This is a genomic window from Stenotrophomonas panacihumi (genome assembly GCF_001431645.1).
In the GTDB taxonomy this organism is placed as follows: Bacteria; Pseudomonadota; Gammaproteobacteria; order Xanthomonadales; family Xanthomonadaceae; genus Stenotrophomonas_A; species Stenotrophomonas_A panacihumi.
Genome location: NZ_LLXU01000128.1, coordinates 1 through 55,417, shown reverse-complemented (window position 1 = coordinate 55,417; position 55,417 = coordinate 1). Strand labels below are relative to the sequence as shown.

43 protein-coding genes and 2 pseudogenes are annotated in these 55,417 nt (G+C 69.3%); 24 read left to right on the top strand and 21 right to left on the bottom strand.

The genetic code is table 11. The annotated features are described in order from the left end of the window. Nucleotides 1-278: 278 nt before the first annotated feature. The 3 genes from ARC20_RS16405 to ARC20_RS16395 all read right to left on the bottom strand — a co-directional run bounded on the left by ARC20_RS16405 (nt 279) and on the right by ARC20_RS16395 (nt 4,455). Nucleotides 279-1,523: a TCR/Tet family MFS transporter gene (locus ARC20_RS16405; protein WP_057649068.1), complete on the bottom strand. Its 1,245-nt coding sequence runs from the start codon at nt 1,521-1,523 to the stop codon at nt 279-281. A gap of 69 nt (nt 1,524-1,592) precedes the next feature. Next, nucleotides 1,593-3,806, bottom strand: coding sequence for a lytic murein transglycosylase (locus ARC20_RS16400; RefSeq protein WP_081418243.1), 2,214 nt, complete (start codon nt 3,804-3,806; stop codon nt 1,593-1,595). Between the two features lie 247 nt (nt 3,807-4,053). After that, nucleotides 4,054-4,455, bottom strand: coding sequence for a YchJ family metal-binding protein (locus ARC20_RS16395; RefSeq protein WP_081418242.1), 402 nt, complete (start codon nt 4,453-4,455; stop codon nt 4,054-4,056). A gap of 107 nt (nt 4,456-4,562) precedes the next feature. On the opposite strand from ARC20_RS16395, the gene ARC20_RS16390 reads away from it, so the two are divergent. Next, nucleotides 4,563-5,339 carry a sulfite exporter TauE/SafE family protein gene (locus ARC20_RS16390; protein ID WP_057649074.1) on the top strand — a complete coding sequence of 259 codons (777 nt, stop codon included), beginning with the start codon at nt 4,563-4,565 and terminating at the stop codon, nt 5,337-5,339. A 45-nt stretch (nt 5,340-5,384) separates the two neighbouring features. Here ARC20_RS16390 and ARC20_RS16385 read toward each other — a convergent pair. From ARC20_RS16385 to ARC20_RS16365, 5 genes and pseudogenes are all read right to left on the bottom strand, one after another. Next, nucleotides 5,385-8,978, bottom strand: a pseudogene (locus tag ARC20_RS16385) (ATP-binding protein); the annotation flags it as partial. 4 nt (nt 8,979-8,982) lie between these two features. Beyond that, nucleotides 8,983-9,681, bottom strand: a complete 699-nt coding sequence (locus ARC20_RS16380; RefSeq protein ID WP_057649062.1) for a DUF4194 domain-containing protein — start codon at nt 9,679-9,681, stop codon at nt 8,983-8,985. After that, nucleotides 9,668-11,140 carry a DUF3375 domain-containing protein gene (locus ARC20_RS16375; RefSeq protein WP_057649060.1) on the bottom strand — a complete coding sequence of 491 codons (1,473 nt, stop codon included), beginning with the start codon at nt 11,138-11,140 and terminating at the stop codon, nt 9,668-9,670. Before ARC20_RS16375 ends, ARC20_RS16380 begins: the two co-directional genes overlap by 14 nt. A gap of 28 nt (nt 11,141-11,168) precedes the next feature. Next, the gene (gene folE / locus ARC20_RS16370) at nt 11,169-11,774 is read right to left on the bottom strand and encodes a GTP cyclohydrolase I FolE (RefSeq protein WP_057649058.1); all 606 of its coding nucleotides are present in this window, start codon (nt 11,772-11,774) and stop codon (nt 11,169-11,171) included. Between the two features lie 125 nt (nt 11,775-11,899). Next, nucleotides 11,900-13,270, bottom strand: coding sequence for an MFS transporter (locus ARC20_RS16365; RefSeq protein WP_057649057.1), 1,371 nt, complete (start codon nt 13,268-13,270; stop codon nt 11,900-11,902). Nucleotides 13,271-13,495: 225 nt separating this feature from the next. Between ARC20_RS16365 and ARC20_RS16360 the strand changes: the two genes are divergently transcribed. Then, the gene (locus ARC20_RS16360; RefSeq protein ID WP_057649056.1) at nt 13,496-14,353 is read left to right on the top strand and encodes a hypothetical protein; all 858 of its coding nucleotides are present in this window, start codon (nt 13,496-13,498) and stop codon (nt 14,351-14,353) included. A gap of 7 nt (nt 14,354-14,360) precedes the next feature. Here ARC20_RS16360 and recD read toward each other — a convergent pair whose 3' ends face one another. The 3 genes from recD to recC are packed head-to-tail and all read right to left on the bottom strand — an operon-like array spanning nt 14,361 to nt 23,118. Further along, the gene (gene recD / locus ARC20_RS16355; protein WP_057649055.1) at nt 14,361-16,247 is read right to left on the bottom strand and encodes an exodeoxyribonuclease V subunit alpha; all 1,887 of its coding nucleotides are present in this window, start codon (nt 16,245-16,247) and stop codon (nt 14,361-14,363) included. Beyond that, complete coding sequence (locus ARC20_RS16350; protein WP_057649053.1) at nt 16,244-19,840, bottom strand: UvrD-helicase domain-containing protein; 3,597 nt, start codon at nt 19,838-19,840, stop codon at nt 16,244-16,246. Before ARC20_RS16350 ends, recD begins: the two co-directional genes overlap by 4 nt. Beyond that, nucleotides 19,837-23,118, bottom strand: coding sequence for an exodeoxyribonuclease V subunit gamma (gene recC, locus ARC20_RS16345; protein WP_057649051.1), 3,282 nt, complete (start codon nt 23,116-23,118; stop codon nt 19,837-19,839). Before recC ends, ARC20_RS16350 begins: the two co-directional genes overlap by 4 nt. A 223-nt stretch (nt 23,119-23,341) precedes the next feature. Between recC and ARC20_RS16340 the strand changes: the two genes are divergently transcribed. Genes ARC20_RS16340 through ARC20_RS16315 form a run of 6 tightly spaced genes read left to right on the top strand, consistent with a single transcriptional unit; the run spans nt 23,342 to nt 27,455 of the window. Then, nucleotides 23,342-24,139: an ABC transporter ATP-binding protein gene (locus ARC20_RS16340; RefSeq protein ID WP_057649049.1), complete on the top strand. Its 798-nt coding sequence runs from the start codon at nt 23,342-23,344 to the stop codon at nt 24,137-24,139. Continuing rightward, entirely contained in the window at nt 24,139-24,888 is a 750-nt protein-coding gene (locus ARC20_RS16335; RefSeq protein WP_057649047.1) for an MlaE family lipid ABC transporter permease subunit, read from the top strand. The genes ARC20_RS16340 and ARC20_RS16335 overlap by 1 nt, the downstream gene beginning before the upstream one ends. Nucleotides 24,889-24,922: 34 nt before the next feature. After that, nucleotides 24,923-25,453, top strand: a complete 531-nt coding sequence (gene mlaD / locus ARC20_RS16330; RefSeq protein ID WP_057649044.1) for an outer membrane lipid asymmetry maintenance protein MlaD — start codon at nt 24,923-24,925, stop codon at nt 25,451-25,453. Further along, nucleotides 25,450-26,127 carry an MlaC/ttg2D family ABC transporter substrate-binding protein gene (locus ARC20_RS16325; protein ID WP_057649042.1) on the top strand — a complete coding sequence of 226 codons (678 nt, stop codon included), beginning with the start codon at nt 25,450-25,452 and terminating at the stop codon, nt 26,125-26,127. Before mlaD ends, ARC20_RS16325 begins: the two co-directional genes overlap by 4 nt. Next, nucleotides 26,117-26,434 carry an STAS domain-containing protein gene (locus ARC20_RS16320; RefSeq protein WP_057649040.1) on the top strand — a complete coding sequence of 106 codons (318 nt, stop codon included), beginning with the start codon at nt 26,117-26,119 and terminating at the stop codon, nt 26,432-26,434. Before ARC20_RS16325 ends, ARC20_RS16320 begins: the two co-directional genes overlap by 11 nt. Before the next feature lies 1 nt (nt 26,435). Next, nucleotides 26,436-27,455 (top strand): MlaA family lipoprotein, encoded by a 1,020-nt coding sequence (locus tag ARC20_RS16315; RefSeq protein ID WP_057649038.1) that lies wholly within the window; start codon nt 26,436-26,438, stop codon nt 27,453-27,455. A 90-nt stretch (nt 27,456-27,545) separates the two neighbouring features. Here the strand turns inward: ARC20_RS16315 and ARC20_RS16310 are convergent, their stop codons facing one another. Both ARC20_RS16310 and ARC20_RS16305 read right to left on the bottom strand, forming a co-directional pair. Next, nucleotides 27,546-28,091 (bottom strand): glutathione peroxidase, encoded by a 546-nt coding sequence (locus tag ARC20_RS16310; protein WP_057649036.1) that lies wholly within the window; start codon nt 28,089-28,091, stop codon nt 27,546-27,548. A 112-nt stretch (nt 28,092-28,203) separates the two neighbouring features. Next, nucleotides 28,204-29,733 carry a DNA recombination protein RmuC gene (locus ARC20_RS16305; RefSeq protein ID WP_057649034.1) on the bottom strand — a complete coding sequence of 510 codons (1,530 nt, stop codon included), beginning with the start codon at nt 29,731-29,733 and terminating at the stop codon, nt 28,204-28,206. A gap of 79 nt (nt 29,734-29,812) precedes the next feature. On the opposite strand from ARC20_RS16305, the gene ARC20_RS16300 reads away from it, so the two are divergent. Continuing rightward, nucleotides 29,813-30,436: a glutathione S-transferase family protein gene (locus ARC20_RS16300; RefSeq protein WP_057649032.1), complete on the top strand. Its 624-nt coding sequence runs from the start codon at nt 29,813-29,815 to the stop codon at nt 30,434-30,436. A gap of 3 nt (nt 30,437-30,439) precedes the next feature. On the opposite strand, the gene nfsB is transcribed toward ARC20_RS16300, so the two are convergent. Continuing rightward, nucleotides 30,440-31,111, bottom strand: coding sequence for an oxygen-insensitive NAD(P)H nitroreductase (nfsB, locus tag ARC20_RS16295; protein WP_237642616.1), 672 nt, complete (start codon nt 31,109-31,111; stop codon nt 30,440-30,442). A gap of 2 nt (nt 31,112-31,113) precedes the next feature. After that, nucleotides 31,114-32,121, bottom strand: a complete 1,008-nt coding sequence (locus ARC20_RS16290; protein ID WP_057649031.1) for a zinc-binding alcohol dehydrogenase family protein — start codon at nt 32,119-32,121, stop codon at nt 31,114-31,116. A 97-nt stretch (nt 32,122-32,218) separates the two neighbouring features. Here ARC20_RS16290 and ARC20_RS16285 point away from each other — a divergent pair, with 97 nt between their 5' ends. The 4 genes from ARC20_RS16285 (at nt 32,219) to ARC20_RS16270 (ending at nt 36,005) form a co-directional block, all read left to right on the top strand. Continuing rightward, nucleotides 32,219-33,142, top strand: a complete 924-nt coding sequence (locus ARC20_RS16285; protein ID WP_057649029.1) for a LysR family transcriptional regulator — start codon at nt 32,219-32,221, stop codon at nt 33,140-33,142. Nucleotides 33,143-33,179: 37 nt separating this feature from the next. Continuing rightward, the gene (gene leuE, locus ARC20_RS16280) at nt 33,180-33,815 is read left to right on the top strand and encodes a leucine efflux protein LeuE (protein WP_237642615.1); all 636 of its coding nucleotides are present in this window, start codon (nt 33,180-33,182) and stop codon (nt 33,813-33,815) included. Between the two features lie 218 nt (nt 33,816-34,033). Continuing rightward, on the top strand, nt 34,034-34,489 hold the full coding sequence (locus ARC20_RS16275; protein WP_057649026.1) for a GNAT family N-acetyltransferase: 456 nt from the start codon (nt 34,034-34,036) through the stop codon (nt 34,487-34,489). Nucleotides 34,490-34,571: 82 nt separating this feature from the next. Then, complete coding sequence (locus ARC20_RS16270; RefSeq protein ID WP_057649023.1) at nt 34,572-36,005, top strand: amino acid permease; 1,434 nt, start codon at nt 34,572-34,574, stop codon at nt 36,003-36,005. A 49-nt stretch (nt 36,006-36,054) separates the two neighbouring features. On the opposite strand, the gene ARC20_RS16265 is transcribed toward ARC20_RS16270, so the two are convergent. Together ARC20_RS16265 and ARC20_RS16260 are read right to left on the bottom strand one after the other, a co-directional pair. Further along, nucleotides 36,055-37,302, bottom strand: coding sequence for a dipeptidase (locus ARC20_RS16265; protein WP_057649021.1), 1,248 nt, complete (start codon nt 37,300-37,302; stop codon nt 36,055-36,057). Nucleotides 37,303-37,364: 62 nt separating this feature from the next. After that, nucleotides 37,365-38,534 (bottom strand): class I SAM-dependent rRNA methyltransferase, encoded by a 1,170-nt coding sequence (locus ARC20_RS16260; protein WP_057649019.1) that lies wholly within the window; start codon nt 38,532-38,534, stop codon nt 37,365-37,367. Between the two features lie 267 nt (nt 38,535-38,801). Between ARC20_RS16260 and ARC20_RS16255 the strand changes: the two genes are divergently transcribed. The 3 genes from ARC20_RS16255 to ARC20_RS16245 all read left to right on the top strand — a co-directional run bounded on the left by ARC20_RS16255 (nt 38,802) and on the right by ARC20_RS16245 (nt 41,163). Next, nucleotides 38,802-39,758: a TerC family protein gene (locus ARC20_RS16255; RefSeq protein ID WP_057649017.1), complete on the top strand. Its 957-nt coding sequence runs from the start codon at nt 38,802-38,804 to the stop codon at nt 39,756-39,758. A 93-nt stretch (nt 39,759-39,851) separates the two neighbouring features. Continuing rightward, nucleotides 39,852-40,628 carry a rhomboid family intramembrane serine protease gene (locus ARC20_RS16250; RefSeq protein WP_057649015.1) on the top strand — a complete coding sequence of 259 codons (777 nt, stop codon included), beginning with the start codon at nt 39,852-39,854 and terminating at the stop codon, nt 40,626-40,628. A gap of 73 nt (nt 40,629-40,701) precedes the next feature. Next, a complete protein-coding gene (locus ARC20_RS16245; RefSeq protein WP_057649013.1) occupies nt 40,702-41,163 on the top strand; it encodes an SRPBCC family protein in 462 nt (153 codons plus the stop codon). Nucleotides 41,164-41,186: 23 nt separating this feature from the next. Here the strand turns inward: ARC20_RS16245 and mnmE are convergent, their stop codons facing one another. The 4 genes from mnmE to rpmH are packed head-to-tail and all read right to left on the bottom strand — an operon-like array spanning nt 41,187 to nt 44,917. After that, nucleotides 41,187-42,524: a tRNA uridine-5-carboxymethylaminomethyl(34) synthesis GTPase MnmE gene (gene mnmE, locus ARC20_RS16240; RefSeq protein ID WP_057649012.1), complete on the bottom strand. Its 1,338-nt coding sequence runs from the start codon at nt 42,522-42,524 to the stop codon at nt 41,187-41,189. A gap of 59 nt (nt 42,525-42,583) precedes the next feature. After that, the gene (gene yidC / locus ARC20_RS16235; RefSeq protein ID WP_057649009.1) at nt 42,584-44,275 is read right to left on the bottom strand and encodes a membrane protein insertase YidC; all 1,692 of its coding nucleotides are present in this window, start codon (nt 44,273-44,275) and stop codon (nt 42,584-42,586) included. A 16-nt stretch (nt 44,276-44,291) separates the two neighbouring features. Further along, the gene (rnpA, locus tag ARC20_RS16230; RefSeq protein WP_081418241.1) at nt 44,292-44,780 is read right to left on the bottom strand and encodes a ribonuclease P protein component; all 489 of its coding nucleotides are present in this window, start codon (nt 44,778-44,780) and stop codon (nt 44,292-44,294) included. Continuing rightward, nucleotides 44,777-44,917, bottom strand: a complete 141-nt coding sequence (rpmH, locus tag ARC20_RS16225; protein ID WP_057649007.1) for a 50S ribosomal protein L34 — start codon at nt 44,915-44,917, stop codon at nt 44,777-44,779. Before rpmH ends, rnpA begins: the two co-directional genes overlap by 4 nt. Nucleotides 44,918-45,148: 231 nt before the next feature. On the opposite strand from rpmH, the gene dnaA reads away from it, so the two are divergent. The 8 genes and pseudogenes from dnaA to ARC20_RS18075 all read left to right on the top strand — a co-directional run. After that, the gene (gene dnaA, locus ARC20_RS16220; RefSeq protein WP_057649006.1) at nt 45,149-46,492 is read left to right on the top strand and encodes a chromosomal replication initiator protein DnaA; all 1,344 of its coding nucleotides are present in this window, start codon (nt 45,149-45,151) and stop codon (nt 46,490-46,492) included. A gap of 285 nt (nt 46,493-46,777) precedes the next feature. Then, nucleotides 46,778-47,878, top strand: a complete 1,101-nt coding sequence (gene dnaN, locus ARC20_RS16215; RefSeq protein WP_057649004.1) for a DNA polymerase III subunit beta — start codon at nt 46,778-46,780, stop codon at nt 47,876-47,878. 374 nt (nt 47,879-48,252) lie between these two features. Continuing rightward, nucleotides 48,253-49,344, top strand: a complete 1,092-nt coding sequence (gene recF / locus ARC20_RS16210; RefSeq protein ID WP_057649002.1) for a DNA replication/repair protein RecF — start codon at nt 48,253-48,255, stop codon at nt 49,342-49,344. A 133-nt stretch (nt 49,345-49,477) separates the two neighbouring features. Then, nucleotides 49,478-51,937, top strand: coding sequence for a DNA topoisomerase (ATP-hydrolyzing) subunit B (gene gyrB / locus ARC20_RS16205; RefSeq protein ID WP_057649000.1), 2,460 nt, complete (start codon nt 49,478-49,480; stop codon nt 51,935-51,937). Nucleotides 51,938-52,004: 67 nt separating this feature from the next. Next, the gene (locus ARC20_RS16200) at nt 52,005-52,859 is read left to right on the top strand and encodes a CPBP family intramembrane glutamic endopeptidase (RefSeq protein ID WP_057648999.1); all 855 of its coding nucleotides are present in this window, start codon (nt 52,005-52,007) and stop codon (nt 52,857-52,859) included. A gap of 62 nt (nt 52,860-52,921) precedes the next feature. After that, entirely contained in the window at nt 52,922-53,731 is an 810-nt protein-coding gene (locus ARC20_RS16195; protein ID WP_081418239.1) for a M48 family metallopeptidase, read from the top strand. A gap of 139 nt (nt 53,732-53,870) precedes the next feature. After that, nucleotides 53,871-55,052, top strand: a complete 1,182-nt coding sequence (locus ARC20_RS16190; RefSeq protein ID WP_057648995.1) for a heme biosynthesis protein HemY — start codon at nt 53,871-53,873, stop codon at nt 55,050-55,052. Nucleotides 55,053-55,199: 147 nt separating this feature from the next. Continuing rightward, nucleotides 55,200-55,417, top strand: a pseudogene (locus tag ARC20_RS18075) (energy transducer TonB); the annotation flags it as partial.

The window sequence follows — 55,417 nt, the reverse complement described above, 5'->3', positions numbered from 1 at the left end:
GGACTTTTTCGTTTCGTCAACACCTCGTTTCCGAGGAAGTTGACCGCTTCGTCTCCGTGACCCGAAGGTCGTTTCGTCGAAGCGAGCCGCACATCTTAGCCGGCTTTTTCATTCCGTCAACACCCTGTGAAAGCGAAGTTGGCGTCGTCTGCGTTTCCGCCGAAGCGTTGTCGTTGACGAGGTGGCGCAGTGTAGCGATACAGCGCAATGCGTCAACTCTTGTGTGTGTCATTGACCACATGCGATACGCGCGCACATGCATGCGCGCATGCGCTGCATCAGGTCGCTGCGCGCTCCGGCGCGGCTGCGCGCCACCAGGCCACCCACCAACCACATGCGAGCAGCAGACCCGCCAGCAACCAGGGCGCGCCCGGCACATGGATTGCCGCATGGCGGTCGATACCCCAGGCGAATACGTTGGCGAACAACAGCGGCCCCGCCACGCCGGCCAGGCTGATGAGGCTCATCAACGCGCCCTGTATGCGCCCTTGCACTTCCGCGCCCACGCGTCGGGTGATGAGCGCTTGCGCGGCCGGTCCCGCGACTGCCCAGAGCGAACTGATGGGCACGCCGATGAGGAACGCGCGGCCACTCCCGGCCATGCCATAGATCGCGAAGCCCACGACCCCACACCCCAGGCCAAACAGCAACGCGCGCCGTTCTCCCAAACGCGCCACGATGCGCCCCACCAGCAGCGCGTTGACCACGATGCTGCACACCCCCACCAACGCGAGTACCCAACTCACTTCGCGCGGCCCCCAGCCGTAGAGGTAGCCAGCAAACAGCACGAATATGCTCGGATACACGTAGTGCGCGAGGTTGGCCAGGAAGATCACCGCCGCCAGGCCAAACACCGAGGGATAGCTGCGCAGCAGCTTCAGCGCGCCGAACGGGTTGGCATGGCTCCAGTCGAAACGCGGGATGCGCTTCTCCGGCGGCAGCGATTCGGGGAGCACGAACCAGCCATAGAGGAAATTGGTCAGCGACAAGGCGGCCGCGAACCAGAACGGCCAGCGCAGTCCGAAACCCCCCAGCCATCCGCCGATCAACGGCCCGGCGACAAACCCGATACCGAACGCGGCCCCGAGCATCCCATAAGCCTGGGCCCGCTTCTCCGGCGAGGTGACGTCGGCGATGTAGGCGTTGGCGGTGGAAAAGCTCGCCGAGAACACCCCGGAGAACACACGCGCCAATAGCAGCAGCGGCAATGTGTGCGCGACGGCCATCAGCAGGAAATCCATGCCCAGGCCAAAGCACGACAGCAGGATCACCGCGCGCCTGCCGTAACGGTCCGACAGCGCGCCCTGGATCGGCGAACAGAAGAACTGGATCGCGGCGAAGAGGAAGCCGAACCAGCCGATCCAGTGCGCCGCATCAGCGTAGTCGCCGCCGGTGAACTGCCGCACCAGGTCCGGCAGGACCGGAATCACCACGCCGAACGACAGCACGTCGATCAGCACGGTGATGAAGATGAAGATCATCGCCGCGCGGCGCGGCCCTGGAACCGGAAACGAGGCAGGCATGGTGCGGACCCCAACACGGAAGTCCGCAGTGTAATGAAGCGCGCCGCCGGCGGGCGGCGCGCCGCGCGGTTACAGCGGCGTGCTGTCGATGGTCTGGCGCAGGACGTGGCGCGCGCCCGGCGCCAGCTCGATCACGTCTGGCCCCGCGTTGGCCGCTTCCAGGCACACGTATTGCCGCCACCCTTCGCGCACGTCGTCCATCTTCGCCGCGCCCGCTTCGCCCGGGTTCCAGGCCACGAGGGTCTTGCTGCCTTCGGTTCGCAGCTCGATGCGGCGACGCAGCACCGGGTCCACCAACCCGTAGCGGCCGCCAGCTTCCAGGTAGATGCGATCGCTGCGGCCGGGGTCGCGCGGATCACGCAGGCTCCAATCGCCCTGCTGGCGGTGGGCGACCGCATAGTTCTCGAACTTGTCGAGGTAATCCAGGCCATCGACGCCCTCCGTGCTGACCTGCAGCGCATCACCGACGTGGAAGTAGTTGTGCAGCGCCTGGGTGAAGCGCACGGTCTCGCGGCCCACGTTCTCGGTTTCCAGCGACTGCTCCAGCGTGCGGCCGATGCGCACGGTCATGCGCAGGCGCAACGACAGATCCTCCATCACGGGCGGCGCCATGTGCAGCACCACGGTGCCGTCGGCTTCGCGACTCGCATCGACCAACTGCCACGGCACGGTGCGCACGAAGCCGTGCGCGGGCACGTCGCCGGTCTGGTCCTGCCGGCCGAAGTACGGCCAGCACACCGGCGTGCCACCGCGGATGGGCGTGGGCGTCGGCTTGGCCAGCGGCGACAGCCACATCACGTCCTCCTGCCCGGCCGGCACGAAGGACAGCAGCTGCCCGCCGAACAGGCTGATGGCGGCCGTGGAATGCGGCGTGCTGACCAGCAGCGAGGGGAAGCCGTGGAAATCGCCTGTGCTCAGGCCGGGGACGTCTTTCATGGCGCGGTGCTTGCTCACGATGGGGGATTGGACGAAACGAGGATAGGCGGCCGGCAGTGTGAAGGCCGTCCCCTTCAGCGCGACAGGGGCCGGTGCTTCGGCTTTCAGTGCGACCAGGATGGACTGCCCCGCCCTGCCGTCGGCGGGCTGCAGGCCAAGCCGCTGCTGCTCGGTCTGGATGGCGCGCCGCGTGGCGGTGCCGAGCATGCCGTCGGCGCCGCCGAGTTCATGCCCGCGCGCGATCAACAGGCGTTGCAGTTCACGGCGATGGGCGCGATCCAGCCCGGGGTCCGGCGTCGGCCAGGCGGTGGCCAGCCCCGGCTCGCCGCGCAGGCGATCGGAGAGCAGCGCGATGGCCAGCGCATAGCTCTCCGCGGCGTTGTAGGCGTAGATCGCATCGTAGTTGGCGAAGACGAGGAACGCCGGGCCCTGCGCGCCGGTGGGCAACAGCACGGCCGCCGGGGTGTCGTCGGTGATGCGGGACAAATGCGAAGGCCGGCCTTCCACCTCGCGCACGCCCAACGCGCGCCATTCCCGCCAGGGCCGGCGCTGCTTGCGGCCGGTACGCGTGGCATCGAAGCCTTCCGGCAAGATGACCTCCTCGCCCCAAGGCTGCCCGCTTTCCCATCCCGCGCGCGCCAGGTAGTTCGCCGTGGACGCCAACGCATCGGGCACGCTGGCGACCAGATCGCGGCGCCCATCGCCATCGCCATCCACCGCGATGCGCCGATAGGTCGTGGGCATGAACTGGGTCTGCCCGAACGCGCCGGCCCACGAGCCGGTGGGCGCAGCGGCCAGGTCGCCGTCCTGCAGCAGTTGCAGCAGCGCGAACAGTTCGCCGCGGAAGAACGGTTGGCGGCGGCCTTCGCACGACAGCGTCGCCAGCGACACCAGCAAAGGGCGCTTGCCGGTGACCCGGCCGTAATCGCTCTCCACGCCCCACACCGCCACGACGGTCTCGGCATCCACGCCGTACTGCGCGGCAATGCCATCGAGCAGGCCGCGGTACCGCGCCAGGAACGCCTTGCCGTCGGCCACGCGCTCCTCGTCGACCAAGGCGGCCAGGTAATCCCACAGCGGCGTGGTGAATTCCGGTTGCGCGTCGAGCAGGGCCAGCACGCTGGCGTCCGGCTGGACCTGTGCCAGATGCTGGTCGAACGTCGCGGCGTCGATACCCTTTGCCTGCGCGCTCTCACGCAGGCTCGTCAGGCAACGCGTCCAGGCCGCATCGTCAGCGGCAAAAGCGGGCGCGCAGCCCAGCAGGCCGCATGCAAGCAGCCCAACGCGCACCGCGCGCCACCGCTCAAGCCAGATCGCGGAACACCCCGGGACCACGCGCCAGCTCATCAGGCCGCTCCGACCCGACGACCATCGGTCGCGCGCTCGAACGGCGGGGAGGCCAGCGGATCATCCAGGCGGCCAGGGCACCTGGCACGAGGACACCGAATACCACGACCCCGATCAACATCCATAACCAGAGACTGAGGTTGCCCATCGCCGTCCCTTTGCCGAACCACGGCCCTGCCTATCCCGGAAGCCAGCATAGCCAGCGCGCGCGAACGCGGCGTGCAGACCGCCTTCACGGGGGGCCGGCTCACACCGCGTCCAGGTAGAACCACTGGCCGTCCTCGCGGACGAAGCGGCTGTGCTCCTGCATCCGCACGGCGCTCCCGCCGCCCACCCGGTACCGGGCGCGGAATTCGACCTCGGCGCGGTCCGGGCCGGTGTCGGCGGCGCGCAACACGTCCAGCCCCAGCCAGATGGTGCGCGCGCCCGCCGGTTCGTCCAGCGACAGCGCCGGCGGGCGCGTGGTGGCGTGCCAGGTGCGCAGCAGGTAGTCGGCGTCATGGCGGACATAGGCGCTGTAGCGCGAACGCATCAGCGACTCGGCATCCGGCGCCGGCGCGCCGGCGTGGTAACGGCCGCAGCAGGTGGCGTACGACAGGGGGCGTCCGCAGGGACACGGATCGGCGGGTGGACGGCGCGAAACATTCATGCCCCGATTGTGCGGCCTGCGCCCGCCCGGCGCACCCGCCTTCCGGCGCATGGGCAGGCCGGCAGGCAGCGCGTATGCTGGCGCGCCCTCGCCCGCCTGCCACGCCCGTGCTCGACTTCCTGCCTACCGAACTGCCGTGGCTGCTGTGCATCGCCTTCGCCGCCGGCCTGGTCGATGCGGCGGTGGGCGGTGGCGGGTTGATCCAGCTGCCCGGGCTGTTCGCCACGCTGCCGCGCGAAGTGCCGGCGGTGCTGCTGGGCACCAACAAGTTCAGTTCGATGTTCGGCACCGGCATGGCGACCTGGCGCTACGCACGCAACGTGCGTTTCCCATGGCGCCCGGTGCTGTATGCCGCGACCACCGCCTTCGCGTTCTCCTTCCTCGGCGCCACCGCGGTGAGCCTGCTGCCGCGCGAGGCAGTGCGTCCGCTGATCCTCGTCCTGCTGGTGGCGATGCTGGCCTACACGCTGGTGAAGAAGGATTTCGGCGCGCTGCACCGGCCACGCGAGATCGGCCGCAGGGAACTGGCGATGGCACTGGGCATGGGCGCGGCGATCGGTTTCTACGACGGCTTCTTCGGCCCGGGCACGGGCAGCTTCCTGATCTTCCTGTTCATCCGCTTCTTCGGCCTGGACTTCCTGCGCGCCTCGGCGGCGTCGAAAGTGGTGAACCTGGCGACCAATGTCGCCGCGCTCGCCTTCTTCCTGCCCAGCGGCAAGATCCTGCTGGCCGCGGCGATCCCGATGGCGGCGGCGAACGTGGCCGGCGCGTTCACCGGCACGCGGCTGGCGCTGCGCGGCGGCACGCCGCTGATCCGGCAGCTGTTCCTGGTGCTGGTGATCGTGCTGATCGCGCGCATGGGCTGGGACACCCTGCGCGGCTGAGTCCGGGGCGCCTGCCTGCGCCCCGTCGATGGATCATTTCTTCGGCTTGGCCGGCTTCTTCGATGCGGCCGGCTTGGCGGCGGCCTTCGCCCTGGCAGGCTTGGCCGAAGCGAGTGCCTTCTTCGGCGCGGCCACCTTCCTTGCGGGCTTGGTGGCCGCAGGCTGCTTCGCCTTCGGCTTCGCTTTCGCCGGCGGCTTGGCCACTTCGACGGCCGCCGCCAGGGCGGTCTCCACGACCGGCTCTGGCTGCGGCGGCACTTCAACCGCCCCGCCGCGCGCCCGCTCGGGCAACTTCAACCGGTTCGCCTCGTCGTCGTACTCCACCAGCAGCACGCCGGAAGTGTGCCGCCCGCTGATCTCCACGAAACACGCGCCGCCGATGAACGGCTCCAGCGTCATCACCGACTTCAGCGGCGTCGCCACGATCATCTGGAAACCGAAGTTCTCGAAGATGTTCATCGCCAGGGCGGTGAATTCGTTGTCGGCCTTGTCGAACGCCTCGTCGAGCACGACCGCGCAATAGCGCGGCAGCTCGCCATCCTCGCCGCCCAGCTGGTAGCGCAGCGCCGCCGCCAGACAGGTGGTCGCCAGCTTCTGGCGCTGCCCGCCGGACTTGCCGGCGCCGCTGCGGTAGATCTCGATCTGCGCGCGGGTGAGCGCATCCAGCTCCACGCCGACGAACTCCACGTGCAGGCGCACGTCCAGCACCTGCTCGCGCCAGCGCCGCTGCTCGTTGTCGTCGGCGCCCAGCCGGGCGACCAAACCGCGCAGGGTGTCGAACTGCGCCTCGGCCAGCGCGCGGTCCTCGGTCTGCTGCTGCGCCAGCACCGAGCGCAGCTGCTGCTGGAACTCCTGCACTTCCGGCAGCCGGCGGTCGCTCACCTCGATGGTCAGCACGGTGCCGCGGTTGAACGGCACCTGCTCCAGGCTGGCGTTGACCTCGTCCATGCGCTGGCGGATACCCTTGTGCGCTTCGGCAGCATGCCGCTGCAGCGCCAGCAGGTTGTTCTTGCTCTGGGTCTGCAGCAACTCGAAGAAGCGGTTCTCGTGGCGCGGCAGGCCGTCGCTTTCCAGCCGGTCCAGGCGGGCGAGGAAATCGTCCGCGCTGGCCACGCTCACGGTGAAGTCGCCGCTGTCTTCCGGCCACTGCTGGCAGTACTTGCGGAAACAATCGACCAGCAACTGGCTCAGGCGGCTGTCGCGGCCCTGGCTTTCGGCCAGCTGTTCGGCCAGGCCCCGCTCGACCACGCGGAAGTGCGCTTCGAGGTTGTCCAGGCCCAGCGTGGGCAGTTCCGCCAGGCGTTGCTGCAGGCCTTCCAGCTGGGTGGGCGTCAGCGAACCGCCGACCCGGCCCTGGCTGGCCTGCTGCAGGTGTTCCAGCCGGCCGCGCTCGCGCGCCAGCTGCGCGCGCTCCAGGCGCACGTCCTCGTAGGTGCGGCGCGCCTGGTCGCGCAGGCCGCGCGCGTGTTCCAGCGCCTGGCCCAGTTCGCGCAGGCCGGTATCGCCTTCGCGCAGCTGGCGCAGCTGCTCGTCGATATCCGTCAGGCGCTGCAGCTTCGGGGCGACGTCGATCTCGTCCCAGTCGCGCTCCACCAGCGTATGCGCGGCGAGGGTGCGTTCCTGCCCCTGCTCGCGCTGGGCGCGCAGGGCGGCGACATCGGCATCGCAAGCAGCGATGCGCTGCGCCAGCTGCTGGCCCTCGCGCTCGAAGACCTTGAGCTTGTCGCGGTTGTCGTAGCCGAGCAGCCAGCGCTTGCGATCGCCCACCGCGTGGCGGTCGTCCTTCTCGTAGCGATCGCCCGGATGCTTGACCTGGCCCTCGCGGGTGATCGCCTTGTCGGCGTTGCGCAGCGCGGAGGCGTTGTCCACGCAGTCGTAATCGAAGCGCCGCGCCAGTTCATGGCGAAGCCAGTCGGCGTGCGCGTGCTCGCGCAGCAGCAGCTTGCCGGGCAGGCTGCGCGCGGACGCTTCGCGCGGCTGCAGGTTCTCATTGCGGCGCACGCGGAAGTAGACCAGCCGGGTGCCCAGGTGGGTGCGGTTGGCCCAGTCGGCGACCTGCGCATGGTGCCGCTCGTCCACCAACAGCGACTGCGCGAAGCCATGCAGCACGCGCTCGATGGCGCCGCGCCAGGCGATCTGGTCTTCGCGCACCTGCAGCAGTTCGCCCACGAACGGCAGCGCCGCTTCGCTGAGCCCGGTGTCCTCGCACAGCCGCGCGCGCAGCGCCTGCATCGGCGCCGGGATGCTCGACGGCGCCTTCTTCAGTGCCTCGATCTCGGCACGGATGACGGCAAAGCGGCGTTCGTCCTCACGCCGCTCGGCCATGCGTTCGGCGATGGCCTCGTCCACCGACCCGGCCTGCTCGCGATTGCCGGCCAGCAGCTCGCGCGCATGCGCGACCTGTTCGGCAAAGCCCACCGCGCTGCCCGCCAGCCCCGTGCCAAGCTGACGGCACGCCTGCTCGATCTGGCTGCGCCGGCGCGAACGCTCGTCGCGCTCGCGCTCGATGCGGGTACGCTCACGCTCCAGTGCCTCGATCTGCTCGCCGCCCTGCGCCCGCTGCTCGCGTTCGAGCCCGGCCAGCTTCTCTTCGTGGTTGTCGAGCGACTCGCGGCGCTGCCCTTCCTCGCCGGCAAGGCCGCGATCCTGCGTATCGAGTTCGATCAACCGCGCCTGCAGCAGCTCGGCGCGTCGCTGTTCGCGATACCCATCCACGCCCAGCTGCAGTTCGCGCAGTTCGCCGACGCTGCGGCGCAGGGCCATCAACGCGGCATGGTGCTCGCGCGCGGGGGAAAGCGTTTCGACCTGCCGCCGCGCGGTGACCACCGCCTGGTGCGCGCCATCGAGCTCGGCGAAATCCTCGACCAGCCGGTCGGCGGCCTCGAAGGTACGCGGCTCGTCGAGCATGAAGCCGCGCAGGAAGGCATTGAGGTCGCCCAGGTTCTTCGCCGACTGCGTCTTGTGCAGCAGGCGCAGCGCCATCTCGTTGCCGATGCCGAGCAGTTCGCGGAAATGCTCGGCATAGCCGGCGAAGCTGTCGAAGTGCTGCACGTCCTCGCCCAGCCGCGCGCGCAGGCGGCGCAGGTCCAGGTCGAAGCCTTCCAGTTCGGTGGCGATGTCGAACGGCCGCTTCGCCACCAGGTAATGCCGGCGCACGTCGGCCGCCGCATTGCCGCTGCCGGCAATCCAGAACAGCCGCACCAGGCTGACCACCTCGCCCAGGGCGTTGTGGTACTCCAGCACCAGCGCGGTCCAGGTAGCGCCGGCGCGCAGGTACTGGGTGGCGATCTCGCCGGAGCTGCTGTCCTGCTGGTCGGCCCAGGCGCCGCGCACGTAGGAGACGAGGTTGCGGTCGCGCCCGCTGCGCTCGGCTTCGCGCGCGGCGGCGTTGAAATCCACGATGCTCGGTGGCGTCAGCAGCGCGGACATCGCATCCAGCAGCGTCGACTTGCCCGAACCCGAGCGGCCGACGAACAGGAAGCCGCGCTCGGCGATCGGCACGTCGGTCAGGCCACTGAAGGTGCCCCAGTTGTGCACCTGCAGGCGGCGCATGCGGAACTGCCGCGCGCGCGGGTCGAGCGTGGCGTCGTTGAACAGGCCGGTGGGCTGCAGCGCGGGCGAACGGGTCAGCTGGTTCATCGGCTCATTCCTCGTCGGCCGCGGCCAGGGCCAGGCTGGCGTTGCCTTCGCGCAGCTCGCGGTAGGCCTGCGAGAGCGCCTGCACTTCTTCAGCCGAGAACAGCAGCTTGAGCACCGGCGAGACCTCGTAGCGGTCCTCGCTGCCGCGCAGGCGCGCCAGCAGCTGGTGGTCACGCATCTTGGCGATGGCCGTCAGCACGCGGCGCGCATAGCCGGCGCGGTCGGTGGACACATGCCGCTCGTATACCGACATCGCCTCCACCAGCTGGGCTTCTTCCACCACGGCGCGCTCGCCGCGGGTATCGGCCTCGGCCAGCCGCTGGCGCAGGTGCAGCAGCAGCGCCGATTCGATGAAGGTCAGCGGCGCGGCGCGCAGCAGCGTGGGCGATTCCAGCTCGGCGGTATCGGCCTGGCGGGTGAAGGCCACGCCGCCTTCGCGGTCGAGCACCAGTTCCATGAACAGCTCGCACAGCACGCGTCGGATATCGTCCTCGTGGCGCAGCAGGGCGGGCCACAGCGCGCCGTGCCGCTGCGCGTCGATGCTCGGGCCGGCCAGCAGCTGGCACAGCGCGCGCCGCGCGGCGAACGGCAGGCTGCCGGTGTCGCCGACGAACAGCGGCTGGCCGGCGGCGCTGGCGGCTTCGCCGATCAGCAGGGCCTGGCGTTCGCGATCTTCGGTGTCGGGGTCTTCAGACCAGTTCATCTCGTTTCTCCCGGGTGAAGCGCACCAGCGGGATGCGCGCGCGCCGCGCGCTGCCGTCCCCGCCCTGCCACTCCACGATTTCCCATTCGTCCTCGCTCAGCACGCCATGGCGCGTGCCCAGCGAGAGGTAGCCGATCACGGTGCCCAGGCCCTGCACGGCGGGCCGGTGCCGCAGCGCTTCGCCGATGCTCAGGCGCAGGTGCTCACCGAGCAGCTCGTGCAGATCGCGGCGCAACCCGCGCACGTCGATCTCCGACTGCGCGACCAGGTCACCCACGCTCTCCAGCGAGATCGCCGCCACCTCGGCGGCCTGCACGCGGCCATCCACGCGCACGCTGCGCGGGTCATGCAGCCGCCACTGCGACAGCGAGCGCAGGCGGCTGCCGCTCAACGCCAGCGTATATCCGGTCTGCGTGGTGGCATGCAGGCGCTCGCGCAACTGCAATGCCTCGCCCTGGGCTTGCCGCAGCAGCTGGTGCAGGCGGCGCTGTTCCAGGTAACCGCGGCTCTGCACGAAGCCGCGCAGGCTGCGGGCGAAATGCTGCATCACCGCGTGCACCTCGCCGCCGCGTTCGAGCAGCGTGCCGGTGAGCCCGCGCAGGAAGGCGCGCTCGTCGCGGCCGAGCCGGCGGGCGAAGCCACGCGCCAGCAGCGCTTCCAGTGCTTCGTCCAGGCGGCCGGCCTGCTCGTGGTCGTTGAGCAGGTTCCAGAACGCCTGGAAGCTGCGGCCGGCCTCGCTGTCGGCGATGACGTCCACGCCTTCGAACAGGCGCTCGAGCACGTCGCCGCGCGCGCCTTCGTCGTCGATGATGCGTTCGCGGAATTCGCGGTTGAGGCGCTCGAAGTCGTCGCGGACGCGGTGGAAGTCCTCGGCGAGTTCGTCGGTCAGGTGGATCAGGTCGCGGGTGCGCTCCAGCGCGCGCTTGCCGTCCAGCGCGGCCAGCTGGCCGGCCTGCACGCGGGCGATTTCCTCGTCCAGGCGCGCGCGTTCGGCCTGCAGCGCGGCCAGGCGGGTATCGGGGTCGGATTCGGTCTGCCCGGCCAGCTGCACCAGCTGCTGGATCACCAGCGACAGGCGGCTTTCGGTGGCGCGGCCGGCATGGCCATCGCCGAGGCTGGCGATGAAGCGGATCGCCTGGGTCGCCGCGCGGGAGAGTTCGTACTCTTCTTCTTCCGCGCCCTCCGGCAGCCGGCGTTCCAGCCAGCCCTGGGCGAGCCAGTGCGCCACATAAGCCTGGGCGGTGCGCGGCAGTTCGCGCGAGAGTTCGTCGGCGCGCAGGACATCAAGCTGGCGCTGCAGGCGTTCGTGCAGCACCGCCGAAGGCAGGCGCCGCTCGTGGTCGAGCAGCAGGCCCTGCAGCAAGCCGATCAGTTCCGGCGCGTGGTCGGCCGCCAGCAGCTTCCACAGCGGGCGTTCGCGCAGCAGCCGGTAGGCGGCGATCCGTTCACGATGCTTCATGCAGGACGGCGGCGCGCGGCCAGCGCTCTCAGCGCTTGCCGCCGACTTCGATGAAACGCAGGAACTCGGCGCGCGTGCGCGCATCCTCGCGGAAGGTGCCGAGCATCTTGGAAGTCACCATGCTCACGCCGCGCTTGTGGATGCCGCGCGTGGTCATGCATTCGTGCGCGCCTTCCACCACCACGCCGACGCCGCGCGGGCCCAGGACGTCCTGGATGCACTGGGCGATCTGCGCGGTCATCTTTTCCTGCACCTGGAAGCGGCGCGCGTAGGTTTCCACCACGCGGGCCAGCTTGCTGATGCCCACCACCTTGCCGTCCGGCAGGTAGCCGACATGCACCTTGCCGATGATCGGCGCCATGTGGTGCTCGCAGTGGCTTTCGTACTCGATGTCGCGCAGCACGATCAGTTCGTCGTAGCCGGCCACCTCTTCAAAGGTGCGGGCCAGGTATTCGCGCGGGTCGTCGCGGTAGCCGCTGAACCAGTCGCCATAGGCCTCGGCGACGCGGCGCGGGGTATCGAGCAGGCCTTCGCGGGCCGGGTCTTCGCCCGCCCAGCGCAGCAGGGTGCGCACGGCCTCTTCGGCCTGGGCCTGGGTGACGTCGGAATCGGGGGTGTTCTTGGAAGCGGACATGGGTACTGAGTGCCCGTGACGGGGGATGCATGGTACCCGAGGAGGGGCTGCGGCCCCTACCGGGGGCGACGGCGGGCGGCCCGCCTCCATTAATAAAGAGGCGGGCCGACTGCGGCCGTGGGGTGTCAGTTGCGGCGGGTGCCGTGCCGGCGGTGCATCTCGTGCTCGTGGTCGAGCCAGTTCGAGCCCTTGTTGGTCAGGAAGAAGATGTAGACGAACAGGGACACGGCGATCACGGCGGTGGCGTAGATCACGAAGTCGTCCACGCGGTCCGAATGCAGCGCGGCCTGGTACAGCAGCGGCGCGGTGCCGCCGAAGGCCGAGTTCGCCAGCGCATAGCCCAGGCCCACGCCCAGCGCGCGCACGTGGGTCGGGAACAGCTCGGCCTTCACCACCGCGTTGATGGAGGTGTAGCCGGTGAGGATCACGAAGCCCACGGTGAGGATGGCGAAGGCGGTGAGCCAGTCGCTCTGCTTCGGCAGGTACAGCACCAGGAACCAGGTGTAGAGCACGCCGCCGATGCCGAAGAACACCAGCAGGGTCTTGCGGCCGACGATGTCCGACAGCCAGCCGCCGACCGGCTGCATCAGCATGAGCACCACCAGCGCGGCGAGGTTGATCCAGGTGCCGGCCATGACGTCGTCGCCGGCGAAGGCGGTCTGGATCATCTTCGGGCCGGTCACCGAGTAGGTGTAGAACGCGATGGTGCCGCCGGCGGTGATCAGGAAGCACAGCAGCAGCGGGCGCCACTGGTTGACGAACAGCTCATGCAGCGAACCGGACGAGCGCGCCTTGCCTTCCTTGGCCGCGGCGATGGATTCCGAGCCCAGCGACTCGTCCATCGTGCGGCGCAGCCAGAACACCACCAGCGCGCCCACGCCGCCCAGGGCGAAGGCCACGCGCCAGCCCCATTCGGAGATGTGCTGCTTGTCGACCACGTGCAGCATGATCAGCAATACGGCCTGGGCGATGACGTGGCCGCCCACCAGGGTGACGTAGTGGAAGGAGGACAGGAAGCCGCGCCGCCCGGCGATCGCCGCCTCGGACATGTAGGTGGCGCTGGTGCCGTACTCGCCGCCCGTGGCGAAGCCCTGCACCAGCCGCGCGAGCAGCAGGATGATGGCCGCCGCCGCGCCGATGGAGGCCACGTTGGGGGTGATCGCCACCACGAACGAACACGCGGCCATCAGCGACACCGAGACCGTCAGCGCCAGGCGGCGGCCGTAGCGGTCGGCGAAGCGGCCGAAGTACCAGGCGCCGATCGGGCGCATCAGGAAGGTCACCGCGAAGATCGCCCACACGTAGAGGGTGGCGTTCTTGTCTTCCTTGGAGAAGAACTGGGATTCGAAGTAGCTGGCGAATACCGAGTAGACGTAGACGTCGTACCACTCGACGAGATTGCCGGCCGAACCCTTGAGGGTGTTGGAGATGGAGCGGCGCAGCGCGCCGGGTGCGGGGGTGGCGGTGTCGAGCGGTGACGAGGGGGAAGCGCTCATTCAGGGCAAGCCTTCTTTCGTGGATCTACCCCCGAGTATAGGTGGCCGGTTGTGTTCGTCCCGCTCACCCGCTGCATGGGCCCCGGGCGGCCAGCGGATTGCACGGTTTCCGGCATGGGCTGCCAAACGCGCGACGCTTCATCCGCGCTACGATGCCGCTCCCCCACCGCCGCACGCGATCCCCGCCCCCATGAAGGCCCGCTCCCTCGACGCACCCACGTGGGCATGAGCCAGGCGTCGCGTCGCATCGATACCCGGAAAGAACCGAGGATCGACCGCCTGCAGCCGTGGATCGCCGCGCTCGTCAGCGCGCTGCTGCACCTGTTGATGCTGCTGGTGCTGCTCTACTCCTCCAAGCCGGTCATCTCCACGCCGCAGGGCGCCTCCGGCGGCAGCCGCATGAAGGTGGATTTCCTCGGCGAGCCGCGCGAGACCCACCCCGGGCCGCCGAGCCCGCCGCCGCCCGCCGCGCCGGTGCGCAAGCGCAAGGCCACCTCGCAGGTGCGCACCACGCTGGTGGTGACTTCGCCCGACCCGGTGCCGCCGGAAGACCTGCCCGAGCCCGAGCCGCAGCGCGAGGTGCCGCAGCCGCCGCAGCCCAGCGCAGCCGACGACGACTGGTCGCGGCTGACGCGCCGACCGGCGGCCAGCCCGCCCACGCCCCGCCGTACCCAGACCTGGACCGGCCATCCCCCCGGATGGGCGCCGCAGGACACCGCGCTCGACAACCAGGGCATGGACGCCGGCCCGGGTTACACGCGCGGCCAGGGCAACGACGCCGGCGGCCAGCCGAGCATGGAAGTGGGCGGCTACCAGGTCTATTACGACACCCGCAGCGAGACCCTGCTGCGCACCTGGAAGGACCAGGGCATGAAGGAGCTGGCGATCCCGCTGCCCGGCACGTCCTACCGCATGGTCTGCGAGCTGGACATCGCGATCCGCCGCGGCTCGGGCAAGTGCCGCCTGCTCGATCCCTCCTCGCCGGAGCTGCAGGCCATCGGCGATGGCCGCGAGGTGATCAACATGATCCAGGTCTACAAGCAGGGCGAGATCGTCTGGCGCGGCCCCGGCCCGTACCGCTGACGCCGCTTTAGAACAGGCTGCCCTGCGCCGGTGCCAACACGGGGGCGGGGGGCGGGAGCGCTTCGCGCCCGCCCAGCCGCCAGGCCAGCCCGGAGATGCGTTGCGCGTGCCGGGCCAGCGCGGCGCGCAGGACGGCCTCGCTCCCGGCCAGGTGCAAGCGACGCCGCGCCCGGGTCAGGCCGGTATAGACCAGCTCGCGGCTGAGCACGCGCGCGTCGCGTGCCGGCAGCTGCAGCCACACCTCGTCGAATTCAGAGCCCTGCGCCTTGTGCACGGTCATCGCGAACGCGCTTTCGTGCGCCGGCAGCGCGGAGGGGTGGAAGCCGCGGACGTCGCCCGCGCCATCGGCGAACCAGGCGACCAGCGCGCCGCCGGCATCGCGCAGCACCACGCCGACATCGCCGTTGAACAGGCGGTGGCGGTAGCTGTTTTCGGTGATGAGCAGCAGGCGGCCCGGGAAGTACGCCGGCGCGGCGCCGATCGGGTGGCCGCCGAGCTGCGCCTCGATGCGCGCATTGAGGCCGCGCGATCCCTGCGGCCCTTCGCGCACGGCGGTGAGCAGGCGCAGGCGGCCGGCCCATTGCAGCGCGGCGTGGGGATCCGGCGCCTCGCCCAGCGCGCGCCAGTGGGCGAGCAGCCCGGCCTGCGGCACTGCGAGGGGGTCGAGCACGGTCTCGTGGTATTCCACGCCGGCCAGCGGGTCGCCGCGCAGCAAGGCCAGGGCCCCGGTGGCGTCGCCGGCGCGCACGGCGTCGGCCAGCGGCGCCAGTTCGAAGTCGGCATCCTGGCGATAACCCCGCAGCAGGTGGACGCGATGCCCCGCCAGCGGCGCGGACGCCACGGCGCCACCGGCGCGCGAACCCACCAGCGGCGCCAAGGCCGCCGCGTCGCCACGCGCAAGCGCATCGCCCTCGCCGGCGGCGGTGAGCACCGCGGCGAGCACATCGCCCGCCTCGACCGAGGGCAGCTGGTCCGGGTCGCCCAGCAGGATCAGCTGCGTCCCGTCGGCCACCGCCTCGACCAGCTTGCACATCAGCGGCAGGTCGACCATCGAGGCTTCGTCGACCACGACGATGTCCGCTTCCAGCGGGTTGTCGGCGTGGTGACGGAATTGCGGGCGGTCGGGCACGGTGCCGAGCAGGCGATGCAGCGTGCTGGCACTGTCGGGCAGCGCATCGGTGATGTCGGCCAGCCCGCCTTCGGCGCGCAGGCGCAAGGTGGCCGCGCGCAGGCTTTCGGCCATGCGTTCGGCGGCGCGCCCGGTGGGTGCGGCCAATGCGATGCGCGGCGGCGCCTGGCCCGCCTCGCGCGCCTGCGCCACGCGCAGCGCGAGCAGGCGGGCGATGGTGGTGGTCTTGCCGGTGCCGGGGCCGCCTGTCACCAACAGCAGGCTGCGCCGCAGCGCGAGCGCGGCCGCCCAGGCCTGGCGGTCCTCGCCCTGGCGGGCCTGCGGGAACAGGCGCGCGAACACGTCGGCGAGCGCGGCGGGATCGCCCGCGCGCACCGGGGAGGCGGCCAGGCGAAGCAGGCCGGCCGCCAGCCGGCTTTCGTATTCGCGGTAGCGGCGCAGGTAGAGCAGGCCGCCTTCGTGCACGAGGGGCACGTCGGCGGGGCTGGGCGCGAGCGAATCGACCGGCGCGGCAATCCATGGCGAGCCGATCCACGCGGTTTCCCACGCGGAGGGCGACGGCCAATCCACCTGCGCATCCACCAGCAGCGAAGGCCGCGCGGGATCGAACGCCGCATGCCCCTGCGCCACCGAGAGCGAAGCCAGCGCGGCGCCGAGCAGCACCGGTTCCGGCGTGAGCGGATCCAGCCGGCGCAGGCTCTGCGCCAGCGCATGGTCCAGCGGGCGCAGCAGGCCGGCGCGCAGCAGTTCGGCGAGCAGGCTCATGCCAGCGCCTCCCGCACGGCGGGCCGGCCGAACAGGGCATCCAGCCCTTCCACCAAAGCCGGCGCGAAACGCTGCGCGTGCACGCCGGGCGATGACGGGTCGGCCGCATCGAGCCCGCGGCAGAACAGATAGCGGATGCCGCCGAAATCGCGCGCGTAGTCGTAGGCCTCGCCGAGGCGGAAGCGCAGCCAGCGATGCAACGCCAGCGTGTAGATCAGCGCCTGCAGGTCGTACTCGCTGTCGCCCATGGCCTGGGCGATGCGCGCGCTGCCGTAGTCGGGCAGGCGGTTGGATTTGTAGTCCAGGACGTACCAGCGGCCGTCGTGGAGGTAGGTCAGGTCGATCAGGCCGGTCATCAGGCCTTCCAGGCGGCGACGCAGGCCGAAGCCGTGGCGGTCGGCGACCACGCCGTGCGCGTGCAGCAGCGCGATCAGTTCCGGCACGGCGGTCGGGCGCAGCGCGAAGTGGAATTCCATTTCCGCGCGGCGCGCGTCGGCCGGCAGCTCGCACAGGCGCACGCCCTCCGGCAGCGCGACGGTCAGGCTGTGGCCCACCAGCGCGGTGAGCACGGCCACGCCATCGTCGCGCTCATCGGCGGCGTAGCCGCCGCCATCCAGCGCGGCGCCCAGGACGGCGCCCTGCCCGGCCGGTGCGGCCGCGCCCGGTTGCCAGTCACGCCAGGCATTGAAGTCGACCTGCTCGAACGCCTCGTGCATCACCACGCCGAAACGGTTGCCGACGAAGCGCGGATCCACTTCGGCCAGGCGCTGCGGCGCGAGCGCGTCGACCGGCGCGGCGGCGGGTTCGTCGAGCCCGCCGGCGGCTTCCACCGTGGCGCTGGCTTCCGGCTCGCCGCCGGCATCGGCGTTGGCGAGCTGGGTGAAGCTGTACACCCACCAGTCCGGCGCGACGACACGCTGCATGGCGCGCGCGCGCTGCACCTGGCCCGCTTCGGCGGGCGCAAGGCGCGGCAGCGGCGAAGGCGGCACGCGGGCATCGACCACCACGCCGGGGGTGCGCGCCAGCGCTTCGATCTCGCCCAGCATCGGCCACAGCGCGGTGCCCTGCTGCTGGTAGAAGTCGCCGCTGGCGATCCACAGCGCATGCTCGGCGCGGGTGAGGCCGACATACAGCAGCCGGGCGTCCTCGGCGCGCGCTGCCTGCGCGGCGGCGGCGGTGGCGGCGGCCCACGCGGGGTCGTCGCCGGTGATCTTCCATTGCAGGTGGCGCCCGTCGGCCTCGGTCACCTGGCAATGCCGTTCGGCCGCGTGCGGGCGGCTGCCGATGCCGACGAACGGCAGGAAGACCAGCGGGTATTCCAGGCCCTTGCTCTTGTGCAGGGTGACGATCTGCACGCGGTGCGCGTCCGATTCCAGCCGCAGCAACTGCGTTTCATCATTGCGGTCGGCTTCTGCGATGCGCCGCGCGAGCCAGTCGACCAGCCCGTGCAGGCCCAGCGTGCGCGCCTGCGCCTGCTGCAGTCCTTCGGCGAGCTGCAGGTAGTTGCTCAGGCGGCGCTCGCCATCGAGCAGGGTGAGCAGGCGCGGACCCTGCGCGGCGCACAGCTCGGACAGCAACGCCAGCGGGCCACCGCGCTGCAGGCGTTCGCGCCAGGCCAGCGCCTGCAGCTGCCATTGGCGATGCACCGGCCCGTCATGTTCCAACGCGTCGATGGCGGCGGCGTCCTCGCCCACCAGCACGGTGGCGAGCGCGGCGCGCAGGCGTGCGTCATCGGCGCCGTGCAGCAGCGCGAGCAGCAACGTGAGCACTTCGCCGGCCTGCTCGGTTTCGTACAGGCTCAACCGGCCGGCGGCGACGGCGGGAATGCCAGCCGCCGACAGCGCCTGCTGGATGCGCGTGGCCTCGCCATGCTTGCGCACCAGCACGGCGATATCGCCCGGGCGCACGGGCTGGCCATCCAGCAGCGCGCGGCCGGCGCGGGCGTCGGCGAGCACGTCGTGGATCGCCGCCACGCAGGCCGCGGTGGCCCACTGCCGCGAGACTTCGGCGGCGTACGCGCCGTTCTCGGCCGGTGGCGCGCGCCACAGCGTCAGCGCCGGGGCCGGCTCGCCTTCGCGCAGGAAGTCGTCGTCCTGGCGCTGGCCGCCCGGCGCGACGGCATGGAAGCGGATCTGCGGATCGACGAACGCCAGCTCGCCCGCCCGTGCATACAACGCGTCGATCGCCCCCAGCACCGCCGGGCGCGAACGGAAGTTGCGATCCAGCAGCGGCGCGGGCGTGGCCTCGCGCGCGGCGGCCAGGTAGGTGTGCACGTCGCCGCCGCGGAAGCCGTAGATCGCCTGCTTCGGATCGCCGATCAGGAACAGCGCCGGCGGCAGGCCGCCCGCCTCGCCGCGCAGGCCGAACACGCGGTCGAAGATGTCCCACTGGCGTTCGTCGGTGTCCTGGAATTCGTCCACCAGCGCGAAGCGATACTGCGCGCGCAGGCGGCGCGCGAGCTCGGCGCCATGCGGGCCGGTGAGCGCGGCATGCACGTCGTCGATCAGGTCATCGTAGGTCTGCACGCGCTGCTGCACCTTCAACCTGCGCAGGCGCGCCTGGCCCTCTGCACGCACGCGATGCAGCAGGTGGACGCGGCGCTGGCGCAGCCATTGCTGCACGCGTTCGTCGGCCTCCACCCAGTCGCGCAGGGCGTCGAACAACGCACACGCGGGCACCTCGTCCACCCGGTTGTCGTAGCAGAAATAGCGCAGGCGCTCGGGCAGCAGCTTGTCGATGTGCAGCTTGTCGCCGCGCGGCCAGTCGCGCGTAGCCAGGCCCTGCCGCAACTCGGCGAACGCCTTCTCGAAACTGCGCCGCTTGGCGCGGCCGCCGTGCAGCACCTTGCGTTCGAACGCGCCGGCGATGAGCGCCTGGGCATCCTCGAGATGCGTGTCGATGGCCTGCGCGAGGATCTCCGCGGCTGTAGCGCGCGCGGCTTCGGGTTCGGGGCCGGGGACTTCGTCGGCCGGCCGCAGGTCGGTGGCGCGCAACAAGGCGGGCAGGTCGGCGGCCAAGGCGTCCGGGCCACCGGACCACAGGCGGGGAAGATCCTCGGCGCCGGCCACGGTGGCCGCTTCGGCGCGCCACAGGTCGGCGGCGAGCGCGTCGTGCAGCTCGCGCGTGTTGGCGAGCAGCTCGGGCGGGGCGAAGGTCTGCCCGCTCTCCAGTGCGTGCTCGCGAAGCACGCGCGCGCAGAAGCCGTGGATGGTGAAGATCGCCGACAGGTCGATCTCGTCGGCCGCCGCCACCAGCCGCTGGCGCAGCTTTTCCACCGGCTCGCCGCTGGCGGCCAGATGGCGTTGCAGCAGTTCGGCGGTGAGCGCGACCTCCGGCGAAGCGGCTTGCGTGTCCACCGGCGTGCCGACCAGCCGCGCGGCCAGCGCCAGCCGCTCGCGGATGCGCTTGCGCAGCTCCTGCGTGGCCGCTTCGGTGAAGGTCACCGCCAGCAGTTCGCCGACGCGCCAGCCATGCTCGACCACCAGCCGCGTGGCCAGCGTGGCCAGCGTGAACGTCTTGCCGGTGCCGGCGCTGGCCTCGATCAGGCGCAGGCCTTCCAGCGGCAGGTCGAGATACGGATCGACGACGCTCATGCCACCTCCGCCGGTGCGCGGCCGGTGACGGCGGCGAAGACGGTGTCGCTGATGCGCGCGAATTCCGCGAACGCGGCGTCATCGGCAAAGGGATCACGCCCGCGCAGGGCCAGGCGCGGCGCATCGCCGTTGCCTTCGCCCCATTGGCGGTCGTTGCCCTGCCAACGCTCGGCGGCCTTGCGGCGGCGCACGTGCGCGTCGCCGTCGGCATTGAAGAACTCCCAGCCGCTGTAGGCACCGAACGGCAACGGCGCGCGCAGGCCGGCGCTGCGCAGGTGCAGCAGCTCGGACAGGCGCGCGCGGGCTTCGGAAGGCGATGGCGGCGGCAGCGGTTCGGGCGGGCCGCCGCCCTCCTCGGTGAAACGCAGCAGCGGGCGCGGGTCGTCGGCGGCGCTGGCGAGCAGCCAGTCCAGCCCGTGGGCGATCACCGCCGGCCCGTTGAGCGCGCCGGCGCGCAGGCGCGCCATGCCCGGCACGTACAGGCCGCCGACGCGGCCGTGCAGGCGCACGCCGTCGATATCCACCTCGTAACGCTGGGATTGCGCTTCGGCGTGGCCGCGCCAGTCGTTGAACGCCTGCGCCAGTGGCGCAAGCGTGCGGGTCAGCGCGCGCAGCTGTTGTTCGCCGGCCGGGCCGGCCGGCAGCAATGCACGCGCGCGCAAGGCCGCGGGCAGTTGCGCGATGTCCGCGCCAGCGAGCAGCGCGTCGAGCACCACCTGGCGCAGGACCTGGCCATCGCGCCCGCCCGGCAGGACCAGCGGCTCGATGTCCGGCGCGGTGTCGGCGGCATCGGGCAGGCGCAGGCCCAGGCGCTGGCGCAGGAACTGTTCGCTCGGCGAGGTGAGGAAGCGACGCAGCGATTCCAGCGGGAGATCGTCTTCCGCCTCGAAGGGCGGCAGCATCCCCGCCGCCCAGGCATCGAGCGCGCCGCGCGCATTGCCCAGCGCGGCCGCGGCCGGTTGCCACTGCGCGCGGTAGCTGAAACGACGCGGTTCGGTGGCGTCGCCGAACGCGGCCGGCGCGAACGGCTGCAACGGCTGCTGCACTACCAGCGCACGCGCGGCCTGCGCCGGGTCGGCATGGCAGGCGGCAGCCGCGCCGAGCAGTTCGCTCACCAGCACGGAAGGCTCGCGCGGGCTGCCGTCGCGCGGATCGGCCCCGAGGTAGCTCAGGTAGAAGACATCCTGCGCGGAGGCGAACAGCTGCAGGAACAGGAAGCGGTCGTCCTCGCGCAGCGAACGGTCGCCCGGCCGGCGCCGCTCGCTGCCGAGCTCGGCGGTGAGGCGGTTGAGGCCGGCGGCGGGATCGCGGCGCGGATAGTCGCCGTCGTTCATGCCGAGCAGGCAGATGACGCGGAACGGCAGCAGGCGCATCGGCACCATGCGGCCGATGCTGACGCCGCCGGTGAGCAGCGGCGCGCGGGTATCGGCTTCGGCCAGGGTGGCGGCGAAGTGGGCGCGCACGACCTCCGCGGCCACCGGCGCGTCGAAGCCGGCGCGCGCGGCATCGGCGGCGAAGGTGTCGATGAGGTTGCGCAGGCGATCCAGCGCGCGTTCGCCGGCGGGCGTGGCGGGTGCTTGCGGCAACAGCGCATCGAGCAGGGCAAGCAGGCGTTCGCGCCATTGCGCCGGCGTGAGCGCCTCGGCCAGGGCCTGCTGCTGGCGGGCGAGGATGCGCAGCAGGCGCACGAGGGTGTCGAGCGCGGCGAGCGCGCCGCCTTCCAGTTCCGGCCAGGGCGCCACGCCGGCGATGGTGTCCTCGGCGCCGCTGGCATGGCCGAGCAGCAGGCGGTCCAGCGCGAAGGCCCAGGTATAGGCGTCCTCGCGCGGGGCGTCGTGTTGCTGGCGATGCGCGGCATCCAGGCCCCAGCGCGCGCCGGCGGCCTGCAGCCATTCGTGCAGGCGGTCGAGGGCGGCGGCGTCCAGGCCGGCGGCTTCGGCCACGGGCGGGCTGGCGAGCAGGTCGAACACCTCGGCCAGGCCAAAGCGCGAGAGCGGCAGGCCGAGCAGGCGCACGAACACATCGGCCAGCGGTTCGCCGGCCAGCGGGCTGGCGTCGGCCAGCGCATAGGGCACGGCTTCGTCGCGGCCTCGCGCACCGAACACCGCGTCCAGGTACGGCAGGTAGGGGTCGATGTCCGGCGCCAGCACGGCGATTTCGCGCGGCTGCAGCGGCGGGTCGAAGCGCGCGTCGTCGAGCAGCGCGCGCAGCTGGTCGTGCAGCACCTGCAGCTCGCGCAGGCGGGTGTGGCAGGCGTGAACCTGCACGCTGGGGTCGTGGCGATCCACCTCCGCGCGCGGCGGCAGGCCCGGCGCGGCGCGGCGGTGGAAGAGGTCGCCCTGCAGGCCGCGCAGCAGCGAGGGCTCGCCGCGCGCATCGGCTTCCGGGTCCGCATAGGCGGGGAAGTCGCCGGAGGGATGCACGACCTCGTAGCTGCCCAGCACCGCCATGAAATCGCGGCCGGCGGCGCCCCAGGCCTGCAGCAGGCGGTTGTCCGCGCCGGTGGCGTCCTCGCCGGCGCGGCGTTGCTCGCCGCGGGTCTGCAGGTCGCCCCAGTAACTGCGCGTGGGGCTGGGCATATAGAAATGGAGTGTGCCCACGCGCGCCTGGGTGGCCAGCACGCGCAGCACGTCCGGGGAAATGTTGAGCGTGGCGAAGGCGAACAACCGCGGCGGCAGGCCTTGCGGCAGCGCGGCGCGGTCCTCGCCGAAGCGGACGAGGTAGTCGTGGATGCGCCGCGCGCGGTACGGCCGGCCTTCGGCGACGCGGCGCCAGAGGATCGCCTGCGGGTCTTCCGCGTCGGCGCCGGCTTCCCAGCGCAGCAGCCAGTCGCGACGCCAGGCCTGGTACTTCTCGAACACGTCGCCCAGCTCGCCGGCCAGCGCCCAGGCCTTGAGCGGGTCGCCATCGGCGAGGTAATCGGACAGCGCGCGCAGCGGCGGGCGCGCCATCAGGCGGGGCTCGCCCAGCGCGGCATACAGGTGCCAGCGCAGCGCGGCGGCGTCGAGGTCGTCCGCGCCGCCGCCAACGTTGGCGGCCAGCGCGCGCGAGACGAACTCGCCCGGCGTCAGGAATTCGAGGTTGGCGGCCACGCCGTGCTCGGCGGCGAGCGAGGCCTGCAGCCAGCGGCGCATCGCCACCTGGGGGATCAGCACCAGGTCCGGCACCAGCAGCGATTGTCCCGGCGCCGGCTGCCGCAGTTCCTCGGCCAGCAGGCCCGCGAGGACTTCCAGCGAGTTGGAGTGGTACAGGCGGAAGTCGGGAACGGCCGGCGTCATGCCGTCATCTTGCCCGAGCGGCACGGGCCGGACGAGCCCTCGCCACCCGGCACCGTGGCCTGTGGCACGTGCGATTGGCCCGCACCAGGGACACGCTGTTTCGACGCGGACGCACTTTCGGACTTTGTGCCGGGGGGACGCGGATGCGACAATACTGCACGGTCCAGTTCGGTTAAGTTCAGCCGCCGCGACCAATTCTTCCGCGGATTCCCTTGTCCAAGAAATGTCGGTGAACGATACCCCTGTCGTCCAGTTGTCCGGTGTGCGCATCGATCGTGGCGGCCGGGCGATCCTGCGCGACGTTTCGCTCGACGTGCCGCGCGGCAGCATCACCGCCGTGCTCGGCCCCTCGGGCAGCGGCAAGTCGACGCTGCTGGCCGCGCTCACCGGCGAGTTGCATCCGGTGGCGGGCAGCCTGCGCCTGTTCGGCGAGCCGGTGCCGCGCGATTCGCGCGCGCTGCTGGAGATGCGCCGCAACATCGGCGTGCTGCTGCAGGGCAACGGCCTGCTCACCGACCTCACCGTGGCCGAGAACGTGGCGCTGCCGCTGCGCACCCACACCCGCCTGCCGGCGCCGGTGCTGCGCCGCCTGGTGGAAATGAAACTGCAGGCCGTGGGCCTGCTGGCCACCGCCGATGCGTGGCCGCGCGAGCTCTCCGGCGGCATGGCCCGCCGCGTGGCGCTGGCGCGCGCGCTGGCGCTGGACCCGCCGCTGATGATCTACGACGAACCGCTGACCGGGTTGGACCCGATCGCCAGCGGCGTGATCATGAGCCTGATCCACCGCCTCAACGAAAGCCTGGGCCTGACCAGCGTGATCGTCAGCCACCACGTGCACGAGACCCTGCCGATCTGCGACCAGGCGGTGGTGATCGCCAACGGCGGCATCGTCTTCGCCGGCACCCCGGCGCAGCTGCGCGAGAGCACCGACCCGCTGGTGCTGCAGTTCCTGCATGGCCAGCCCGATGGCCCGATCCCCTTCGACGCCGTGCCGCGCACGCCCCAGCGGAGCGCTGCCTGATGCCCGTCGTGTCCTCGATCCAGTCGCTCGGCCGCGCCGGCCTGTTCTCGCTCAGCGTGCTGCGCCGTTCGGTGCCCACGGCGGACTTCTTCGCCGAGCTGACCCGCGAGATCTACAAGGTGGGCGCGCGTTCGCTGCCGATCATCGCGGTGGGCGGCGCCTTCGTCGGCCTGGTGCTGACGTTGCAGGGCTATCGCACGCTCACCACCTATGGCGCGTCCGATGCGCTGTCCACGCTGCTCGGCCTGTCGCTGTACCGCGAGCTGGCGCCGGTGCTGACCGCGCTGCTGTTCATCGGCCGCGCCGGCAGCTCCATCGCCGCCGAGCTGGGCCTGATGCGCGCCACCGACCAGATCAAGGCGCTGGAGCTGATGGCCATCGACCCGGTCGCCAAGGCCGTGGCCCCGCGCTTCTGGGCGGCGGTGCTGACCGTGCCGCTGCTTACCGCGGTGTTCTGCTCGCTGGCGATCAGCGGCGGCTACTTCGAGGCCGTGCACGTGCTGGGCATCGACAACGGCACGTTCTGGTCGGGGCTGCGCGGCAGCGTCGACCTGTGGGACGACTTCGGCGTGGCCCTGCTCAAGTCGGCGATCTTCGGCGGCACCGCCGCGCTGGTCGCCGCGTATGTCGGCTTCCATGCCGAACCCACCATCGAAGGCACCTCGGTGGCGACCACCCGCGCGGTGGTGAACGCCTCGCTGCTGGTGCTGATGTTCAACTTCGTCCTCTCCGCGATGCTGTTCCAGTGAGCATGCGGAAGGATCCCGACCTGTCAGGACTGTAATGGCCATGCGTGGACCGAGACTCGAATTTTCCGTTGGCGCGTTCCTGCTGCTGACCCTGGCCTCGCTGCTGGTGCTGGCGGTGGCTTCCACCAACCAGCGCTTCGGCTTCGGCCACAGCGAATACCCGCTGGTGGCGCGCTTCACCCAGATCGGCCAGCTGCGCCCGCAGGCGCCGGTGCGCATCGGCGGCGTCAACGTCGGCCGCGTGTCGGACATCAGCCTGGACCCGAAGACCTTCGAGTCGGTGGTGACGCTGGCGCTGGACGACCGCTACAAGGACCTGCCCGCCGACACCTCGGCCGGCATCTTCACCAGCGGCCTGCTCGGCGAGAGCTACATCGGCCTGCAGCCGGGCGGCGACCCGGAAGTGCTCAAGCCCGGCGAGGAAATCGCCTTCACCCAGCCGGCGGTGGATCTGCTGCAACTGGTCGGCAAGTACATGTTCAGCGGTGGCGGCACCGGCGGCGGCGACAAGGCCGCGCCCAGCGATGCCACCGACACCCCCGCTCCCACGGAACCGCAACCATGAAGATCCGTCTGATTCCCTCGCTTCTCGCCGTCGCCCTGGCCGCGGCCACGCCCGCACTGGCCCTGGCGCAGACCGCGCCGGCCGCCGCGGCCGCCACCTCCAACGGCGCGGCCACCCGCACCGTGATCGACACCAGCACGCGCATCCTGGGCACGCTGGAACAGCGCCGCGCGGAGTTCCGCAAGAACCCGGCCACGCTGCGCCAGTTCATCGACGGCGAGCTCAACAAGTCCTTCGACCGCGATTACGCCGCCCGCCTGGTGCTCGGCCTGCATGGCCGTGGCGCCTCCGATGCCGACATCAAGCTGTTCGCCGATGCGATGGCCGACAACCTGATGCAGCGCTACGGCGACGCCCTGCTGGAGTTCGAAGGCAAGCCGACGTTCCGCGGCAAGTCCGAAAGCGCGCTGCCGGGCAACCGCGGCGTGGTGGTGGCGACCGAGCTGCTGCGCCCGGGCAATGACCCGACGCCGGTGGACTACCTGATGCGCAACGTCGACGGCGTGTGGAAGATCTTCGATGTCCGCATCGAGGGCATTTCCTACGTGCAGACCTTCAAGACCCAGTTCGACGCCCCGCTGCGCCAGAAGGGCATCGCCGAGGTCGCCAAGGAACTGCGCGACGGCACCCTGCAGGCCGGCCAGCAGGCCGGCGGCAAGCGCAGTGGCCAGTAACGCCGCCCTGCGTCGCGAAGGCGAGGCGCTGGTGCTGACCGGCGCGCTCGACCGTGCCGCGGCCACCGCGCTGTGGCCGCAAGCCAGCACCTCGCTGGCCGGCGTGCGCACGCTGGACCTGCGCGGCGTCGAGCGCGTGGACAGTGCCGGCGTCGCGCTGCTGGCCGAACTGGCCGCGCGCCTGCGTTCGGCCGGTGGCGAACCCCGCCTGGTCGGCTCGCCCGCCGGGCTGGTCGAACTGGCGGCCGCCTACCGCCTTACCCCCCAACTGGATTTCCAGGCATCCCCTCTGCCTGTCGCGAGCTGACATGAACGTCCTTCGCTTCCCCCTTCTCGTCGCCGTCTCCCTGTTGGCCGCCTGTGCCAGCCAGGGCCCGCGCAATGCCGCCACGCCTTCTCCTGGTACGCCGGTACCGGCCCAGGCCGCTGCCCCCGCGCCGATCGCCGACACCGTGCCGCCGGTCGACACGTCTGCGCCGGTGGCGCCCGTCGCCGATACCTCGACTGCGCCGGCCGCGGCGCCGCAGGCCACCGCCGAAGCAGGCGCCAGCGCCCCGACCCAGGCCGAGGACGACTTCGCTGCCCTGTACGGTGGACCCGCGCCGTCGGCCGACGCGACCGACGCGACGGGCGGCAACACCGCGGCCACCTACGACCCGTGGGAGCGCTACAACCGCAAGATGCACCGCTTCAACCTGGCCATCGACCGCGGCATCGCGCGCCCGCTGGCCACTGCCTACGTCAACGTCACCCCGCAGCCGGTGCGCCTGGGCGTGAGCAACTTCTTCGAGAACCTGCGTTCGCCGCTGACGATGGTCAACCAGCTGCTGCAGGGCCATCCGGTGTTCGCGCTGCAGACGCTCGGCCGCTTCGTGATGAACTCCACGCTGGGCATCGGCGGCCTGATGGACCCGGCCAGCGCGGCGAAGGTGCCGCGCCGCACCGAGGACTTCGGCCAGACGCTGGGCGTGTGGGGCTGGCAGAACTCGCGCTACTTCGAGCTGCCGCTGTTCGGCCCGCGTACCGTGCGCGATACCTTCGGCCTGGCCGGCGACGTGCCGCTCTCGCCGCTGCGCCAGGTGGACGACAGCGCGGTGCGCTTCGGCCTGCAGGGCCTGCAGCTGGTCAACACGCGCTCGCAGCTGCTGGCCGTGGACGCGCTGCGCGACCAGGCGGTGGACGAGTACGCGCTGACCCGCGATGCGTGGCTGCAGCGGCGCAATTACATGATCCAGAGCGATCGCCGCGGCAACCGCGATGCGCAGGATGATGGCCGCGACACCACCGTGCCGGTGGATGCGATGCCGATCCCGAACTTCGGCAACTGATCGCCGCGAGGGAATACGAAAAGGCCCGGGTTTCCCCGGGCCTTTTTCGTGGCCGCGCGTGCGGGGATCGCAACCCCCGACGCCGTGGGCTCAGGCCGCCAGCGCGCGCTCGATCGCGGCCAGCAGGCCGGCGTCGTCGGGCTTGGTGTTCGGCGCGAAGCGGGCGATGACTTCGCCGTCGCGGCCGAGCAGGAACTTCTCGAAATTCCACACCACGCCCGGCGCCGGATTCGGCTCGATGCCGTAGCCCACCAGCTGCTGGCGCATCGCCGCCTCGCCCACCGACTCCGGCTGCGCGGCGATCAGCGCGCGGTACAGCGGATGGGTCTGCGCACCGGTGACCTCGATCTTGGAGAACATCGGGAAGCTCACGTCGTAGGTGAGCTGGCAGAACTGCTGGATCTCGGCATCGCTGCCAGGCTCCTGGCCCTTGAAGTCATTGGCCGGGAAGCCCAGCACTTCCAGGCCGGCGTCGTGCTTGGCGCGGTAGAGCTGTTCAAGCCCTTCGTACTGCGGGGTGAGGCCACATTTGGAGGCGACGTTGACCACCAGCAGCACCTTGCCGCGGTAGTCGGCCAGCTGGGCCGGCTGGCCGTCGATGGTGTTCAGGGGAATGTCGTAAAGCGACGTGGCCATGAGGGGTGTTGCTCCTTGTTGCGGTGTGCCGCGCGGGGGGAATCCAGCGTGTCCACGGGGCGGTCGGCCGTGGGCATACCCTGGCACAGGAAGCCAGGGGGGATGTCGGAAATCAGTCGGTGTCCTCGCCGCCGTCCTCGTCGGGCGTGCCCAGCGCATCCAGCGCCGCGTCTTCGAGCAGGTCGCGCGAATCTTCCACCGACAGCGATTCCACGCCGCGCAGGCGGCGCTCGATGGTGCGGGTCTTGCGGCTGGCCTCGCCCAGGCTCTTGCCGACGGTGTTGATCTGCTTCTCGGCCTTTTCCAGAATGCCGGCGAACTTGCCGAACTCGCTCTTCACCGCGCCCAGCAGGCTCCATACCTCGCTGGAGCGCTTCTCGATGGCCAGCGTGCGGAAGCCCATCTGCAGGCTGTTGAGCAGCGCGGTCACCGTGGTGGGGCCGGCGATCACCACGCGGTGCTCGCGCTGCAGCAGGTCCACCAGCCCCGGGCGGCGGATGGTCTCGGCGTACAGGCCTTCGGTCGGCAGGAACATCACCGCGAAGTCGGTGGTGTGCGGCGGCACGATGTACTTGTCGCCGATCGACTTGGCCTGGATGCGGATGGCCCGCTCCAGCTGCGCGCCCATCGCCAGCACGAGCTCCTGTTCGCCCTGTTCCTGGGCGTCGAGCAGGCGCTCGTAGTCCTCGCGGGGGAACTTGGAGTCGATCGGCAGCCAGACCGGTGCATCGTCCTGCGCCCGGCCGGGCAGGCGGATGGCGAAGTCGACGATCTCGCCGCTGTCCGGCCGCACGCGCACGCCGCGTGCGTACTGCTCGGCGGTGAGGGTCTGCTCGAGGATGTTTTCCAGCTGCACTTCGCCCCAGCCACCGCGCGTCTTGACGTTGGTCAGCACGCGCTTGAGGTCGCCCACGCCGGTGGCCAGCTGCTGCATCTCGCCCAGGCCGCGCTGCACCTGCTCCAGCCGCTCGGACACCAGCTTGAACGAGGCGTCCAGGCGCGTGTTGAGGGTGGTCTGCAGCTTTTCGTCGACGGTGGCGCGCATCTGTTCGAGCTTGGCCGCGTTGTCGGCCTGCAGCGCCTGCAGCTGCTGGTCCAGCGTGGCGCGCATTTCGGTGATGCGCTGTTCGTTGCGCTGGGTGAGCTCGGCCAGGCGCTGGCCCAGCTGTTCGGCGAAACGCTGCTGCGACTGCGCGCTTTCGTTGCGACCGGTGCGCGCGTCTTCGACCAGCGACTGGCGCAGCGCCTGCAGCTGGGTGTCGGTGCGCGTGGTGAACTCGGCCAGCTGTTGGCCGAAGGCGTGGATGCGCGCTTCCTGCTGCTGGCCGAAGTGTTCGAGCTGGCCGCGCAGTTCGCCCAGCCGCTGGGCCTGCATGTCGGCGGTGCGCTGCTGCGCCTGGCCGCCTTCCTCGCGGGCACGGCGCGCTTCTTCGCCGAGGGTGTCGCGCAGCTGGTCCAGGCGCTGCTCGGTTCGGCTGGAGAGGTCGGCCAGCTGTTCGCGCAGTTCGCCGCGGCCCTGGCGTTGTTCCTCGCGCAGGGTCTGTTCAAGGGCGCCATGGGTTTGGCGGCGGAGCAACGCGGCCAGCTGCAGCACGATGACCGCGCACAGCAGGCCGGCGAGAAGAAGGGTTTCTGCGGACATGGGCACAGTGTAGCCGCCCGCGTCTCACCGGCTGCGTCCGCGGCTAAGCTGGGGGCTGTCCTCCCCGGTGAACCCGTCCATGCTCGAGCTGTTCGGAAAGGCCGCGTCGATCAACGTGCGCAAGGTGCTGTGGACCCTGGACGAGCTGGGCTTGGACTACACGCGCCATGACGTCGGCAGTGGCTTCGCGCCTACCGACACGCCGCAGTTCCGGGCGCTGAATCCCAATGCGCTGGTGCCGGTGCTGCGGGACGGCGCGTTCGTGCTGTGGGAGTCCAACACGATCTGCCGCTACCTGGCAGGGCGCAGCGGGCGCGAGGACCTGTTGCCTATCGAACCGCAGGCGCGCGCCCGGGTGGAGCAATGGATGGACTGGCAGGCCACCGAGCTCAATACCGCGTGGCGCTACGCGTTCATGGCCCGGGTGCGGCACAGCGCGCAGCACGCGGACCCGGCGGCGATCGCCGACAGCATCGCCCGCTGGAACCACCTGATGGGCCTGCTCGACGCGCAGCTGGCGGCGACCGGCGCACATGTCGCCGGCGATGACTTCACGCTCGCCGACGTGGTGATCGGCCTGTCGGTGCAACGCTGGCGCCAGACACCCATCGAACGCCCCGCCCTGCCCGCCGTGGCGGACTACTTCGCGCGCCTGCAGGCACGCGAAGCCTTCCGCCGCCATGGCGACAACGGCGTGCCATGACGCCTACAACCAGGTGAACACCTGTCCACGCGGCAGGCGGGACTTCGGCAGCGCCGCGTTGAAGTCGCTTTCGCCGCGGTGGCCGAGCGCCACCAGCACGACACTGCCGAGTCCACGCGCGGGCAGGTCGAGGGCTTCGTCCACCGCCGCCGGGTCGAAGCCTTCGATCGGCGTGGCGTCGATGCCCATGGCGCCGGCGGCGAACAGCAGCCCGCCCAGGGCGAGGTAGACCTGCTTCTCCATCCAGTGGCGCGTGTCGTGCAGCTGCTCGCGGTGCAGGTCGACGAAGCCGGCGCAGCTTTGCGCGCGCTGCGCACGCGCCTCGTCGGTGGCGAAGCGGCCGTCGGCCTGCTCCTGGTCGAGCACCGCGGCGATGTGCGCGTCGGTCAGCTCGCGGCGCGCGGCCAGCACGAGCACCAGCGAGGCGTCACGCAGCTTGGGCGCGTTGTAGGCATACGGGCCCTGGGTGCCGGCGGCCACTCGCGCACGCGCCGGGGCATCGGCGGCGACAAGGAAGTGCCACGGCTGCGAATTGATCGACGAGGGCGACAGGTGCAGTACGTCGAGCAGTTCCTCCACCTGGGTGGCGGTGAGCGGGCGCGCGGGGTCGTAAGCCTTGGTCGTGTAGCGGGCGCGGGCGATCTGCGCCGGCGTGCGGGTGACGGACATGTCCATGCTCAGAAGCCCTCCAGCACGATCTTGCCGCGCGCGCCGTGCGATTCCAGCGCGGCGTGCGCGCGGCGCAGGTTGGCGGCGTCGATGCGTCCGTAGTGTTCGCCCAGCGTGGTCTTGAGCACGCCTTCGTCGACCAGGGTGGCCACGCGCTGCAGCAGGTCGTGCTGGGCCTGCATGTCCGGCGTGGCGAACAGCGGGCGGGTGAACATGAATTCCCAGTGCAGCGAGAGCGACTTGCGCTTGAGCGGCACGGCATCGAGCGTGGCCGGGTCGTCGATCACCGCCAGGTGGCCCTGCGGCGCGAGCACTTCCACCAGCTGCGGGTAGTGCTGCTCGGTGTGGGTCAGGCTGGCGACGTGGTGCACCGCCTCGATGCCCAGCGCCTGCAGCTGCGGGGCCAGCGGCTGGGCATGGTCGATGACGTGGTGCGCGCCCTGCGCCAGCACCCATTCGCGGGTCTCGGCGCGCGAGGCGGTGCCGATCACCGTGAGGCCGGTGAGCTGGCGCGCCAGCTGCACGAGGATCGAGCCCACGCCGCCCGCCGCGCCCATCACCAGCAGGGTCTGGCCAGCGCCGCCACCCTCGGGCACGCCGAGGCGGTCGAACAGCAGCTCCCAGGCGGTGATCGCGGTGAGCGGCAAGGCGGCCGCCTGCGCGGGCGAGAGGCTGCGCGGCGCATGGCCGGCGATGCGTTCGTCGACCAGGGTGTACTCGGCGTAGCTGCCCGGGCGGTTGATCGCGCCGGCGAACCAGACGGTTTCGCCCGGACGGAACAGCGTGACCTCGGCGCCGACCGCATCGACCACGCCCACCGCATCCCAGCCCAGCACGCGCGGGCCGTCGGTGGGGGCGTTCATGCGCACCTTGGTGTCGGCGGGGTTCACCGCGATCGCCTGGACGCGCACGCGCAGGTCGCGCGGGCCCGGCTGCGGCTGCGGCAGATCGATGTCCTGCAGCGCGCGCGGGTCATCGGCAGGCAGGCCGTGCTGGAGATAGGCGATGGCTTTCATGGCATCCGGCTCATGGGGAAGAGAGGCGCATGCTGCGCTGGCGCCGGATTCCCGGAAAGCGGCAAAATCGGTCAACACTTTCCTTCAGGAAGGGAAAATGATCCGGCTCGAAGACCTCGCCCTGTTCGTGCGCACCGCGGCGCTGGGCAGCTTTTCCGCCGCCGCGCGAGAGACCGGGCTGACGCCGGGCCAGGTCAGCGCGGCGGTGGCGCGGCTGGAGCGCGAACTGGACCAGCGCCTGTTCGCGCGCACCACCCGCAGCCTGCGGTTGAGTGGCGAGGGCGAGCGCTACCTGCCTTACGCGCAGTCGGTGATGGCCACGCTGCGGGAAGGTACCGACGCCCTGCACGGCGCCGAAGCCGCCCTGCAGGGCCGGCTGCAGATCGCCGCGCCTTCGGATCTCGGGCGTCATGCCTTGCTCGGCTGGCTGGCCGAGTTCCGCTGGCTGCACCCGCGCCTGGACTGGCGGCTGCACCTTTCCGACCAGGTCGCCGACCTGTTCCGCGACCCGGTGGACGTGGCGATCCGGCTGGGCCGCCTGGACGATGCGGATTACGTCGCCCTGCCCCTGGCCAGCGAGAACCGGCGCGTGCTGGTCGCCGCGCCCGACTACCTCGCCCGGCGCGGCAGGCCGGTCTCGCTGGAAGCTTTGCGCGAGCACGACTGCCTGCTCTACCAGCTCGGCCCGCGCGCGCATGACCGCTGGGCGTTCCAGGTCGATGGCCGCCGCCAGGTGGTGACCGTGCACGGCACGCTGGTTTGCGACGATGCCGAAGTGGTGCGGCGCTGGGCGGTCGCCGGCGAGGGCATCACCTACAAGTCGTGGCTGGATGTGTGCGACGACGTCGAGCAGGGCCGGCTGGTGCTGCTGTTCCCGGAGCTCGGCGAACCGCTGCCCTTGCAGCTGGCCTGCCCGCATCGCAAACAGTTCTCGCCGGTGGTGCGCGAGCTGCACCGCTTCCTCGCCGAGCGCTGCGGCGCGCGCGCGGCCCGACTGCAGGCGCATCTACCCTCGCCTTGACCGGCACCGTGCCGGACAATGGCGCCCCTCGCGCACAGTGGATACCGGCCTCATGCCGTGGATGGGCATCCAGGATGTTTGGACTTTCGTGCTGGCGGTGCTGGTGTTCCTGGCGTTGCCCGGGCCGGGCACGTTCACCCTGCTGACGGCGAGCGGGCGCAGCGGCATCCGCGGCGGTTACACGGCATTGGCCGGCCTGCTGGTCGGCGACCAGGTGCTCATGTGGCTGGCGGTGGCCGGCGTGGCGGCATTGCTGCAGGCCAACCCGCTGCTGTTCCGCGGCGTGCAGTACCTGGGCGCGCTTTACCTGGTGTGGGTAGGCATTGGCTTGCTGCGTTCGCCGCGGCCGGGCGGCGCCAGCCCGATCACGCTGCGCCCCGGCCACTATTTCCGCCAGGGCGTACTGATCACCCTGCTCAACCCGAAGGCGATCATCTTCTACATGGCGTTCTTCCCGCTTTTCATCGACCCGGCGCGGCACCAGGGGCTGGCGACGTTCGCCACCATGGCCGCGCTGATCGCGCTGCTGGGCGTGGCCTACTGTTCGTTGCTGATCTTCATTGGCCATGCGATGGCGCGGCGGCTGGCGCAGCATCCGCGTGCAGGGCTATGGCTGCGGCGATGCGCGGGCGTGGGCCTGGTGGGCTTTGGCGTGCGTCTGGGCGTGGGGTGAGGATCGCCCAAAAAAGTTGGGGGGCCGCCCCCCACGAGCGGCCCCCCGGGTGGTCCGGCTAACGCCGGTCCTGAGTGGTCTGCAGGCCGCTGCCGCGTTGCGACACCCGTGATCCTGCAGTGGGGCCACTCTAGGTCGCGTCCGAATTCCGCGATATGCGACAAATCAAATTCAAAGACGGATCGGAAGGACGGAACGCCGCGCGGCATACTCAAGGCATGGATATCCGCCCCGGCGACCTCGACCACCCTGCCGTGATCGGCCTGCTCGAAGCGCACCTGCGCGACATGCACGCGATTACCCCGGCCGAAAGCGTGCACGCGCTGGACCTGTCGGGCCTGCGTTCGGCGGACGTGCGATTCTGGTCGGCGTGGATCGACGGCGAGGCCGTAGGCTGCGGCGCGTTGCGCGACCTCGGCGAAGGCCATGGCGAGCTGAAGTCGATGCGTACCTCCGACACGCACCGCAACCAGGGCGTGGGCACGGCGATGCTGGCGCACCTGCTGGCCACGGCGCGGGCAGACGGCTATCGCCAGCTGTGGCTGGAGACCGGCGCCACCACGCCGTTCTTCCCGGCGCACCGGCTTTACGAACGCGCGGGCTTCGTGGCCTGCGGACCGTTCGGCGACTACACCGACGACCCGCACAGCGTGTTCATGACCCTGCGCCTGTAGCCCATGGGGGGACTTCCGGGCGTGGCTTTGCTGCACCGCGTTCGGCGAAACTCGGGTTTTCTTACGCACCCATGAGGTCCGCATGCAGTCCTGGCTCCGGCGCAAGCCGTTGGATATGGTCACCGTCCACGAGGAAGGGCGGCGGCTGATCCCCACCCTGAGTTGGCCGCACCTGGTCGCGCTGGGCATCGGCGCGATCGTCGGTACCGGCATCTACACGCTGATCGGCGTGGGTGCGGACAAGGCGGGCCCGGCGGTGCTGCTGTCGTTCGTCGCCGCCGGCATCGTGTGCGCCTGCGCGGCGCTGGCCTATGCCGAGATGGCCACGATGATGCCGGCCGCCGGCAGCGCCTATACCTACAGCTATGCCGCGCTGGGCGAGACGATCGCCTGGGTGGTGGGCTGGAGCCTGATCCTGGAGTACTCGCTGGTGGTGAGTACGGTGGCGGTGGGTTGGTCCGGCTATTTCGTCGGTTTCCTGCAATGGGTGCAGCAGCAGACCGGATGGAACGTGACCCTGCCCGCCGCGTTGGCCGCGGGCCCGCATGCCGGCGGCATCCTGAACCTGCCGGCGGTGGTGATCACCTTCCTGGTGGCCGGTGCGCTGATCGCCGGCACGCGCGAGAGCGCGACGATCAATGCGTTCCTCGTGGTGTTCAAGCTGATCGCGCTGGGCATCTTCGTCGCGGTGGCGCTGCCGGCGTTCAATGCCGAGAACCTGCATCCGTTCATGCCGTATGGCTTCTCCAAGGCGTTGGGCCCGGATGGCGTCGAACGCGGCGTGATGGCCGCGGCGGCGATCATCTTCTTCGCGTTCTACGGCTTCGATGCGATCTCCACCGCCGCGGAGGAAACCAAGAATCCGGGGCGCGACCTGTCGATCGGCATCGTCGGCTCGATGATCGGCTGCACGATCATCTACGTGCTGGTGGCGCTGGCCGCGGTCGGTGCGATGAGCTACACCGTGTTCGCGCACAGCGCCGAGCCGCTGGCGCTGATCATGCGCCAGCTGGGGCATGGCACGGCGGCGCTGGCGATCGGCATCGTGGCGATCATCGCCCTGCCGACGGTGCTGCTGGCGTTCTTCTACGGGCAGAGCCGCATCTTCTTCGTGATGTCGCGCGACGGCCTGCTGCCGCGCGGGCTGTCGAAGGTGAACCAGCGCACCGGCACGCCGGTGACGATCACCGTGTTCACCGCGGTGCTGGTCGCCGCGCTGGCGGGCGTGGCGCGCCTGGACGAGATTGCCGCACTGGCCAACGCCGGCACGCTGGCCGCGTTCACCGCGGTGGCGGCGTGCCTGTTGGTGCTGCGCAAGCGCGAGCCGAACCGCGAGCGCAAGTTCCGCACGCCGCTGGCATGGGTGGTGTGCCCGCTGGCGATCGCCGGTTGCGCCTACCTGTTCTGGAGCCTGCCAACGCGCACGCAGCTGTGGTTCGCGGCGTGGAATGTGTTCGGGCTGGTGGTGTACGTGCTGTACAGCCGCGGTCGCGCGGTGCTGGCCAAGCAAGGCTGAGGACCGTCGGGCCACCGGCATGATGCCGGTGGCCCGGAGTGGCACACGTTCAGTGCGCCGCGGCGTCCTGCCTGGCCGCGTACGCCTCCGCCTGCCGCAGCACGCGCATCACGTTGCCACCCCAGATGTCGGCAATCTGCTTCTCGCTGTAACCCTTGCGCAGCAGCCACGCCGTGATCTTCGGCAGCTGGCTCACGTCCTCCATGCCCTGCACGCCGCCGCCGCCATCCCAGTCCATGCCGATGCCGGTGTGTTCCGGGCCGACGACATCGAGGATGTGGCCGAGGTGGGCGAAGAAATCGTCCAGCGTGGCCTGCTTCACCGGATAGCGGGCTTCGAGTTCCTTCAGTGCATCGCCATAGGCCTGTGCCTGCGCCATGCTCATGGCGTCGTATTCGCCGAAGCGGGCTTCCAGCGCCTTCTCCGCTTCCACGCGCTCGGGCGATTTGGTGATCGCGGTGAGATAGCCGCCATAGGCGTTGACCTGGATCACCCCGCCCTTGGCCGCCAGCTGGCGCAGGCGCGCGTCGTCGAGGTTGCGCGGGTGGTCGAATACCGCGCGTGAGCCGCTGTGCGACAGGATGAAAGGCAGCTTCGATGCCGTCAGCAGGTCATCGAAGACCGCATCGGAGGCGTGCGATTCGTCGAGCACGATGCCCAGCCGGTTCGCCTCCTGCACGAGCGCGCGTCCCGCCGGGCTCAGGCCCTTCCACTCCGGCCCCTTCGGATCGGTCGCCGAATCGGCGAATTCGTTGTTCTTGAAGTGCGCCAGGCTGAGCATGCGCAGGCCGGCCTGCTGGTAGAAGCTGAGCAGGCTCGGGTCGGCGACCAGCGGGCTGGCGTTCTCCATGCTGATGAACACCACGCGGCGGCCACTGGCCTTGATGCGGTCGGCCTCGTCGGCGCTGCGGGCGAGCGCGAATTTGTCCGGATGCGCGGCGACCATCTCGCGGATTTCCACCAGCCGCGCCAGCCCGGCATCGCGGTCATGCAGGTGCGCCGCTTCGCTGCGATCGCCCTGTTCGGTGTAGATCGCCCAGAAGCCACCATCCAGCGCGCCTTCCAGCATGCGCGGATAGTCCACCTCCGAGACCGCGCTGCCGCCATGCCGCTGCAGGATGTCGAAGCCGTCGCGGGCCAGGTTGGCCGGCGTGTCGAGGTGGGTATCCAGGGTCAGCAGGCGCTGCTGCAACGCCTTGGCGCGCGCGAGCTCATCGGCACTGAAATCGACGGCGGCCGCCGACAGCGGCCATGAAAGCAACAGGGACACCAGCAACGGCAGGGTGCGACGCTTCATCGGATCTCGCCTTGGAAGACAGATCGCACCCTAGCGCCCGGCAGGGCGCGCGAACAGTGACCTCAGTCGAGCACCCGGCAGAACACCGCCTTGAGGTAGCGCGATTCCTGCACATGGGCCATGAACGGGTGGTCCGGGCCGGCACCGGCGACCTTGAGGATCTGGATCGTGCGGCCGGAGTAAAACGAGGCGCGGCGCAGCATGTCCAGGAACTCCTGCTCGGACACCAGGCCCGTGCACGAGAACGTGGCGAACAGGCCACCGGGCTTGACCACGCCCAGCGCCAGCTTGTTCATGTCCAGGTACTTCTTGAGCGCGGTGATGACCTGGTCGCGATCGCGGGTCATCTTGGCCGGGTCGAGGATGACCACGTCGTACTGTTCGCCGCGGTTGGCGGCATCGCGCAGCCACGGGAAGATGTCGGCCTGCACGAACTTCGGCCGCACGTTGTTGAGCTTGGCGTTGCCCTTGGCGATGGCGATGACGTCCTGGTCGATGTCCACGCCGAGCACTTCCTCCGCGCCGCGCGCGGCGGCGTACACCGCGAAGCCGCCGGTGTTGCAGCACAGGTCGAGCACGGTCTTGCCCTCGACCTGCTCGCTCAGCCACTGCCGGTTCTCGCGCTGGTCGGCGAAGAAGCCGGTCTTGTGCGCGCCGGCCGGGTCGGCGCGGAAGCGGATGCCGTGTTCGGTGATCACCGCCGCTTCGGTGCCGGTGGTGTTGTGGAAATCGAAGCTTTCCTGCTTCTGCACGTGTTCGTCGGCGAAGCTGTGGAAGCGGCAGCCCGGGAACTGCTCGCGCAGCGCCTCGTAGATCCACTCGCGGTGGCGGAACATGCCGGCGGCGAAGAACTCCACCACGACCAGGTCGCCGTAACGGTCCACGACCAGGCCGGACAGGCCGTCGCCCTCGCTGTGCACGACGCGCCAGGCATCGGAGACCTGGTCCAGCTTTAGCACCTCGCGGCGCAGCTCGACGGCCTCGGCGATCTTGCGCGAGAACCAGCCGGCGTCGACCGGCACTTCCTGGCGGGTTTCCAGGATACGCACGGCGATACGGGAATGGCCGTTGTAGAAACCCCGGCCGATCCACTCCCCGTCCACGCCGACCACCTCGACGATGCTGCCCGGCTTGGGCCGGGCGGCCGGCTTCTCCACCAGCTTCTGGAAAATCCACGGGTGGCTGGAGCGCCAGGCGTTCTTGAGGCGTACGACGGGGTTGGGGGTATTCATATGCCTATTGTACCGGCGGTTTGACGCCCTCCCCCGGCTGCCGGCAGAATGGCCGCCAAGAAGGGGAGTAGCTCCCAAGCGTTGTCGCCGTCAATTCGAGCCCAGGCCATCCGGCCGCCGGCTCCGGTGCAACGGCAGCCGGTTCACCGGCTGTGAGCGAGACCTTCGCCGCGATGGCGAAGGTCTGTATTCCCGGAGAAGGATTCCGTGTGCAGCGCCTCGACCGTCCGGCTCGAGGCGTTTTCACATTCTCAACGGGACTCTCTCATGCAAACCATCGGCAACATCTGGCTCTGGGGCGGCTTCGCGATCGTGGTGATCGTGGCGCTCCTGGCCGACCTCGTCCTCATGCGCCACGGCGGCCCCCACAAGGTCACCTTCAAGGAAGCGCTGTGGTGGAGCATCGGCTGGATCGCCCTGGCCCTGGCCTTCAACGCCGGCCTGTGGTGGTACCTGCACGAAACCGCCGGCAGTGTGCTGGCCAACCGCATCGGCCTGGAATTCCTCACCGGTTACCTGGTGGAGAAGTCGCTGGCGGTGGACAACATCTTCGTGTTCCTGATGGTGATGACCTACTTCGCCGTGCCCGAGGAACAGCGCCAGCGCGTGCTGGTGATCGGCGTGCTTGGCGCCATCGTGCTGCGCGCGATCATGATCTTCGCCGGCGCGGTGCTGCTGACCAAGTTCCACTGGCTGCTTTATGTGTTCGGCGCGTTCCTGCTGCTGACCGGCGTCAAGATGTGGTTCTCCGCCGGCAAGGAGCCGGACCTGGAAGCCAACCCGGTGCTGCGCTGGATGCGCGGGCACCTGCGCATCAGCCCGCAGTACAACGGCAACCGCCTGGTGACCGAGAAGGACGGCGTCCGCTGGTTCACGCCGCTGTTCGTGGTGCTGATCCTCATCGCGGTGACCGACGTGATCTTCGCGGTGGACAGCATCCCGGCGATCTTCGCCATCACCACCGACCCGTTCATCGTGCTGACTTCCAACGTGTTCGCCGTGCTGGGCCTGCGCGCGATGTTCTTCCTGCTCGCCGGCATGGCCGACCGCTTCCACCTGCTGCCGTATGGCCTGGCGGTGGTGCTGGTCTTCATCGGCGTGAAGATGCTGGCCATCGACCTGGTGAAGCTGCCGGTGTGGGTCTCGCTGGCGGCCGTGGCGCTGATCATCGGCACGACCGTGGTGCTGAGCCTGCTGCGCCCGGCCAAGCCCAAGGCCGCCTGAGCCTGGTGGCCCGGCGGGATTGTCCCGCCGGGCTACCGCATTCTCCCGCGCGTTCGACCTTGCAATCGCCCGGCGCGACGCCATCCGCTCCCTATGGACACTTTGAATCCTCTCCACGACCCGGCCACCGACGCGCGCGAGCAGCGCGGGCGGGTGATCCGTGCGTTCAACATCAGCCTGGGCGCCGTACTGGTGATGGTGGCGGTCCTCGCCAGCCAGGCGGGGTTCGACTGGCGCCCGTTCGCGGTGCGCCCGCATGAGTGGGAAGGCCTGTGGGGCGTGCTTACCGCGCCGCTGCTGCATGGTTCGCTGGAGCATCTGGGCGCCAATTCGTTCGCGTTGCTGATCCTGGGCACGCTGGCTGGCAGCGTGTATCCGAAGGCGACGAAGTGGGGCCTGCCGCTGATGTGGCTGGGCTCCGGCCTCGGCGCGTGGTTCCTGGGCGACGTGGGCACGTTCCACCTCGGCGCCAGCGGCGTGACGCACGGCTTGATGTTCCTGCTCTTCGTGCTGGGCCTGATCCGCCGCGACCGCGCGGCGATCGCCACGAGCATGATCGCGTTCCTGTTCTATGGCGGCATGCTGCTGGCGATCCTGCCGCGCGAGCCGGGCATTTCCTGGCAGTCGCACATGGGCGGCGCGATCGGTGGCGTGGTGGCGGCGATCCTGTTCCGCCACCTCGACCCGCTGCTGCCGCGCAAGCGCTACAGCTGGGAGGACGAGGAGGAAGCCGAAGCCGCGGGAGGGGATGATCCGGAAGGCATGGAGCCGCCGCGCCCGCGCGAGGTGCCGGTGCTGTGGGCGCGCGAACCGGAAGACCCGAACGGCGTGGTGATCCGCTTCAGGCCGCGCACGCCATCGCAGGACTGAGCCGGTTTGCGCGGGCCGCGCAAAGGGTCTAGAACTGGACGCCCTGCCCCTCCGGGGCCCGCGGGGTCATGCCATGGAACCGCAGTTCAGCGTGTTCGGCCATGTCGGGCAACCGGTCGCCGAGGTCTATGAGGCGGTCGCCGATCCGGCGCAGCTTTCGCATTACTTCACTACGGGCGGTGCGCGCGGACGCGTGGCGACCGGTGCGACCGTCTATTGGGATTTCCACGACTTCCCCGGCGAATTCCCGGTGCAGATCATCGAAGCCACGGCGCCCGAGCGCATCGTGCTGGAGTGGGATTCCAACGAGCCGGTGCCGGAAGGCGAGTCGCCACGGCGCACGCGGGTGACGTTCGCTTTCAGCGCCACCGACGATGGGCGTACGCGCGTGGAGATCACCGAAACCGGCTGGGCCGCGACCGATGACGGGTTCCGCGCCTCGTATGGCAACTGCATGGGGTGGTCGCAGATGCTGTGCGCGCTCAAGGCGTGGCTGGAGTACGGGATCAACCTGCGCGAAGGGATGTATCGCTGACAGCCGCGCGGTGGCGGCTTGCGTTACTTGCCGATGCAGAAGCTGGAGAAGATGCGGCCGAGCAGGTCGTCGGCGGTCATGCGGCCGGTGATCTCGCCCAGCGATTCGTGCGCCAGGCGAAGTTCCTCGGCCGCCAGTTCCAGCTGTTCGTGATCGAGCTGTGCGAGCGCGGCGGCGAGATGCTCGCGGCTTTTCGACAGCGCCTCCACGTGCCGCGCCCGTGCGGTGAATTCGCCCTCCACGGTTTCGCCCGCGTCGGCCCCGGCGATGTGCGCCAGCCGCTCATGCAGTTCCGCCAAGCCAGCGCCGGTCGCGGCGGATACGGCGATCGCGTTCGGCGCCAGCGTGGGCGCGTCTGCGAGCAGGTCGGCCTTGTTGTGGATCCACAGGCTGCGCGGCACCTGGGCCACGTCGGCGGCGACGGCGGCGTGGCCGGCTTCGGGTTCGCGCGCATCGATGACCACCAGGGCGAGGTCGGCGCGCGCCAGTTCGGCGCGCGCACGGCGCATGCCTTCGCGCTCGATCGCATCGCCGCTGTCGCGCAGGCCCGCCGTGTCGACCAGCGTAAGTTCGAGACCGGCGATGCGGATGGTTTCGCGCAACGTGTCGCGCGTGGTACCCGCGACGTCGGTGACGATCGCCCGTTCGCTGCCGGCCAGCGCGTTGAGCAGCGAGCTCTTGCCGGCGTTCGGTGGACCGATCAGTACCGCATGCAGGCCATCGCGCAGTTTGCGGCCGCGCTCGGCATCGCGCAGCAGTTCGGCCAGCGTGGCCTGCGCGGCGGAGAGTCCCGCGCGAACCTGCGCGCCGCCCAGGGTCTCGATGGGTTCGTCGGCGAAGTCGATGGCCGCTTCAACGTGGATGCGAAGAACGGTGACCTGTTCGGCCAGCGTTTCCACGCGGCGCGAGAACACGCCGTCGAGTGAACGGCGCGCCGCGCGGGCTGCGCGGGTGTCGCCGGCGGCGATGAGGTCTGCGATGGCTTCGGCCTGCGCGAGATCGAGCTTGCCATTGAGGAATGCGCGCTCGCTGAACTCGCCCGGCCGCGCCTGTCGTGCGCCGAGCGCGATGCAATGCGCGAGCAGCTGGCGCAGCACGACCGCGCCGCCATGGCCTTGCAGTTCGACGACTTCTTCGCCGGTGAAGCTGTTCGGCGCCGGGAACCAGAGGACGATGCCGTCGTCGATGACCTCGCCGGCGTGGTCGCGCCATCGCGCGTAATGCGCGTGGCGTGGCCGGAGGCGAGGCGCGCCGAGTTCGGCGGCAATCGCGGCGGCCTTCGGCCCGGAGAGTCGGATCATGCCGACGCCCCCGGCCCCTGCGGCGGTCGCGATGGCGGCGATGGTGTCGGCGTGGGTCATGCGGGAAGGTTACAGCGTGGCAAAGCAGAAGGCCCGCCGGGTGGCGGGCCTTCTGCCGATCACTGGTTGTGCAGGTTGGACTGGACGATCTTGCTCGGCGATTCGCCGTGCTGCTTGATCATCCACCACTGGATCAGCAGGCCCAGGCCGCCGTTGACGACCCAGTACAGCACCAGGCCGGCCGGCATGAAGGCCATCATGACGCCGAACACCAGCGGCATGAACTGCATCATCTTCGCCTGTACCGGATCCATGCCCGGGGTCGGGGTCAGCTTCTGCGTCAGCCACATGATCACCATGTTGATGATCGGCAGGATGAAGTACGGGTCACGCGCGGTGAGGTCCTGGATCCAGCCCAGCCACGGCGCCTGGCGTAGTTCGACCGACTCCACCAGCACCCAGTACAGCGCGAAGAAGATCGGCATCTGGATGAGGATCGGCAGGCAGCCGCCCATCGGATTGATCTTCTCCTTCTTGAACAGCTCCATCATCGCCTGCTGGTACTTCTGGCGATCCTCGCCGTAGCGCTCCTTGAGCTGGGCCAGGCGCGGCTGGAACTTGCGCATCTTCGCGCCGGACTTGTACTGCGTCGCCGACAGCGGATACAGCGCCAGGCGCAGCAGCACCACCAGGCCGATGATCGACCAGCCCCAGTTGTGCAGCAGCGTGTACAGGTGGCTCAGCACCCAGAACAGGCCCTGGCCGATGATGGCCATCACCGAGAAGCGGCTGTAGTCGACCACGCGATCCAGGCCCGGCACCTGTTCCTTGGCGATCAGGCTGACCAGCTTCGGGCCGACCCACAGGCGCGCTTCGGTGGTAGCCGTCTGCCCCGGCGCGACGGTGAAGCCCGGGCCGCGCAGTTCGAGCACGTCGGCGCCGTTTTCCTGCGAGAGCTTGAGCAGCGAACTGCTATCCGCCTGCGGAATCCAGCCGGTGAAGAACTGGTGCTGCAGCATCGCGATCCAGCCCCCCTGGATGACGCTGTCGACGCTGCCATCCTTGAGGTAGTCCTGGAACGCGCGGCGCTCATAGCTCTTGTCGGTGGTGAACCAGGTCGCGCCGTTGAAGCTCAGGCTGTCCGGATTCATCATGCTGCGGCTGAGGATCGTCGGCACGCGGCTGAGCTTGCGGTAGACGTAGGCGTTCCACGTACCGGTGCCGGCGTTGGTCACTTCGTCGCGCACTTCGATCGCGTAACGGCCGCGCTCGAGCGTGAAGGTGCGGCGGATGGTGACGCCGTCCGGGCTGGTCCACACGAACGGCACGACCAGCTTGTCCTGGCCCTTCGGCAGCACGAACTCGGTGCCCGGCTGTTCCAGACGGAAGCCGCCGACGCCCGGCACGGCCGAACCCTTGTCGCTGGCCCAGCCGCTGATGGCGTTGTACGGATGCGCCGGGTCTTCGGTGAGCAGGCTCACCGGCGGCGCGCCCGCCTGCTTGGTCTGCGGGAACTGCAGCAGGTCCGCGTCGAGCACGCTGCGGCCATCGAGCTTAAGGCGCAGCACGTCGGTGGTGACGGTGACGACCTGCGCCGGCGCGGCGGGGGCCGAAGTGGTCGGCTGGCTGGCAGCGGCGCCCGGCACGTTGGCCTGCGGCACGCCGTTCGCGCCGGTGGCGGCCGGCACGTTCTGCGTGGCCGCGGTGGTCTGCGCGGGTTCGGGGGCAGCCTTTTCACGGCCCCACTCCATCCACAGGAAGGCGGCTACCATCAGCCAGGCAAGCAACAGGATTACGCGGGTCTGGTTCATCAGGCAGCAACTCGGCTCAGTCGGAACGACGTTCCGGCTCGGTCAATGGAGAGGATGAAGGGTGGGCATCCGGGCGCGGCGGCATTGTGACGCCCGCCGCAGGCACGGGCAATGCGCCCGCACGGCGCAACACGCGCAGGAAGGCATCGCGGATGTCCGGGTGGCTGGCGCGTGCGGCCGCAGAACGGGCGACCACGACGTAGTCCCCGCCCGCCAGGTCCGGCGGCAGGTGACGGAAGGTCTCGCGGAGCACGCGCTTGATGCGATTGCGCCCGACGGCACGCTTGTCGACCTTGCGCGAGACGGCCATGCCCAGGCGGGCAGGCCCTTCGTGCGGGCGCCAGTGCAGGCTCATCAGCGGGTCGGAGCAACGACGGCTGTTGTCGAAGACGACAGCATATTCCGCGCGCGAACGAACCCGCGCAGAGCGAGGGAATCGCCTGCGCGGGTCGGTGTCGATCACGGACGGGATTGCCTGGGCCGCGTTCAGCGGCGCGGCAATCAAGCGCTCAGGCGCTTGCGGCCCTTGGCGCGGCGGCGAGCCAGCACCTTGCGGCCATCGGCCGTCTTCATGCGGGCACGGAAACCGTGGTCGCGCTTGCGCTTGAGGTTGCTGGGCTGATAGGTGCGCTTGGTGGCCATGGGGGCCTCTGTAGGTAAAGGGGTACGAAAGAACCGGAAATTCTAGGGGGTCACCCCGGGGCGGGTCAAGTCGTTGCTGCGCGTGGACATGGCGGGCCTGTGGATGTGCCTGTGAATAAATATGGGAAAACCTGCCCCCCGGTGGTAGTCTGGCCCATCCGTTTTCTGCCTCCCGTGCCGATGCATGGCGGATGCCTGCGCGCCCGGAAGGCCCATGATGAATACACTTTGATGGATGCTTGGCCCCGTTGCCTGGAACGTCTCGAGGCGGAATTCCCGCCCGAAGATGTCCACACCTGGTTGAAACCCCTGCAGGCCGACGAGCGCGCCGACAGCGTCGTGCTGTACGCCCCGAACGCCTTCATCGTCGAGCAGGTGCGCGAACGCTACCTGGCGCGAATCCGCGAGCTGCTGAACCATTACGTCGGCAACGGCGAGGTGGCGCTGGCGGTGGGTTCGCGGCCGAAGCCGATCGAGCCGGTGGCGCCGGCCACCCCGCTGGCAGCCGCCGTGGCCCAGGTCGTCGCGCCGCAGGCCGCGCCGGTGCCGTTCGCCGGCAACCTCGATACCCATTACACGTTCGACAACTTCGTCGAAGGCCGCAGCAACCAGCTGGGCCGCGCCGCGGCGCTGCAGGCCGCGCAGAAGCCCGGTGACCGCGCGCACAACCCGCTGCTGCTGTACGGGAGCACCGGCCTGGGCAAGACCCACCTGATGTTCGCCGCGGGCAATGCCATGCGCCAGGCCAATCCGAACGCCAAGGTCATGTACCTGCGCTCGGAGCAGTTCTTCAGCGCGATGATCCGTGCGCTGCAGGACAAGGCGATGGACCAGTTCAAGCGCCAGTTCCAGCAGATCGACGCGCTGCTCATCGACGATATCCAGTTCTTCGCCGGCAAGGACCGCACGCAGGAGGAGTTCTTCCACACCTTCAACGCGTTGTTCGACGGTCGCCAGCAGATCATCCTGACCTGCGACCGCTACCCGCGCGAGGTCGAGGGCCTGGAGCCGCGGCTGAAGTCGCGCCTGGCCTGGGGCCTGTCGGTGGCGATCGACCCGCCGGACTTCGAGACCCGCGCGGCGATCGTGCTGGCCAAGGCGCGCGAGCGCGGCGCGGAGATCCCCGACGACGTCGCGTTCCTGATCGCCAAGAAGATGCGCTCCAACGTGCGTGACCTGGAAGGCGCGCTCAACACGCTGACGGCGCGCGCCAACTTCACCGGCCGCACCATCACCGTGGAGTTCGCCCAGGAGACGCTGCGCGACCTGCTGCGTGCCCAGCAGCAGGCGATCGGCATCCCGAACATCCAGAAGACCGTGGCCGATTACTACGGCCTGCAGATGAAGGACCTGCTGTCCAAGCGCCGCACCCGTTCGCTGGCGCGCCCGCGACAGGTGGCCATGGCGCTGGCCAAGGAGCTGACCGAACACAGCCTGCCCGAGATCGGCGACGCGTTCGCCGGCCGCGACCACACCACCGTGCTCCACGCCTGCCGGCAGATCCGCACGTTGATGGAGACCGACGGCAAGCTGCGCGAGGACTGGGACAAGCTGATCCGCAAGCTCAGCGAGTAAGCCGGAACGCGAAGTTCCGGCCAGCGCGCACACGCGGGAAAATTCAGTGCATGATTTGCGCGCAAGGCCGGTAGAAACTGTGGATAAGATTCGCCGGGGACGAGCCTGAAAAATTATCCACAGGTTTTACCCCAGGTGCCGGGCCAGTAGTCCATAGGGTTTCGGCGCCAATAAGCCTTTATAGAACAACAGGTTAAGGTAGTTTTCCGCGAAAAACGCGCCTACCATCACCACAAAGCTTTTGATTTATTCCACATCTTTAAAAGCATAGGGGCACGGAACCACATGCGTTTCACACTGCAGCGCGAAGCCTTCCTCAAGCCACTGGCCCAGGTGGTCAACGTGGTCGAACGCCGCCAGACACTGCCCGTGCTGGCGAACTTCCTGGTCCAGGTGCAGAACGGCCAGCTCTCGCTGACGGGCACGGATCTGGAGGTCGAGATGATTTCGCGCATCGCGGTCGAGGATGCGCAGGACGGTGAAACCACGATCCCGGCGCGCAAGCTGTTCGAGATCGTGCGTGCTCTCCCCGATGGCAGTCGGGTCACGGTGTCGCAGTCCGGCGAGAAGGTCACCGTGCAGGCTGGCCGCAGCCGCTTCACGCTGGCCACGCTGCCGGCCAACGACTTCCCGTCGGTCGATGAAGTGGAAGCGACCGAACGCGTGGCGGTGCCGGAAGCCAGCCTGAAGGAGCTGATCGAACGTACCGCGTTCGCCATGGCCCAGCAGGACGTGCGCTATTACCTCAACGGGCTGTTGTTCGACCTGCGCGATTCGACCCTGCGCTGCGTCGCCACCGACGGCCACCGCCTGGCGCTGTGCGAAACCGAACTGGAAGGCAGCAGCGGGACCAAGCGCCAGATCATCGTGCCGCGCAAGGGCGTGACCGAGCTGCAGCGCCTGCTGGAAGGCGGCGATCGTTCGCTGGAGCTGGAAGTGGGCCGCAGCCACGTGCGCGTGAAGCGCGACGATGTGACGTTTACCTCCAAGCTGATCGATGGCCGCTTCCCGGATTACGAAGCAGTGATTCCGATCGGCGCGGATCGTGAGGTCAAGGTGGATCGTGAAGCCCTTCGTGCGTCGCTGCAGCGTGCGGCCATTTTGTCCAACGAGAAGTACCGCGGCGTGCGCGTCGAGGTATCGCCGGGCCAGCTGAAGATCAGTGCGCACAATCCAGAGCAGGAAGAGGCGCAGGAAGAGGTCGAGGCGGACACCAAGGTTTCCGACCTGGCTATCGGCTTCAACGTGAATTACCTGCTGGACGCGCTGTCGGCGCTTCGCGATGAGCACATCGTGATCCAGCTGCGCGATGCGAACTCGTCGGCGCTGGTGCGTGAGGCGAGCAGCGAGAAGTCCCGGCATGTGGTGATGCCGCTTCGTCTCTGACGTCGTGTTTCACGTGGAACAGAAAGCCCGGGCTCAAACCCGGGCTTTTTTCTTCCTGCTACTGCTTTTATAGAAGATATAAATCAAAAGCTATGTGGTGCTTGGTAGGCCAGATTTCGTTGGAAAACCACATAACTCTTTGTAATTGAAGGGGAATGTTGTCACGAAACCCCCTTGAGAAGTGGGGTTCAAGGCTGGGGATTCGTTGTGGACAACGTAGGTGCCAGGCGCAAGGCGCTATTTTATCCACAGGTTGCCCCCATATCGTCCAACATGAGGCTCGGCAATCGCTGCAAGCCGGGTGGACGACAATCTCCCGTATCCTCAGTGTCTGGATGCCCACCTCAGGGCAATCACGCTATCCCTGCGGTCCCATGCTGATCAATCGACTCACCCTTCACCGCTTTCGGCGGTTCGACACCGTCGAGTGGCACCCTGCCCCCGGATTGAACCTGGTGAGCGGCGATAACGGCGCCGGCAAAACCAGCTTGCTCGAGGCGCTCCACCTGATGGCCTATGGGCGCAGTTTCCGTGGCCGTGTTCGCGATGGACTTGTGCGGGCGGGCGCGGAGGATCTCGAAGTCTTCGTGGAATGGCAGGAGCAGCCGCAGCCAACTCCGGCTCGTAAGCGCCGGGCCGGTTTGCGGCACAGTGGCCAGGCTTGGAAGGGGCGGCTCGACGGGCAGGACGTCCAGCAGCTGGGCAATCTCTGCGCGGCGTTGGCCGTCGTGACATTCGAGCCCGGGAGCCACGCCTTGATCAGTGGCAGCGGTGAGTCGCGCCGTCGTTTCATGGATTGGGCCCTGTTCCACGTGGAACCGGACTTCCTGACCCTGTGGCGGCGGTACTCGCGGGCGTTGAAGCAGCGCAATGCGCTGCTGAAGCAAGGCGGCGCCAACGCGACGCTGGATGCGTGGGATTACGAGCTAGGCGAATCAGGCGAACTGCTGACCCTGCGCCGACGCAGCTATCTGGAGCGTCTACAGGACAAGGCAGTGCCGCTGGCTGCGGATATTGCCCCGCTGCTCGGCCTGCAGGGGCTCGCCTTCCAGCCCGGCTGGCGCCGCCACGAGGTATCGCTGGCGGACGCGCTGTTGCTGGCTCGCGAACGTGACCGGCAATACGGCTATACGTCCGTGGGCCCGCATCGCGCCGACTGGCAGCCTGAATTCTCGGATCTGCCGGGGACGCAGGCACTCTCTCGCGGGCAAGCAAAGCTCACGGCGCTCGCCTGCCTGCTGGCCCAGGCTGAGGATTTCGCGGACCAACGCGGCGAATGGCCGGTCATCGCCCTGGACGACCTCGCCTCGGAGCTGGATCGCCATCACCAGCAGCGGGTGCTGGCGCGATTGATGGCCGGGCAGGCACAGGTGCTGATCACGGCCACCGAGCCACCCGCGTGGCTGGAAAGCCGCCAACCCACCCGGTTCCACGTGGAACACGGGCAGATTTCACCTTCAGCATGAATGGGCTGCCCCGCCATTCATCCCAGCCAGGCCACCAAGGCCCGGCTGCTATAATCGACCCGCTATCCCCCTATCTCCGGAGCGGCGCGCCTCCTGCGTCGCCGCCCGCGCAGTGGAGCCCACGGCAAAGCGCATGACCGACGAACAGAACACCCCGGCCAACAACGGCAATTACGACGCCAACAGCATCACCGCCCTGGAAGGCCTGGAGGCGGTCCGCAAGCGTCCTGGCATGTACATCGGTGACGTCCACGACGGCACCGGTCTGCACCACATGGTGTTCGAGGTCGTCGACAACTCCATCGACGAAGCGCTCGCCGGCCATGCCGACAACGTCACCGTCACGATCCACGCCGACGGCTCGGTTTCCGTGTCCGACAACGGTCGTGGCATCCCGGTCGGCAAGCACGAGCAGATGAGCAAGAAGCTCGATCGCGAGGTCTCCGCGGCGGAAGTCGTGATGACCGTGCTGCACGCCGGCGGCAAGTTCGACGACAACAGCTACAAGGTATCCGGCGGCCTGCACGGCGTGGGCGTCAGCGTGGTGAACGCGCTGTCGGAGAAGCTGCTGCTCGATATCTACCAGGGTGGCTTCCACTACCAGCAGGAATACAGCAACGGTGCTGCGGTCACTCCGCTGCAGAAGCTCGAGCCCAGCACCAAGCGCGGCACGACCGTGCGCTTCTGGCCGTCGGTGAAGGCGTTCAACGGCAACGTCGAGTTCCATTACGAGATTCTCGCTCGCCGCCTGCGCGAGCTGTCGTTCCTCAACTCCGGCGTCAAGATCGTCCTGACCGACGAGCGTGGCGAGGGCCGCCGCGACGATTTCCACTACGAAGGCGGCATTCGCAGCTTCGTGGAGCATCTGGCGCAGCTGAAGACCCCGCTGCACCCGAACGTCATCGCGGTGAGCGGCGAGCACAACGGCATCACCGTCGAGGTGGCGCTGCAGTGGACCGACTCCTACCAGGAGACGATGTACTGCTTCACCAACAACATTCCGCAGAAGGACGGCGGTACCCACCTGGCCGGCTTCCGCGGCGCGCTCACGCGCGTGTTGAACAACTACATCGAGCAGAACGGCATCGCCAAGCAGGCAAAGATCTCGCTGACCGGCGACGACATGCGCGAAGGCATGATCGCGGTGCTCTCGGTGAAGGTGCCGGACCCGAGCTTCTCCTCGCAGACCAAGGAAAAGCTGGTCAGCTCCGACGTGCGCCCGGCGGTGGAAAACGCCTTCGGTGCGCGCCTGGAAGAGTTCCTGCAGGAAAACCCGAACGAAGCGCGCGCCATCGCCGGCAAGATCGTCGATGCGGCCCGCGCCCGCGAAGCCGCGCGCAAGGCGCGCGACCTCACCCGCCGCAAGGGTGCGCTCGACATCGCCGGCCTGCCCGGCAAGCTGGCCGATTGCCAGGAAAAGGATCCGGCGCTGTCGGAGCTTTTCATCGTCGAGGGTGACTCGGCGGGTGGCTCGGCCAAGCAGGGTCGCAACCGGAAGAACCAGGCGGTGTTGCCGCTGCGCGGCAAGATCCTCAACGTGGAACGCGCCCGCTTCGACCGCATGCTGGCGTCCGACCAGGTCGGCACGCTGATCACCGCGCTGGGCACCGGCATCGGTCGCGACGAGTACAACCCGGACAAGCTGCGCTACCACCGCATCATCATCATGACCGACGCCGACGTCGACGGCGCGCACATCCGCACCCTGCTGCTGACGTTCTTCTACCGGCAGATGCCGGAGCTGATCGAGCGCGGCCACGTCTACATCGGCCTGCCGCCGCTGTACAAGATCAAGCAGGGCAAGCAGGAGCTTTACCTGAAGGACGACGCGGCGCTCAACGCCTACCTCGCCAACAATGCCGTCGAAGGCGCCTCGCTGGTGCCGGCCGCGGAAGAACCGCCGATCGAGGGCGTGGCGCTGGAGAAGCTGCTGCTGGTCTACTCGAATGCGAAGGACGCCATCGCCCGCAACGCGCACCGCTACGACACGCGCCTGCTCGAGGCGTTGATCGACTACGTGCCGCTGGACCTGGAGCACCTGCGCAACCCGGCGCCGGGCGAGGGCCTGGATGCGCTCAGCGCCAGCCTCAACCAGGGCAGCCTGGGCACGCCGAACTACGCCATCACCCTGCAGGAACCGAACGACCAGCGCCCCGCCGCGCTGGAAGTCGTGCGGCGCCACATGGGTGAGGAAGCGCGCATCTTCATCCCGCTGTCGGCGTTCGAGAGTGGCGAGCTGCGTCCGCTCCACGAGGCCGCCAAGCTGTTCCATGGCTTGATCCGCGAGGGCGCGCAGATCGTCCGCGGCAGCAAGTCGCAGCCGATCGAGTCCTTCGCCCAGGCCCAGGCCTGGCTGCTGGAGGAAGCGAAGAAGGGCCGGCAGATCCAGCGCTTCAAGGGCCTGGGCGAAATGAATCCTGAGCAGCTGTGGGATACCACGGTCAATCCGGATACGCGCCGCATGCTGCAGGTCCGCATCGAGGACGCCGTGGCCGCCGACCAGATCTTCAGCACGTTGATGGGCGACGTGGTCGAGCCGCGCCGCGACTTCATTGAAGACAACGCGTTGAAGGTCGCCAACCTCGATATCTGACATCATCGAGCTGACCGCCGCATCGGGGAGCGATGCGGCGGATGCCCTTCCGCCGCGCAGGAATTCGATGAACGATCTCCCCGTGTCCCCGCCTCCCGCCGTGGAGGCGTTGTCCACGCCGGTGCCGTCCGCGCCCGCCGCGGACCGCTCGCCGCTGCTGAACTTCTTCCTCGACGCGTTGATCGCCCTGGTCATCCTGCTGGTGGTGAGCATCGCCGCCGGCATGGCATGGGGCGTGATCCGGGGCTTCCAGCTGGTACTTGAAGCGCGCTCGCGCGGCGTGGAAATCGATCCGGCGCAGGTCGCGCACCAGCTCGGCCAACCGGGTGCGATGGCGCAACTGTTGATGGCGTTGGTCAGCACGGGCGCCGCGGCCCTGGTGGTCTACTTCTGGCGCCGTCGCGCCACCGCCGCCGAGCGGCGTGAATCCTGGGCCGCCCTGCGCCATCCTGGTACCTGGGGCCTGGCCGCCCTGGTGGCAGTGGGCGTGTTCTGCTTCAGCACTGCCACCGGGATGCTCGCCGACCGCCTGGATATCAAGCCGGTGCCGACCAACCTCTCGCTGATGAGCGATCTGCTCTCGCAGTGGCCACTGTCGGCCGTGCTGTTCGCCGTGGTATTGGCCCCCGCCTACGAAGAACTGCTGTTCCGCCGCGTGCTGTTCGGGCGCCTGCTGGCGGCCGGCCGGCCCGTGCTGGGTATCGTCCTGAGCAGCCTGGCGTTCGCGCTGCTGCATGAAATCCCCGGCCTGAGCGGCAACGGCGTGCTCGCCATCTGCCAGCTGTGGCTGGTGTACGGCACGATGGGCGCCGCCTTCGCATGGCTCTATTGGCGCACCGGCTCGCTGTGGGCGGCGATCCTCGCCCACGGCCTCAACAACGCCATCGCCATGGCGGCCCTGTATTGGTTCGGATTGCAGTAGTTTGCTTGACGAAAAGTTAAGCCGCTCCTGCCAGAATTCCCCCGAACCCACGGGGGATCCGAATGAACAAACTCGTGACATGGGGTGCGATGGCGGCGCTGGCGTTGAGCGCCTGCGCGACCACCACCTCGCCGACCGGCCGCAAGCAGATGGTCGGCGGCGTCTCGCAGCAACAGCTTGACCAGCTGGGCGCGCAGGCGTTCGCCGAAACCAAGTCGAAGGAAAAGATCAGCAGCGACGGCAAGCAGATCGCGTACGTGAAGTGCGTGGTCAACGCGCTGGTCGCGCAGTTGCCGCCGCAGTGGCGCGGCACGGCGTGGGAAACCGCGGTGTTCGTGGACGACGAGCCGAACGCCTTCGCGCTGCCGGGCGGCAAGGTCGGCGTCAACAGCGGTATCTTCAAGGTCGCCAAGACCCAGGACCAGCTGGCCGCCGTGCTGGGGCACGAGATCGGCCATGTCATCTCGCGCCACCACGAAGAACGCATCACCCGCCAGATGGGTGCGCAGACCGGCTTGTCGGTGCTCGGTGCGTTGGCGGGCGCGGCCTATGGCGGCAACGCCGCCAGCGCGGTCAACCAGATCGGCGGCATGACCGCCCAGACCGCCTTCCTGCTGCCCGGTTCGCGTACCCAGGAGAGCGAGGCCGATATCGTCGGCCAGCGGCTCATGGCCGAGGCGGGGTTTGATCCGTCACAAGCGGTCAACCTCTGGCAGAACATGATGGCTGCGGGCGGTGAGCGTTCGCCGCAGTGGTTGTCCACGCACCCGGATCCTGCCAACCGGATCCGCGAGTTGCAGCGGGATGCCCCATCGCTAATGCCGGTCTACGAGCAGGCCAAGCGCGAAGGGCGGAATCCCCGTTGCGGCTAGACGGTAGCGTATTGCTGCACCCCAGCATGGAAAGCGTTTTCTGTGCGTGAAACTTTCTGCTAAGTTTGCCGGCTCGGTTTTTTTGTACGGCCAGTGTTTCCTTCCAGCGTCGCCATGGCGATGCCCGACTGAGGTGATCATGAAACAGCCCTATCGCAACAAAGCTCTGCTGACCCTGCTCATTGCCGCTGCCTTGGGCGGTGCCGTTGTCACGGACGCGATGGCGCAGTCGGATTCCGGTCGCAAGAGCTCGCGCTCGGCCAAGGCCGAAGTGCTGTTCCCGAACGCGACGCGCGAGGAGCCGAAGGAGAAGACCTCGGCCAAGCTGGGCAGCAAGCTGCAGAAGCTGATCGACACCTACAACAAGGGCGAGGATTACGCCGCGGTGCGCGCCCAGGCCGATGAAATCATCGCCAACCCGGCCGCCAACAACGCCGACAAGTCCATCGCCTCGCAGCTCGCCGCCCAGGCCGCCTACAACCTGGACGATGCCGCCGCTGCCAAGACCTACCTGCAGCAGGCCGTCACCCTCAACGGCCTGGACAACAACGGCCACTTCCAGTCGATGCTGATGCTGGCCCAGCTGCAGCTGCAGGACAACCAGTACACCGAAGGCCTGGCCACGCTGGACAAGTACCTGGCCGAGACCAAGTCGCAGAAGCCGGAGGACCTGATCCTCAAGGGCCAGGCGCTGTACCAGGCCGAGCGCTACCAGGAAGCCATTCCGGTGCTGAAGCAGGCCATCGCCGCCTCGCCGGAGCCGAAGGACAACTGGAACCAGCTGCTGATGGCGGCCTACTCCGAAGCCGGCCAGACGGGTGAAGCCGTCGCCTCGGCCGAGCAGCTGGCGGCCAAGAACCCGAACGACAAGAAGGCCCAGCTCAACCTGGCGAGCATGTACATGCAGGCCGACCAGATGGACAAGGCCGCCGCGGTCATGGACAAGCTGCGCGCCAGCGGCCAGCTGACCGAAGAGCGCGAGTACAAGCAGCTCTACTCGATCTACGCGAACACGGACAACAAGGAAAAGGACGTCATCGCGGTCATCAACGAGGGTATCTCCAAGGGCATCCTCAAGCCGGACTACCAGACCTACCTCGCCCTGGCGCAGTCGTACTACTACACCGACCAGCTGCCGCAGGCGATCGAGAACTGGCAGAAGGCCGCTCCCCTCTCCAAGGACGGTGAGACCTACCTGAACCTGGCCAAGGTCCTCAAGAACGAGGGGCGTACTGCCGAAGCCAAGCAGGCGGCCCAGCAGGCGCTGGCCAAGGGCGTGAAGAAGCCCGACGACGCCAAGAAGATCATCAACGGTAAGTAAGGCCGCAAAAAAACGCCCGGAACCCTGTGCATAAGTGGCTACAGGGGCCGGGATTGGTATAAGCTTGGAGGTTCCTGCGGTGTCAGAGCCGCCCGATCAGGGGATCACGACAGTGGTCCAGGCCCCCACAGAAAGAGTCATTGGCGCATGACGGAACAATTTGTTGTCCACAGGTATGACCAGGACGCCGGGAACCAGGGTTTGAGCTGGCCCCGTATCGTTGGTATTGCCTTCGTAATCGCTTTGCATCTGGCTGCCCTGATGCTGCTGCTGATTCCCGCCGTCGCGCCCAAGGCCGTCGCCGAGAAGGAGCGCAACGTCATGGTGACGATCGTCGACGCTCCGCCGCCGCCGCCGGAAGCCCC

What these genes read in the sequence shown, in the direction of transcription:
- ARC20_RS16405 (WP_057649068.1), bottom strand. Translation starts at nt 1,523, where the DNA reads ATGCCTGCCTCGTTTCCGGTTCCAGGGCCGCGCCGCGCGGCGATGATC.
- ARC20_RS16400 (WP_081418243.1), bottom strand. Translation starts at nt 3,806, where the DNA reads ATGAGCTGGCGCGTGGTCCCGGGGTGTTCCGCGATCTGGCTTGAGCGG.
- ARC20_RS16395 (WP_081418242.1), bottom strand. Translation starts at nt 4,455, where the DNA reads ATGAATGTTTCGCGCCGTCCACCCGCCGATCCGTGTCCCTGCGGACGC.
- ARC20_RS16380 (WP_057649062.1), bottom strand. Translation starts at nt 9,681, where the DNA reads ATGAACTGGTCTGAAGACCCCGACACCGAAGATCGCGAACGCCAGGCC.
- ARC20_RS16375 (WP_057649060.1), bottom strand. Translation starts at nt 11,140, where the DNA reads ATGAAGCATCGTGAACGGATCGCCGCCTACCGGCTGCTGCGCGAACGC.
- folE (WP_057649058.1), bottom strand. Translation starts at nt 11,774, where the DNA reads ATGTCCGCTTCCAAGAACACCCCCGATTCCGACGTCACCCAGGCCCAG.
- ARC20_RS16365 (WP_057649057.1), bottom strand. Translation starts at nt 13,270, where the DNA reads ATGAGCGCTTCCCCCTCGTCACCGCTCGACACCGCCACCCCCGCACCC.
- ARC20_RS16360 (WP_057649056.1), top strand. Translation starts at nt 13,496, where the DNA reads ATGAGCCAGGCGTCGCGTCGCATCGATACCCGGAAAGAACCGAGGATC.
- recD (WP_057649055.1), bottom strand. Translation starts at nt 16,247, where the DNA reads ATGAGCCTGCTCGCCGAACTGCTGCGCGCCGGCCTGCTGCGCCCGCTG.
- ARC20_RS16350 (WP_057649053.1), bottom strand. Translation starts at nt 19,840, where the DNA reads ATGAGCGTCGTCGATCCGTATCTCGACCTGCCGCTGGAAGGCCTGCGC.
- recC (WP_057649051.1), bottom strand. Translation starts at nt 23,118, where the DNA reads ATGACGCCGGCCGTTCCCGACTTCCGCCTGTACCACTCCAACTCGCTG.
- ARC20_RS16340 (WP_057649049.1), top strand. Translation starts at nt 23,342, where the DNA reads ATGTCGGTGAACGATACCCCTGTCGTCCAGTTGTCCGGTGTGCGCATC.
- ARC20_RS16335 (WP_057649047.1), top strand. Translation starts at nt 24,139, where the DNA reads ATGCCCGTCGTGTCCTCGATCCAGTCGCTCGGCCGCGCCGGCCTGTTC.
- mlaD (WP_057649044.1), top strand. Translation starts at nt 24,923, where the DNA reads ATGGCCATGCGTGGACCGAGACTCGAATTTTCCGTTGGCGCGTTCCTG.
- ARC20_RS16325 (WP_057649042.1), top strand. Translation starts at nt 25,450, where the DNA reads ATGAAGATCCGTCTGATTCCCTCGCTTCTCGCCGTCGCCCTGGCCGCG.
- ARC20_RS16315 (WP_057649038.1), top strand. Translation starts at nt 26,436, where the DNA reads ATGAACGTCCTTCGCTTCCCCCTTCTCGTCGCCGTCTCCCTGTTGGCC.
- ARC20_RS16310 (WP_057649036.1), bottom strand. Translation starts at nt 28,091, where the DNA reads ATGGCCACGTCGCTTTACGACATTCCCCTGAACACCATCGACGGCCAG.
- ARC20_RS16305 (WP_057649034.1), bottom strand. Translation starts at nt 29,733, where the DNA reads ATGTCCGCAGAAACCCTTCTTCTCGCCGGCCTGCTGTGCGCGGTCATC.
- ARC20_RS16300 (WP_057649032.1), top strand. Translation starts at nt 29,813, where the DNA reads ATGCTCGAGCTGTTCGGAAAGGCCGCGTCGATCAACGTGCGCAAGGTG.
- nfsB (WP_237642616.1), bottom strand. Translation starts at nt 31,111, where the DNA reads ATGGACATGTCCGTCACCCGCACGCCGGCGCAGATCGCCCGCGCCCGC.
- ARC20_RS16290 (WP_057649031.1), bottom strand. Translation starts at nt 32,121, where the DNA reads ATGAAAGCCATCGCCTATCTCCAGCACGGCCTGCCTGCCGATGACCCG.
- ARC20_RS16285 (WP_057649029.1), top strand. Translation starts at nt 32,219, where the DNA reads ATGATCCGGCTCGAAGACCTCGCCCTGTTCGTGCGCACCGCGGCGCTG.
- ARC20_RS16275 (WP_057649026.1), top strand. Translation starts at nt 34,034, where the DNA reads ATGGATATCCGCCCCGGCGACCTCGACCACCCTGCCGTGATCGGCCTG.
- ARC20_RS16270 (WP_057649023.1), top strand. Translation starts at nt 34,572, where the DNA reads ATGCAGTCCTGGCTCCGGCGCAAGCCGTTGGATATGGTCACCGTCCAC.
- ARC20_RS16265 (WP_057649021.1), bottom strand. Translation starts at nt 37,302, where the DNA reads ATGAAGCGTCGCACCCTGCCGTTGCTGGTGTCCCTGTTGCTTTCATGG.
- ARC20_RS16260 (WP_057649019.1), bottom strand. Translation starts at nt 38,534, where the DNA reads ATGAATACCCCCAACCCCGTCGTACGCCTCAAGAACGCCTGGCGCTCC.
- ARC20_RS16255 (WP_057649017.1), top strand. Translation starts at nt 38,802, where the DNA reads ATGCAAACCATCGGCAACATCTGGCTCTGGGGCGGCTTCGCGATCGTG.
- ARC20_RS16250 (WP_057649015.1), top strand. Translation starts at nt 39,852, where the DNA reads ATGGACACTTTGAATCCTCTCCACGACCCGGCCACCGACGCGCGCGAG.
- ARC20_RS16245 (WP_057649013.1), top strand. Translation starts at nt 40,702, where the DNA reads ATGGAACCGCAGTTCAGCGTGTTCGGCCATGTCGGGCAACCGGTCGCC.
- mnmE (WP_057649012.1), bottom strand. Translation starts at nt 42,524, where the DNA reads ATGACCCACGCCGACACCATCGCCGCCATCGCGACCGCCGCAGGGGCC.
- yidC (WP_057649009.1), bottom strand. Translation starts at nt 44,275, where the DNA reads ATGAACCAGACCCGCGTAATCCTGTTGCTTGCCTGGCTGATGGTAGCC.
- rpmH (WP_057649007.1), bottom strand. Translation starts at nt 44,917, where the DNA reads ATGGCCACCAAGCGCACCTATCAGCCCAGCAACCTCAAGCGCAAGCGC.
- dnaA (WP_057649006.1), top strand. Translation starts at nt 45,149, where the DNA reads ATGGATGCTTGGCCCCGTTGCCTGGAACGTCTCGAGGCGGAATTCCCG.
- dnaN (WP_057649004.1), top strand. Translation starts at nt 46,778, where the DNA reads ATGCGTTTCACACTGCAGCGCGAAGCCTTCCTCAAGCCACTGGCCCAG.
- recF (WP_057649002.1), top strand. Translation starts at nt 48,253, where the DNA reads ATGCTGATCAATCGACTCACCCTTCACCGCTTTCGGCGGTTCGACACC.
- gyrB (WP_057649000.1), top strand. Translation starts at nt 49,478, where the DNA reads ATGACCGACGAACAGAACACCCCGGCCAACAACGGCAATTACGACGCC.
- ARC20_RS16200 (WP_057648999.1), top strand. Translation starts at nt 52,005, where the DNA reads ATGAACGATCTCCCCGTGTCCCCGCCTCCCGCCGTGGAGGCGTTGTCC.
- ARC20_RS16195 (WP_081418239.1), top strand. Translation starts at nt 52,922, where the DNA reads ATGAACAAACTCGTGACATGGGGTGCGATGGCGGCGCTGGCGTTGAGC.
- ARC20_RS16190 (WP_057648995.1), top strand. Translation starts at nt 53,871, where the DNA reads ATGAAACAGCCCTATCGCAACAAAGCTCTGCTGACCCTGCTCATTGCC.